The following is a 57671-nucleotide window of genomic DNA, read 5'->3' as shown; positions in this document are numbered from 1 at the left end:
CGGACATGGCCTGAGGTTACGATGCTCCTGAATGAAAGAGAAGCTCTGGCACGCGCATCTGCAAGGATCGTTATTTGACGGGCGAGGTTATCAAGTGTTCGTAGATCGCGCTGCGCCGCTCGCCCAGAATCAGCCTGACCACCGGGTTGGCAAACCAGTGCTCCAGTTGGTGGGCGTCGAGCGGACGTTGCTGGCGCTCTTCCTGATTCTGCCGCGCCTTGTCCCACCACACCGGGCCGCACGCCTGGTCGAACTCGTTCTCGTGCTCGTAGCAACCGTAGAGAACTTCGCGGATGAACTGCTGCTGGTGCTTGGGCAAGAGCAGGGTGATCAGTTTGTACATCAGGCGCTGCAAGCGCGGCGGGCGCGGCAGGTGCGAGGAAACCTGACGCGTGTCGGCCAGGGCCTGCGCGCTGGTGGGGGCGCCCGCATGCTTGGCGATCCACGCCTTGACCTTGGCGCGGAACAGCTGCTTGCGGCTCCAGTAATGGTGGATCAGGTCCGGGCACTCGCGCACATTCACGGTGCGGTAGGCGGCGATCGACAGGCAGAACTCTTCCAGGGTGTAGGCGCCCTGGGCGTGGGGGAACAGTTCGTCCATCAACTCGATGGAGCGATCGAGGATGTGCGCGTCCTGTTGCGTCAGGCCGATGACGCCGGAGTTGAGGGTCATCATGTCATCGTCGGCCACGCCCATGTCCAGCAGGCGCTGGTGCAGGGCGCTATAGAGGATGCTTTCGTGATTGTCGCCGTACTTGGTGTAGAAGGCGTTGCACAGCAGAGTGCCGGGTTGCACGCGCTCGAACAGGGCTGTGGGCGAATGGTGGAAGAAGGTGTCGGTGTCGATCAGCAGGGCTGTCGACGACTCTTCCAGCACCTGGCGCAGCACCACGTGTTTGGTGCGGAAGTGATAGCCGTGGGGCTCGCTCCAGCGTTTGCGGGTGGCGTCGTCCAGCGGGCGCACGCGTACCGGCAGCAGGCGATAGGGTTCGGGGTTGTCGCTGAATACCTGGATGTCTACGACGGCGTCCGGGGTGTCCTGCAGAAAAGCCAAGGCGCTGGCGATACTGAAGACGGCTTCCTGATGGTAGGTCTGGGCACCGAAAACCAGATACACCAGTTGCGGGCGGGAAGTCGAGGGCACTGTATTCATGGACTGCTGGGTTCCGTGGGCATGTAAAACGACAAAGGCCCTCGTAGAAACGAGGGCCTTGGCACAGCCGGGCAAACTTCAGCGTGGCAGCTTGAGGTTGTTCCAGATGGCAAGGCTAGGTTCAGCCTGGTTCAGGGTATAGAAATGCAGCCCTGGCGCACCACCTTGCAACAATTGTTCACACATCTCACTGATTACCTGTTCGCCGAATGCCTGGATGCTTTTGACGTCGTCGCCATAGGCTTCCAGTTGTTTACGTACCCAGCGTGGGATCTCAGCACCGCAGGCGTCGGAGAAGCGCGCCAGCTTGCTGTAGTTGGTGATCGGCATGATGCCTGGCACGATCGGGATGTTCACACCCATGGCCCGTACACGCTCGACGAAGTAGAAGTAGCTGTCGGCGTTGAAGAAGTACTGGGTGATCGCACTGTCGGCGCCGGCGTTGGCCTTGCGCACGAAATTCTGCAGATCGTCTTCGAAGTTGCGCGCCTGTGGATGCATCTCCGGGTAAGCGGCCACTTCGATGTGGAAGTGATCGCCGCTTTCTTCGCGGATGAAGCTCACCAGGTCGTTGGCGTAGCGCAGCTCACCGCTGGCCATGCCCATGCCGGATGGCAGGTCACCGCGCAGGGCGACGATGCGCTTGATGCCGGCGCCTTTGTATTGGGTCAGCAGGGCGCGCAGGTCGGCCTTGCTGTCGCCCACGCACGACAAGTGCGGCGCGGCGGGAATTTTGACTTCGCTTTCCAGCTGCAACACGGTGTTGATCGTGCGGTCACGGGTCGAGCCGCCAGCGCCGTAGGTGCAGGAGAAGAAGTCGGGGTGGTAGCTGGCCAACTGCTTGGCAGTCGCCATCAGTTTTTCATGCCCAGCATCGGTCTTGGTCGGAAAGAACTCGAAGCTGTAGCGACGGTCTTGGGACATGGTAATACCCTTGGAAACTCAGAAGCCGACTGTGCAACCCACCTGCACTGTAGGAGCGAGCTTGCTCGCGAAGAACGTCAACGATAACGCGTCAAACAGGCTGTACGCGGTGCCGTTGGGTTTTTCGCGAGCAAGCTCGCTCCTACAGGTTAGAGCAGGTGGAGCTGGTTACTTAGTAGCGGTAAGCGTGCGGCTTGAACGGACCTTCGACGGTCACGCCGATGTAGTCGGCCTGGGTCTTGGTCAGTTGAGTCACCACGCCGCCGAAGCCGCGGACCATTTCCAGGGCCACTTCTTCGTCGAGTTTCTTCGGCAGCACTTCCACGGTTAGACGCTCGGCTTTCTGGGCCGGCGACAGGTCGGCGTACTTCTGGCCGAACAGGAAGATCTGCGCCAGTACCTGGTTGGCGAACGAGCCGTCCATGATGCGGCTTGGGTGGCCAGTGGCGTTACCCAGGTTTACCAGGCGGCCTTCGGCCAGCAGGATCAGGTAGTCGTCGTTCTGCGGGTCGAAATCGCCCGAGCCGGTACGGTGAACCTTGTGTACCTGTGGCTTCACTTCTTCCCATGCCCAGTTCTTGCGCATGAAAGCGGTGTCGATTTCATTGTCGAAGTGACCGATGTTGCACACCACGGCGCGCTTCTTCAGGGCCTTGAGCATGTTGGCATCGCAGACATTCACGTTACCGGTGGTGGTGACGATCAGGTCGATCTTGCCCAGCAGGGCCTTGTCGATGCTCGCTTCGCTGCCATCGTTGATGCCATCGATGAACGGCGAAACCACTTCGAAACCGTCCATGCAGGCTTGCATGGCGCAGATCGGGTCGACTTCGGAGACCTTGACGATCATGCCTTCCTGGCGCAGGGACTGGGACGAACCCTTGCCCACGTCACCGTAGCCGATCACCAGGGCTTGCTTGCCCGACAGCAGGTGGTCGGTGCCGCGCTTGATCGCATCGTTCAGGCTGTGACGGCAGCCGTACTTGTTGTCGTTCTTGCTCTTGGTCACCGAGTCGTTGACGTTGATGGCCGGGATTTTCAGCTCGCCCTTGGCCAGCATGTCCAGCAGGCGGTGTACGCCGGTGGTGGTTTCTTCGGTCACGCCGTGGACGCGGTCGAGGATCTGCGGGTACTTCTTGTGCAGCAGCTCGGTCAGGTCGCCGCCGTCGTCGAGGACCATGTTGGCATCCCAAGGCGCGCCATCTTTCAGGATGGTTTGCTCCAGGCACCATTCGTACTCTGCTTCGGTCTCGCCTTTCCAGGCGAATACCGGGATACCGGCAGCAGCGATGGCGGCGGCGGCCTGGTCTTGTGTCGAGAAGATGTTGCAGGACGACCAACGCACTTCGGCACCCAGGGCAACCAGGGTTTCGATCAGCACGGCAGTCTGGATGGTCATGTGGATGCAGCCGAGAATCTTCGCGCCCTTGAGCGGTTGCTCAGCGGCGTACTTGCGACGCAGGCCCATCAGCGCAGGCATTTCGGATTCGGCGATAAAGGTTTCGCGACGGCCCCAGGCAGCGAGGGACATGTCGGCGACTTTGTAGTCGTTGAAATCTGCAGGCGTAATTACAGCGCTCATGAAGAGCCTCCATTCGTAGTGTGCGAATGGGCGCCGTTGTGCGTTTAGTATCAGGCCAGGACAACCAGGCCGGACAACGCCCCATCCGAGCCTGACAGGTCTAACCTGCTGCAGCGCCCCTCGGACAGGTGGCGGGAGAACGGTATCAACTGAAGATGACCGTTTTGAAGCGGGTGCGATTATAGCTGTGTACGCGGCACTTCCCAAGCCTTTCTGTCGGCGATATGAAGATCCCGCATGGGGGCGATAGGCAATGGCGCATAGAGCTTGCGCCCAGGCTCTGCCATGATATTGCCCATCATTCGGCAAGACGCTTTGGAGTGACCATGAACTTCCACACCCGCAAATGGGTAAAACCTGAAGACCTCAACCCCAACGGCACCCTGTTCGGTGGCAGCCTGCTGCGTTGGATCGACGAGGAAGCAGCCATCTACGCGATTGTCCAATTGGGCAACCAGCGCGTGGTGACCAAGTACATTTCCGAAATCAACTTCGTCAGCGCCTCGCGCCAGGGCGACATCATCGAGCTGGGCATCACCGCCACCGATTTCGGCCGCACCTCCATCACCCTGACCTGTGAAGTGCGCAACAAGATCACCCGCAAAAGCATCCTCACCGTGGAAAAAATGGTCTTCGTCAACCTCGGCGAAGACGGTTTGCCCGCGCCTCACGGCCGGACCGAGATCAAATACGTGAAAGACCAGTTCAAGGAAGACAGCCCTCCTGCGTAACCGCACAGCGGTTTGATTGCTTTACCAAATCATTCCGCGTGGATCTTTCCCAGGCTTTCTCACGACTCAGGACTACGTTCTGTATCGAGAGCCTATGTATGAAAGTGTCGTCCAATCCGGCTGAGCAGATGCAGCCGCTTTCGCTCCAGTCATCGCAAGCCCCCCTCAGCCAAGACGTGAAAACCACGTTGGTTGAGGCCGCGGGACCGCGCAAACTGAGTCTTTCCCGCAATATTGACGGCCAGGTGGAGGTGGTGTTGTCGCCGCCACCGCCCAGCCATCTGGTGCTCAGCGGCGGAGGTGCCAAAGGCATTGCCTATCCGGGAATGGTGCAGGCGCTGGAGGACAGTGGGAAGCTACAAGGTATCCAGGTTATTTCCGGCTCATCCGCCGGCGCGATTTCTGCCTCGTTGCTCGCCAGCGGCATGAACGCCGAGGTCTTCGGCAAGCTATCGAACCGCATCGACCTGCCGAGCCTGTTGAACAGCGACGACCCGTTGACGGCCTGGCTACAAGAGGCCAGTGCTCGCCTGGGCAAACTCACCCGGCGCTTGCCAGGCCCGGCGGGCAATATCTCTCAATTGTTGCTGACCATGATGCCGCGCCTGCAAACCGAGGCGCGTCCCTTGGAGCAATTGCTGCGCAATGAGTCGCGCCAATCGGTCCTTGCCCATATCGCCGCTACGCCAAGGGCCACCCGGCCTGGTGAAGTCATGAAAATCGCCGACCGGCTCAGCGCCGGCGAGGCTCCGACGTTTCGCGATCTTGAGGTGTTGAACCGACATATCCCGGCGATCAAACCGCTCAATATCACCGGCACAGGGATGTTCGACGGCCGCCCGCAACTGGTGACGTTCAACGCCAGCCTGACCCCGGACATGGACATCGCCCGCGCCGCACACATTTCGGCGTCGTTGCCGGTGCTTTTCAAGCGCCCTGCCGAGCAGGGGCATGCCTTCCAGGAAACCGCCGAAGCCACTGCCTTCCAGGACGGCGGCCTGCTGCTCAACACGCCGGCCCCCGGGGTGATCGAGCCCTCGTTTGCAGAAAGCCCGTTGAGCCAGCACGAGTCTCTGATCGTCAAGTTTGAAGCCGAAGACGCAGCGACGCCGAAAAAAGGCGGCGGTTTCTTCAGCAGCCTCGTCGACAAGCTGACGGGAACGCCCCATGCGTCCGCCGAAGCCTATCAAAATGAGCGGCTCAAGGCGTTTGCCGAGCAGACCGTGGTCCTGCCGCTGAAGACGGATAAGGGGGACTTTCGCGGCACGCTCAACGGCACCGTGAATTTCACCATGAGCGCGCAAGACAAGCAGCATCTGCAGGCACAGGCGCGCAACACCGTGGCGGCGCACTTGGAACAACGCGACACGGTGCGCGAGCATCACACGTTCGCCTCGTTGGATGACGCGGTGCTGGCAATGGACGATGCGATGCTGGCCAGTGCGCAAGCAACCTTGCAGAAAGACCCGGCCGCCGCCGCGGTGTTGATGTTCAGACAGAACGCACAACAAGCGCTGCAAACCCTGGACAGTGCCATTGCCAAGGTGAACCAGGCCCACGACACCTTGATCTTCACACCTGAGTTGTCTGCCGCGCTGCGTAACCTGGATGCGCTCGCCAGCCGGCCTGAGCACGTCGAGTGGCTGGGGCGTCGATTGAATGCTGCGGGGCAGCGCAATTTTCAGCAGTTGTTGCAGGTGGCGGCCAAGCAGGCTTCGGGCGCCTCGCCGATGTCCAGCGTCATGGCCAGTGCGGTCGCCGAAATGAAACGGCGCGACATCGCGGTAAAGGCCGAAAACTTCACCCGCGAGGTCATCTACCCATCGCTGTACCGGCCGGGCCAGACCGACGCCAATGTCGACCTGCTGCAACGCGCTGCGGCGGATTTGGCCAAGGCGACCACCCCCGCGGCGTTCAACCGGGTGCTCGACGAGATCATTCGGCACTACGGCGCACGCAACAAGCCCTGGTCAAAACCGTTCAGCTCGACCACGGTGGAGATGGCCAAGGCCTGGCGCATTCCGGTTTAGTTGCCTGGCCACTGAACAGCCATCGCTCCAGCCTGTCGTAGCTACAGGCACCCCTTGGACTCTGGAGCATCATGGCCACGCACGACGACGGCAAGACCCCCAACCTGTCGAAGGAAGAGCAGCACGACGTCGACAAGAACCAGCCACCCCGCGCGGCGGTGCTGCATGAAATCATCCGCACCCAGGGCGATCAGGAACTGGAGCGCACGGTGGCGGCATTGTGGTGGTCGGCGCTGGCGGCCGGCCTGACCATGGGCCTGTCGCTGATGGGCATGGGCCTGCTCAACTCGCGCCTGCCGGACGGCGAAGGGTTCAAAGTCATTGCCAGTTTCGGTTACTGCGCGGGCTTTTTGGCGGTGATTCTCGCGCGTCAGCAGTTGTTCACCGAAAACACCCTGACCGCAGTGCTGCCGGTGATGAGCAAACCGACCCTGGCCAATGCCGGGCGCTTGCTGCGGCTGTGGACGGTGGTGCTGGTGGGTAACCTGTGCGGCACCTTGCTGGTGGCTTATGTGATGCTGCACCTGCCGATCTTCGATACCAAGACCGACCAGGCCTTCCTTGAGATCGGACGCAAAGTCATGGAAAACGCCCCCGGCCAGATGTTTGCCAAGGGCATCGTTTCCGGCTGGATGATCGCCACCATGGTGTGGATGATTCCGTCGATGGAAAGCGCCAAGCTCTGGATCATCATCCTGATCACCTACTTGATGGCGCTGGGGGATTTCACCCACATCGTGGTCGGCTCGGCGGAAGTGTCTTACCTGGTATTTGCCGGTGAACTGCCGTGGAAGGATTTCTGGCTGATATTCGCCGGGCCGACCCTGGCCGGCAATATCATTGGCGGCAGCTGTATCTTTGCGCTGATCAGTCATGCGCAGATCCGCAGCGAAAGCAGCTTGCCGGGTAAGGTTGCAGCGGACCCGAGGCATCCGCAGCGGATCAATAAGAATCAGTGAGCGGCAGAATCAACGCGCTGCCGACACAGAACCCATGGCGGTTGGGGGTGTGCGTTTTGATGAGCTACGCTTGGGTGCTTTGGGCCATGCGGTTGGGCGCAGAGCCTGTGGCTGGATGCGGGTCGGCATGTTCGTGATAAAGCGTTGATCGCCTTGATAAAACCAAAAAAGGAATGAGTGATGACTGTCGCTTTCTGGTGTGTATTGATTGCAATCTTTCTGCCGTACCTGTGTACCGGTGTGGCCAAATTCAGTGGCGGCAAGTTCGGGCCACGGCAGAACCATGACCCGCGTGCCTTCCTCGATACCCTGGAAGGCTTCGCCAAACGCGCCCATAACGCGCAGCTCAACAGCTTTGAAGTGACCCCGGCGTTTGCTGCCGCAGTGATCATCGCGCACCTGGCCGGCACCGCCGAACTGGTCACGATCAATGTCCTCGCGGTGCTGTTTATCACCAGCCGCCTGCTGTACATCATCTGCTACCTGGCGGACTGGGCCATCCTGCGCTCGTTGGTGTGGGCGGTGGGCATGGCGCTGATTGCGAGTTTCTTCTTCGTCTCGATCTAACGCTGATCGACAGTGTGGGGGCTGGCTTGCCCCACACTGTCGATCAGCGTCTGTCAGGTGCCGGCCGGGGCATCCGGTACCTGGGGTAATGCGGCGCCCTTTGGCCACAACATCCAGATCTGCCCCTGCTGCTTCATATTCCCTGCCAGTTCGCCTGCGGCCGCCCCTGTGCCCCAGAACAAGTCTGCGCGCACTTCGCCGGTGATTGCGCCGCCGGTATCCTGCGCGGCGACGGGGCGCACGATCGGCGCACCGTCCGGGCGTGTGGTCGACAGCCACAGCAGGCTGCCCAGCGGAATCACCTTGCGATCCACCGCCACGCTGTAGCCGGCGGTCAGCGGCACGTTCAGCGAGCCGCGAGGGCCTTCGTTGCTGTCGGGGCGGGCGCTGAAGAATACGTAGCTGGGGTTGCTCGCCAGCAGTTCCGGAATGCGCTGCGGATGCGCCTTGGCCCAGGCGCCGATGGCACCCATGGTTACGTCTTCTTTCTTCAGCTCGCCTTGCTCCACCAGCCAGCGGCCGATGGGGCGGTAGGGGTAGCCGTTCTGGTCGCCATAGCCGATGCGCAATTGGCGCCCGCCTGCCAGTTGAATCCGCCCCGAACCCTGGATCTGCAGGAACTGCAGGTCCATCGGGTCGGTCAGCCAGGCGATCGGCTTGGCGGTGGAGCCTTGGCCGTTGATCGTGCTGGCGTCGTCATACGGCTTGAGTACACGACCTTCCAGGCGGCCGCGCAGGCGCTTGCCCTTGAGTTCCGGGTAGATGCTTTCGAGGTTGACGATGATCAGGTCGTCCGGCACGCCGTACACCGGCACATGGGCGGTGGGGGTTTCGGTCAGGCTGCCGGGGTAGACGGGTTCGTAGTAGCCGGTGATCAGGCCATTCGGTGTGTTGTCGGCCGAGCGCAGGCCGAATACGTCCAGGCGTTCCTTGAGAAAACCGCGAACCGCCGCGGCATCGCCTGGCACCGCCGTTGCCGCCGCGCAGGTCGTGCCCCACACCGGGTCAGCCTTGAGGCGTTGGCAGGCGCTGCGCCAGGACTCAAACCCGGCCAGCAGTTCGCTGTCGGACACCGCCGGCAGGGCTTCCCACGGTGCGTTCACATAGGTGGCCACCGCATGGGGTTTGATTGTTTCATCTTTGTGCGTGTCCTTGCCCGCATCGCAGCCGGCCAGCACCGCGATCATCGGTAGAGCCCACGCCAGACGGCGGCTCCAGGGTTTCAAAGCGATATTCATACAAGCAATTCCTGAAGCGATTGCCCGTGCGTCGACGCGTTTGGGCAACCCTTATCGTTAATAGGGCTATTGGTCTTTGCGGGTGGGGCGAGGATACTGGCCGCCGTTTCCCGTGACCTCGAAGCCACCATGACTTTTAAAAAACTGACTGTTGTACTGCTGGCCTGCCTGGCGCTGTCCGCCTGTGGCGGCGTTGATCCGAATTCGCCCCTGGGCCAGCGCAAAGCGATCTTCAAGCAAATGCTCAAGACCGGCGAAGACCTGGGTGGCATGTTGCGTGGGCGCATCCCGTTCGACGGCGCGAAGTTCGCCGAAGGCGCGGTCAAGCTCGATGCGTTGTCCCATGAGCCATGGAAGCATTTTCCGAGCGTGCGTGAGGAAGACCACACCAGCGCCAAGGACGACGTCTGGCAAAAACAGGCGCAATTCCAGCAAATGGCCCGCGACCTCGAAGCGGCCACCGGTGAATTGGTGATCGCAAGCCAGGTGCAGCCTTACAAGGCCAGTAACCTTTCGCCTGCAGTGCAGAAAGTCGAAGATGCCTGCAGCGCCTGTCATAAGCAGTTCCGGGACCACTGACCGGTTTACTGGTCGAGTTCTTCCACCGCATCCTGCAGTGCTTTGCGCGACTCGGCCAGTTTGTCCTTGCGTTTGTTGATCTTGTCCGCGTCGCCTTTTTTCATCGCCTTGTCGAGGTCGGCCTGACGGCGGCTGACGTCATGCTTGGCGTCGAGCACCTTGTTTTCGCGTTCCTTTTTCAAGGTCGCGTCGTTGCAGTTGGCCGTGACTTCGCTCAGGGCTTTCTCCAGGCCGGCCTGTTGCGCGCTGTCACCATGGGCCTTGGCCTGTTCGATCTGGGTGCTGATGGCCTGGCGCTTGGCGGCGCAGCCGGTCAGCGGGGTTGCTTCTTCGGCTGCCAGCAGCGGCGTCGCCATGAAGCATGCGACGGTCAGCAGGGCAAAAGGGGCTAAAAATTTCATATGGAGCTCCAAAGTCGCAATCTGATGGCCGGGTCGGGTTCAAAACCCGTCTATTCCGGCCACGCGTAGTGTCTCAGCCAAAGCCTGTATCTGCGGGTCGCGAAAAAAAGCGCTGAGTTGCGCCGCGCGGCCCGGGCCGATGCCATCCAGGGCCAGCCAGGCTTGGGTGTCCTTGGCAACCAGCGCCTGCCAGCCGCCTTCCAGGTTATTGCGTGCCGCAGGCGGTACACCCAGGGCTTTGAGCCATTGAGCGAAAGGCCGTTGCCGCGCGCTTTGGATACTGTCGAGCACCCGCGCACGGCTGCGATCGCCGAAGCCCTCAATGTTAGCAAGCTCTGCCGCATCGAGGGTCAACCAATCGAGGAAGCCTGCGATTAGACCGGCCTGGATCAATACGTTCCACGTCTCCCGGCCCATATGCGGCAGGCCCAGGCCCTGGTTGCCGCTCAACCAGGTCAGGCGCGACAGCAACTGTTCTTCGCAGCCAGGGTCCAGTTGCCAGCAACTCAGGGCGTGAAAGTCCCGGGCGTTGGGGACTTGGATGTCCACTCGGGTCTCGTTGCGCAGGACCACCTCGTCCAGTCGCGGGATGACCTGGCCGGCGAGGCTGATGGCGACCTGATCGCCGGGGCGGATATCCAGGGTTTTCCAGCGTTGCAGGGAGCCGGTGCTGACGCGGCTGATCTGCCGGTCGTCCAGGCGCACCGGTTCGAGTTCCAGGATAGGGGTGATGCGCCCGGTGCGGCCGATGTTGAACTGCACCTTGCGTACCAGTGCGAGAGCCTTGGCGGCGGGGTATTTCCAGGCGACTGCCCAGTAAGGCGCACTGACCTGCCAGCGCTTGGCGGGTGCGCGCGTGGCCTGGTGCAGCACGACGCCATCACTGGCAAAAGGCAGTGGATGGTTGTACCAGTAGGTGCGCCAGCGGGCGGCGCCGACGATGTCCTGGATGGGCCGGCTGTAGCGTTGGCTGTCGATGAAGCCCCAACCTGCCAGGGTGGCCAGGCGCTCGGTGAAGTCCGCCGGGCCATCGGGCCAGGCCCAGACAAACAGACCGATCCCGGCGGCCTCGGCGTCGCTCAACTGTCGACGGTTCATCAAACCGGCCACCTTGCTGCGCGCATTGAGCCCGCCCAGGCTTGATTGCACATGGTCGTCGAGACGCCAATAGAGCTCACCTTGCAGCACCAGGTCGATGGGCTCCGGTAGTTGCTGGACGATGCCGGGGATTTTTTTCGCGCAGGCCGACCAGTCCTGGCCGAGCAAGCCGTCGCCCCGGCTGATCACTTGGTGCAGGCGCCCCTGGCGGTACACCAGGGTCACGGCGACACCGTCGACCTTGGGCTGGACCCACACACCTTGGCGAACCTGGAGCCATTCGCCGACGGCGTGTTCGTCGAGCAATTTGTCCAGGCCCGTATGGGCCACCGGGTGCGGCGAGGTGCCCCGTGAGCTGGCCAGAGGCTTGTCGGCCACCGCCGCCGGTTGCGGGAAACACCGTTGCCAGTGAGCCAGGCGCTGGCGGGCCTGGTCGTAGAGTTCGTCGCTGATGGGCGAATGGCCGAGCCGGTGGTAACTGTCGTCCCAGAGGCTGATTTGCCGAGCCAGCGGGCCGATTTGTGCCCGTGCGTCATCGGGGCACTCTTCAGCCCTGGCCAACCCGGTTAGAACACTGAGTAAAAGAACGATCAGCAAGCGCATCGGGAGCATCCTTGCTCGGTAAGGGGCGTTCAGCCTAAGGGATCTTCGCGCCCACAAAAAAGCCCCGACAGAGCGGGGCTTTTTACCGGGTGTTTCTGCTTACTTGAACAGACCACCCAGGGCTTTCACGGCATCGTTGTTTTCTGCCTTGGCCTGCTGCTTTTGCTGCTTGGCATCGACGTTGGCCTGGGACTCGGCGAGTTTGTTACAGCCTTTGTTGACCTGCTCCAGCGCGGCTTCGAAGGCCTTCACTTTCAACGCGTCATTCTTGGCATTGGCCGCGTCGATCTTGGTTTGCAGGTCTTTGGCATGCTGCTGGCAGTCGCCGGAGTTGCCGCCACCGAGCTGGGAGCTCAGTGCGCCACTCAGTGCGCTCAGGTCGGCGGCGTTCACCGGCAGGGCAAACAGGCTGAGCAGCAGGGCGGCAGGGGCGAGCTTGGAAATATGCATGAAAACCTCAATGTCCGATTGCCTGCGCGCTGATGAGTCCCGGGCCGGCGCAGTGCAATATCCAGAATAAGGTGGAGGGCCCGAGAGGGCGCGGATTCTAGTGGGCCATTATTTAGCCTGCAAGGTTTGGATCCAAAAAATGTGAACACCGACGCGAATCGCCCGACAATAAAAAGCCCCGCCGGGCGAACCCGGCAGGGCTTTGGGTAGCGCAAGCGATTACAGGCCGGCAGCGATACGCAGGTCGTTGGCGCGGTCGGTTTTTTCCCAGGTGAAGGTGGTGAAGGTGTCGTCGCCGACCGTCTTCTGCGCCGGGGTACGGCCGAAGTGGCCGTAGGCCGCGGTTTCCTGGTACATCGGGTGCAGCAGGTCGAGCATGGTGGTGATCGCGTAAGGGCGCAGGTCGAAGATCTCGCGCACCAGTTTGACGATCTTGTCATCGCTGATCTTGCCGGTGCCGAAGGTGTTCAGCGAGATCGACGTAGGCTGGGCCACGCCGATGGCGTAGGACACCTGAATCTCGCAACGCTCGGCCAGGCCAGCGGCGACGATGTTCTTGGCCACGTAGCGACCGGCGTAGGCCGCCGAACGGTCAACCTTGGATGGGTCTTTGCCGGAGAACGCGCCACCGCCGTGACGGGCCATGCCGCCATAGCTGTCGACGATGATCTTGCGCCCGGTCAGGCCGCAGTCGCCCACCGGGCCACCGATGATGAACTTGCCGGTCGGGTTGATGTGGAACTGGGTGTCCTTGTTCAGCAGTTCAGCCGGCAGCACGTGCTTGACGATCAGCTCCATCACGCCTTCGCGCAAGTCGGCGTAGGAAACGTCCGGGTTGTGCTGGGTCGACAGCACGACAGCATCGATACCGACCACTTTGCCGCCTTCATAACGGCACGTCACCTGGGACTTGGCGTCCGGACGCAGCCACGGCAGCAGGCCGGATTTGCGGGCTTCGGCCTGGCGCTGCACCAGTTGGTGCGAGAAGGTGATCGGCGCTGGCATCAGCACGTCGGTTTCGTTGCTGGCGTAGCCGAACATCAGGCCCTGGTCGCCGGCGCCCTGGTCTTCTGGCTTGGCGCGGTCGACACCCTGGTTGATGTCCGGGGACTGCTTGCCGATGATGTTCATCACGCCGCAGGTCGCGCCGTCGAAGCCGACGTTGGAGCTGTTATAGCCGATGTTGGTGATCACCTCGCGGACGATATGCTCCAGGTCGACCCAGGCCGTGGTGGTGACTTCGCCGGCGATGATCGCCACGCCCGTTTTCACCAGAGTCTCGCACGCCACACGGGCGAACTTGTCTTCAGCAATGATGGCGTCCAGCACCGCATCAGAAATCTGGTCGGCGATTTTGTCCGGATGCCCTTCAGACACGGACTCGGAGGTGAAAAGGGAGTATTCGCTCATCTCGATGTTTTCCTGATATTTACCGATGGTGAGTGTCGCCAGCCGGTCGCTGAAAATGGCGGACCTGGATCTGGAAACCATTACGTAAACCTACATAGAGGCTTTCCCCGGGAACGAGTCCCGCAGCGGTGGCCCAACGGGCCAGATCGTCCTGTTCAAAACCCAACCAGAGATCACCGCAGGCCTCCCTGGCCCAATTCTGGTTGTGGCTGCATAAATCTGTAACCAGCAGGCTACCGCCGGGTTGCAGCAAATTCGCCATCTGCTTGAGGGCGTCGGCGGGGGCGGCGAAATGGTGCAGGACCATGTTCAGCACCACGCAATCGGCCCGCAGGCTGGTGTCATTCAGGGCATCGGCCAACTGCAGGCTGACGTTGCCCAAGGCCTCGCGCTCGCACAGCTGGCGTGCCAGTTCGAGCATCGCCGGGCTGTTGTCCAGCGCCGTGACCTGTTGAAAGCGGCGCGCCAGTTCCGGCAAAAAGCCGCCATCGCCAGGCCCGACTTCCAGGGCCGTCGCTTTATGACTGAAGCTCAGCTTGTCCAACAACGCCAGTACACTTTCGCGATATTGCGGCAAGCCGGCGATCAGGTCTTGCTGGGCGCGAAACTTCTCGGCGACCCGTGAGAAAAAGTCCTGGCTGGCCGCCGCGCGCTGCCCGTGAACCTGGCCGATGCGTGATTGCACGTCGCCGGGCAGGCTCAAGTTGTCCACTTCTTCCAGCAGCGCGCTGTGCAGCTTGCCGCCGAGCAACTCGGTGTGGGGCAGGGCGCGGCGGTAAAAAATCGCATTGCCTTCGCGGCGGGTGGCCACCAGGTCGGCCTGGGCCAGGACCTTCAAGTGATGGCTCATGCCCGATTGGCCGATGGCGAAGATCTGCGCCAGTTCCAGCACGCCGAAGGAATCGTTGGCCAGCACCCGCAAGACGTTCAGGCGCAACGGATCGCCAGCGGCCTTGCATAAGGCAGCCAGTTCATCGCCATCGTCGGGACGCAGGGAGGGCACGGGTAAGTTCATAAGGCCAGCAGTCTAGTGACGGGTGGAAATCATCGCAAGGCCAATATCAAAAAGTTTTGATATTGGTCGATAAATGGCGGTTATAAGCGAGCGCTATTCCCGTTAGACGAAGCGGCGGCAGGGTTCTGCAGGCGATTGCCGCGCAAACCACAGGAAAAACGCCCTCAAGTGACTATCTGTCATTGCCCGCAGGCGGTGGCTGAGGGAAAATGCCGGTCCTTTTTTCCGTTTCTTTTATTCAACCCTCAGGAGAACAGCGATGCCCAGCCGTCGTGAGCGTGCCAACGCCATTCGTGCCCTCAGCATGGATGCCGTGCAAAAAGCCAACAGCGGCCATCCCGGTGCCCCGATGGGCATGGCGGATATCGCCGAGGTACTCTGGCGTGACTACCTGAAACACAACCCGACCAACCCGTCTTTCGCCGACCGTGACCGCTTCGTGCTGTCCAACGGCCACGGCTCGATGCTGATCTACTCGCTGCTGCACCTGACCGGCTACGATCTGACCATCGACGATCTGAAAAACTTCCGCCAGTTGCACAGCCGTACCCCGGGTCACCCGGAATTCGGCTACACCCCAGGCGTCGAGACCACCACCGGTCCCCTGGGCCAAGGCCTGGCCAACGCCGTCGGTTTCGCCCTGGCTGAAAAAGTCCTGGGCGCGCAGTTCAACCGCCCCGGCCACCACATCGTCGACCACCACACCTACGTATTCCTGGGTGATGGCTGCATGATGGAAGGCATTTCCCACGAAGTCGCCTCCCTGGCCGGCACCTTGGGCCTGGGCAAGCTGATTGCCTTCTACGACGACAACGGCATCTCCATCGACGGCGAAGTCGAAGGCTGGTTCACCGACGACACCCCTAAGCGTTTCGAAGCCTACAACTGGCAGGTGATCCGCAACGTCGACGGCCACGACCCGGAAGAAATCAAGACCGCCATCGACACCGCCCGCAAGAGCGAGCAGCCGACCCTGATCTGCTGCAAGACCACCATCGGTTTCGGCTCGCCGAACAAGCAAGGCAAAGAAGACTGCCACGGCGCCCCGCTGGGTGACGCGGAAATCGCCCTGACCCGTGAAGCGCTGAAGTGGAACTACGGCCCGTTCGAAATCCCGGCCGACATCTACGCCGAATGGGACGCCAAGGAACAAGGCCTGGCCACCGAAGCCGAGTGGGACCAGCGTTTCGCCGCCTACTCCGCCGAATTCCCGGAGCTTGCCAATGAGCTGGTACGCCGCCTCGCCGGTGACCTGCCTGCCGACTTCGCGGAAAAAGCCTCGGCCTACATCGCCGAAGTCGCAGCCAAGGGCGAGACCATCGCCAGCCGTAAAGCCAGCCAGAACACCTTGAACGCCTTTGGCCCGCTGCTGCCTGAGTTCCTCGGCGGTTCGGCCGACCTGGCCGGTTCCAACCTGACCCTGTGGAAAGGTTGCAAAGGTGTCTCCGCCGAAGACGCCAGCGGTAACTACATGTACTACGGCGTGCGCGAATTCGGCATGAGCGCGATCATGAACGGCGTGTCCCTGCACGGCGGTCTGGTGCCTTACGGCGCGACCTTCCTGATGTTCATGGAATACGCGCGCAACGCAGTGCGTATGGCCGCGCTGATGAAGAAACGCGTGATCCACGTGTACACCCACGACTCCATCGGCCTGGGCGAAGACGGCCCGACCCACCAGCCGGTCGAGCAATTGACCAGCCTGCGCACCACGCCGAACCTGGATTGCTGGCGCCCAGCCGACGCGGTCGAATCCGCCGTGGCCTGGAAACACGCGATCGAGCGCAAGGACGGCCCTTCGGCGCTGATCTTCTCCCGTCAGAACCTGCAACATCAGGTTCGCACTGACGCGCAGATCGCTGACATCAGCCGTGGTGGCTACGTGCTCAAGGACTGCATCGGCGAGCCGGAGCTGATCCTGATCTCCACCGGTTCCGAAGTCGGCCTGACCGTTCAGGCCTACGACAAGCTGACTGCCCAGGGCCGCAACGTGCGCGTGGTGTCCATGCCTTGCACCAGCGTGTTCGAAGCCCAGGACGCCGACTACAAGCAATCGGTGTTGCCGCTGCAGGTCAGCGCGCGTATCGCCATCGAAGCGGCTCACGCCGACTACTGGTACAAGTACGTGGGCCTGGAAGGCCGCGTGATCGGCATGACCACCTACGGTGAGTCGGCGCCGGCGCCAGCCTTGTTCGAAGAGTTCGGTTTCACCCTGGAAAACATCCTGGGTCAGGCTGAAGAGCTGCTGGAAGACTAAAAGCGCGAACGCGGTGGCCAACTGGCTGCTGCACACAGATGTGCGGTGGCGACTGCCCATCGCACCCACTGTAGGAGCGAGCTTGCTCGCGAAGAACGAGAGAGCGCCGCGTCAAACCAGAGACGCTGCGTTATCGTTGACGATCTTCGCGAGCAAGCTCGCTCCTACATTGGTTAGATGGTTTGTGTCGCCCACACTGCGAGAACCCCATGCCCCAACCGCGTCCCTACAAAGTTGCACTCAACGGCTACGGCCGTATTGGTCGTTGCGTCTTGCGTGCTCTGTTCGAGCGAGGGGCGACGGCCGGGTTTGAGATTGTCGCAATCAACGATTTGGCCGACATGGCCAGCATCGAATACCTGACACGCTTTGACTCCACCCACGGCCGGTTCCCCGGCGAAGTGCGGGTGGAAGGCGATTGTCTGCATATCAAGGGCGACTGCGTGAAAGTGCTGCGCAGTGCCACCCCCGAGGGCATCGACTGGGCGGCGCTGGGCGTCGACCTGGTGTTGGAATGCTCCGGTGCCTATAACACCCGTGCCGACGGCCAGCGTTTTCTCGATGCCGGCGCGCCGCGTGTGCTGTTTTCCCAGCCGATGGCCAGCGAGGCGGATGTCGACGCCACCATCGTCTACGGCATCAACCAGGATTGCCTGACCGGCGCTGAGCGGCTGGTGTCCAACGCTTCCTGCACCACCAATTGCAGCGTGCCGTTGTTGCGCCTGCTGGACCAGGCGATCGGCGTGGACTACGTGTCGATCACCACCATCCACTCGGCGATGAACGACCAGCCGGTGATCGACGCGTATCACCATGAAGACCTGCGCCGCACGCGTTCGGCGTTTCAGTCGGTGATTCCGGTGTCCACCGGTCTGGCGCGTGGCATCGAACGGCTGTTGCCGGAACTTGCCGGGCGAATTCAGGCCAAAGCCGTGCGGGTGCCGACGGTGAACGTTTCATGCCTGGACATCACCATGCAAACCGTCAGCGACACCGATGCGGTGGAGGTCAACCGGATTCTGCGCGACGCCGCCACCAGCGGCCCGCTCAAAGGTTTGCTGGCCTACACTGAGTTGCCCCACGCCAGTTGTGATTTCAACCATGACCCGCATTCGGCGATTGTCGATGCCAGCCAGACCCGCGTTTCCGGCCCGAGGCTGGTGAATATCCTGGCCTGGTTCGACAACGAATGGGGGTTTGCCAACCGAATGCTGGACGTCGCAGAGCACTATCTGCAAACAGCCTCTCCAAAACTTTAGCCTCAGGAATTGCCACCCATGACCGTGTTGAAGATGACCGACCTCGATCTGCAAGGTAAACGCGTACTGATTCGCGAAGACCTCAACGTCCCAGTCAAGGACGGTGTTGTCACCAGCGATGCGCGAATCCTGGCCTCGCTGCCGACCATCAAGCTGGCCCTGGAAAAAGGTGCGGCCGTGATGGTCTGCTCCCACCTGGGTCGTCCGACCGAAGGTGAGTTCTCGGCCGAAAACAGCCTCAAGCCTGTGGCCGATTACCTGAGCAAGGCCCTGGGCCGCGACGTGCCGCTGGTGGCTGACTACCTCGGCGGCGTCGACGTGAAAGCCGGCGACGTCGTGCTGTTCGAAAACGTGCGCTTCAACAAGGGCGAGAAAAAGAACAGTGACGAACTGGCCCAGCAATACGCCGCCCTGTGCGACGTGTTCGTGATGGACGCCTTCGGCACCGCCCACCGTGCTGAAGGTTCGACCCACGGCGTGGCCAAGTTCGCCAAGGTCGCTGCCGCCGGCCCGTTGCTGGCTGCCGAGCTGGACGCGCTGGGCAAGGCCCTGAAGGCGCCGGCCCAACCAATGGCGGCCATCGTGGCCGGTTCCAAAGTCTCCACCAAGCTGGACGTGCTCAACAGCCTGAGCCAGGTCTGCAACCAGCTGATCGTCGGCGGCGGCATTGCCAACACCTTCCTGGCCGCAGCCGGTCACCCGGTGGGCAAGTCGCTGTACGAGCCGGACCTGCTGGACACCGCTCGCGCCATCGCGGCCAAGGTCAGCGTGCCGCTGCCGGTGGACGTGGTCGTGGCCAAGGAATTTGCCGAAAGCGCTGAAGCCACCGTCAAACTCATCGATGACGTAGCCGCTGACGACATGATCCTGGACATCGGCCCGCAAACCGCAGCCAACTTCGCGCAATTGCTGAAAGCCTCCCGGACCATCCTGTGGAACGGCCCGGTCGGTGTGTTCGAGTTTGACCAGTTCGGCAACGGCACCAAAGTGCTGGCCAAGGCCATTGCCGAAAGCTCGGCATTCTCCATCGCCGGCGGCGGCGACACCCTGGCGGCCATCGATAAATATGGCGTTGCCGACCAGATCTCCTACATTTCCACCGGTGGCGGCGCGTTCCTCGAATTCGTCGAAGGCAAAGTCCTGCCGGCGGTTGAAGTCCTGGAAAGCCGAGCCAAAGGCTGAGGCAGATCAGGAAAAGGAGCATTCCCATGATCAAGTCGTTGGCACTGGTGATCGCAGCGGGCCTGTTGGCCGGCTGCGGCAGCACGCCGAGCGCGGCGCCGGCACCTGGAAAGGCGCTGCCGGCGCAGAAAAAAAGCTGCTACCAAGCCGATTGGCAAGCCGAGACCATGCCGGTGATCAACAAGCGCATGGGCAACGAACGGCTGGAGAAATACGACTCTGCGCCCAACGGTCAGGAACAGGGTTGCCCTTGAAGGGTCTGATCAACTAACCGACTGCAACGCAGGCCCAAGGCCTGCGTGCGAGGATTGGCAATGAAAGGCGTTTTCGCCCTGGTAGCACTGGCGTTACTGGCCGGTTGCAGCAGCATGAACATGTTCAACAAGGCAGAGCCTGCCGACAAATGGACGACCTGGACCTGCGACAGCAAGGCCGAGGTCAACTGGCGCTTTGCCAACCCGGCCCGCACCGAAGTGGATGTCCGCCTCGGCGGCTCGACCCAGGTTTACCGCCTCAAGCAGGACGTGGCGGCATCGGGTGTGCTCTACAGCAACGATCAGTTGGCGTTTCACACAAAAGGTGAGGAAGGCCTGGTTTACTGGGTGGCCACCGACGATTTGATCGGACGTGGCTGCAAGGCCCAGTAAACAGAACACGGTCTCAACATTAATGAGACCCCAATGTGGGAGGGGCGGTGCGACGATTCGACTTGCCTCCGATAGCGTTGGGTCAGCCACCCGCGATGTCGACAGGTAAATCGCCATCGCGGGCAAGCCCCCTCCCACATTGATCCGGTTCCAAAGTGATACAGGCGGTGAACCGGATAGTGAAAAAACGATTCAGCAGGCCAGGTATGCAAAGCCTGACCGGCAATAACTTGAATAGCAGCCGCCGCTACGGCAGGCTTGCACGATTAACGACCCTCGACCGGGAGAGACAACACAATGGCACTTATCAGCATGCGTCAAATGCTGGACCACGCAGCCGAGTTCGGCTACGGCGTCCCAGCCTTTAACGTCAACAACCTTGAGCAGATGCGCGCCATCATGGAAGCCGCTGACAAGACTGACTCCCCAGTGATCGTCCAGGCCTCGGCCGGTGCGCGTAAATACGCCGGCGCCCCGTTCCTGCGTCACCTGATCCTCGCCGCGATCGAAGAATTCCCGCACATCCCGGTGTGCATGCACCAGGACCACGGCACCAGCCCGGACGTGTGCCAGCGTTCCATCCAACTGGGCTTCAGCTCGGTGATGATGGACGGCTCCCTCGGCGAAGACGGCAAGACCCCGACCGACTACGAGTACAACGTGCGCGTCACCCAACAAACCGTGGCCATGGCTCACGCCTGCGGCGTCTCGGTTGAAGGCGAGCTGGGCTGCCTGGGTTCCCTGGAAACCGGCATGGCTGGCGAAGAAGACGGCATCGGCGCCGAAGGCGTGCTGGATCACAGCCAGATGCTGACCGACCCGGAAGAAGCCGCCGACTTCGTCAAGAAGACCCAGGTCGACGCCCTGGCCATCGCCATCGGCACCAGCCACGGCGCCTACAAGTTCACCAAGCCGCCTACCGGCGACGTGCTGGCCATCGACCGCATCAAGGAAATCCACAAGCGCATCCCCAACACCCACCTGGTGATGCACGGTTCTTCCTCGGTGCCGCAAGAGTGGCTGGCGATCATCAACCAGTACGGCGGCGACATCAAAGAAACCTACGGCGTACCGGTTGAAGAAATCGTCGAAGGCATCAAGTACGGCGTGCGCAAGGTCAACATCGACACCGACCTGCGCCTGGCATCCACCGGCGCGATGCGTCGCCTGATGGCCACCAACCCGAGCGAATTCGACCCACGTAAATTCTTCGGCGCCACCGTGACCGCGATGCGCGATGTGTGTATCGCACGTTATGAAGCGTTTGGTACTGCGGGCAATGCTTCGAAGATCAAGCCGATCTCCCTGGAAGCGATGTACCAGCGTTACCTGAAAGGTGAGTTGAACGCTAAGGTGAACTGAGCCTCAAGCGTTTAAAAAGAAGCCCGCAGCGATGCGGGCTTTTTTGCGGCTGGAATTTGATCAGCTTGCAGGCGCGTAGGACCAGCACCGAGTCCTAAGGCTACACAGGGGAGCGGTGTTTACCAGGGCGTGCTCATTGTGCTGATCAGACAATCCCTGCTCGTAATGAGGCCAATCCGTTCACTCGTGATCAATATCCAACTTCGCAAACGTCACCTTCGCCCCTTCCTTGCTATCCCCGCTGTTGTCCTGCACATACGCCCCCGCCTTGAAATACAGCGGCTTGCTGCCCCAGGCCGCGCCAATGCGCTCATTCCACTGCCCGTCGGCTGCTACGACACTGAGCAACCCGGCTTTGTTGAGGTTGATCACGTAGGTAAAACTCTTCTCCAGCGGCACATTGGAGGCGACGATGATCACCCGGCTTTCGTCGTCGTCCGGGCGCATGCGGACCTTGGCGACGATGTTGCCGGTCTGGGTTTTTTCCTTGAACTGGTATTCCACCTTGATCAAGGGTTTCTGGCTGTCGTAGGCGTGGATCTGGCCGATGACGATTTTCCCGGAGGAGGGCACCTGGTTGACGGCCAGCGTGGCGCGCAGATAATTGTCGGCTTCGGGGTAGGTCCAGTTGCGCAGGCGCCCGTCGGCGTAGGTTTCGCGCAGTTCGCTGCGGGGGTAAATGGCGTTCTCGGTACGTGTGCCGGTGACGGGTGTCCAGAATTGCACGTTGCTGCCTTCGGCCTGGAAATATTGGTCATTGAAGCCACTCATCAGCTTCGGGGTGTTGATGGTCGCGGGGGGCGAGCCGACCGGAATGCTCAGGTTCCAGGTGGAAAGATCAATCATGGCGTAGGCCTTTTTACAGATAGGTATAGGCTTTGGCCCTTGGGCCAGACAGCATCTTTATAGGCGGTAGTCCGCCGCTTGTTAATGAATGCCTGGCAAATTATTGGCGCCAAGGGAATGTCAAAAAGCCATGTTCCCCATGAACCGCGGGCTGCAGGGGTTGACCGTTAGTCGGCTTAGCAGTCTTTGGTGCGATGATGGCCCCCGCTTCACTTCTGATTTTTGGGAACCAAGGCTAGAGTGAGACCTCAGTGCTTGCCCGGGTTTTCTGTCAGAACTGACCGGTGCGGCACCTTAAGGAAGAGACGTAGCATGGAATGCGCTCCACACCAAGGCGATGGCGGTTCGGTTCTTCTGGTGGTCGATGACTACCCGGAAAATCTGATTAGCATGCGCGCCCTTTTGCAAGGTGATGACTGGCAGGTGGTGACCGCCGGTTCCGGCCTGGAGGCTCTGGAACTGTTGCTCCAGCACGAGGTAGACCTGGTGCTGCTCGACGTGATGATGCCCGGCATGGACGGTTTTGAAGTCGCCCGCCTGATGCGCGGCAGCCAGCGCACGCGCATGACGCCGATCATCTTTCTCAGCGCGAATGCGCAATCGCCGGCCGCGGTGCTGGAAGGTTATGCCAGCGGCGCCATCGATTACCTGTTTAAACCCTTCGACCCGCATATCCTCAAACCCAAGGTCCAGGCGTTGCTGGAGCAGCAGCGCACCCGTCGGGCGTTGCAGCGCCTGAGCCATGACCTGGAGTCCGCCCGCGCCTTCAATGCCTCGGTGCTGGACAACGCCGCCGAAGGCATCCTCGTGGTGAGTGATGCGGGCGTGATCGAGTACGCCAACCCGGCGATTTCGCGCCTGCTCAATGCCACGCACGATGAGCTCAAGGGCAAGGATTTTTTGAGTTTCCTGCAAAAACCCCATGTGCCTGCCTGGCTGGAATCGCAGATGTACGCCGGTTTCCGTCAAGGCCAAACCTGGCGTTTGCATGATGCGATCTTGCGTACCGGCCGCGGTCAGCAGGTGCCGGTGGCGCTCTCTTGTGCGCCGTTGCCCGCCGAGCAGAAGGCCATGGTGGTGACCGTGTTGGACATGTCCGAGGTCTGCCACCTGCATCAGCAACTGGAGTTCCAGGCGGTGACCGACCCGCTGACCGGGTTGTTGAACCGCCGTGGCTTTTACCAGGCCGTGGAAAACTCCCTGATGCGTAGCGATCGCACCGAGCAGTCGCTGGTCTTGTTGTACCTGGACCTCGACGGCTTCAAACGGGTCAACGACTCGCTGGGGCATGACGCGGGTGATCGGGTGCTGCGCTGGGTTTCGGAACAGTTGCAGAGCTGCCTGCGTTCCTACGACATTCTCGGACGCATGGGCGGGGATGAATTTACGGCGTTGTTGGAGCTGGAATTCCCCGAACAGGCGGCGAAGATTGCGGAAAAACTGATCGAGCGGGTGTCTGTTTGCCAACAAGTGGATGGCTTGGAGGTGATGCTCGGGGTCAGCATCGGCATCGCGACTTTTCCGGATTGCGGCTCGGACTTGGGCGGCCTGTTGCGTGCGGCTGATATCGCCATGTATGAGGCCAAGCGCGCGGGGCGTCAGCAATATCGCTATTACGATCAGGAAATGAACGGTCGCGCCCGCTCGCGGCTGATGCTCGAGGACAGCGTGCGCAACGCCATCCAGAACAAGGATTTCACCCTGGTGTACCAGCCCCAGGTGTCTCTGGAGGACGGCCATCTGCGCGGCGTCGAGGCGTTGTTGCGCTGGCAGCACCCGAGTGTCGGCGATGTACCGCCGGGGCTGTTTTTGCCGCTGCTGGAAGAGGCGCGGCTGATCAGCCAGTTGAGTGCCTGGATCTACCACCAGGTCGCCGCTCAGCGTCAGGTGTGGCAAGCCATGTTCGAGGATGAACTGGTGTTGAGCGTGAGCCTGAGCAGCAGCCAGTTCAACATGCCCAACCTGGCGAGCCAACTGCAGCAGGTACTCGACCGACATGGGTTGCAGGGGCGCCAGTTGGAGGTGGAAATCGGCGAGGACAGCCTGATGCATAACCTCGAAGCGTCCGCCAAGCAGTTCAAGTTACTGCGCGCGGTGGGGGTACGCATCGCCCTGGATGACTTCGGTTCCGGCCACTGTTCCCTGTCCCATCTGCGCGACCTGCCATTCGACACGCTCAAGCTGGACCGCCAATTGGTCGCGGGCCTGCCGGGCTCGGCGCGGGATGCGGCGATGGCGCGCAGCATTATCGAGTTGTGCGGGCATTTCGGTGTGCTGGTAGTCGCCGAGGGCGTAGAGACGCTGGAGCAAGCCCAGTGGCTCAAGGCCAATGGTTGCCCGTTTGTCCAGGGGCCATGGGCGGCCCCACCGTTGATGGCCGGGGCGGTGGTCGACTGGTTGCGCGCCCGTTCCTGCTGAATTCGCTACACTGGCGCCCATTCGAACCCTGTTGCAGACCTCAATGACCGCGCTGAAATACCTCCAGGCCTATCCCGCTGCCCTTCAGGAGCAAGTGCGCCAACTGATCGCCAAGGACCAGTTGAGCGCCTACCTGGAGCAGCGTTACCCCGAACGTCACGCCGTGCAGAGCGACAAGGCCCTGTATGCGTACGCGCTGGCCTTGAAGCAGGAGCACCTGCGCAACGCGCCGGCTATCGACAAAGTGCTGTTCGATAACCGCCTCGACCTGACCCACCGTGCCCTCGGCCTGCACACCACGATTTCGCGGGTGCAGGGCGGCAATCTGAAGTCCAAGAAAGAAATCCGGATCGCCGCGCTGTTCAAGGAGGCCGCCCCGGAATTCCTGCGCATGATCGTGGTACACGAACTGGCGCACTTCAAGGAATCGGACCACAACAAAGCGTTCTACAAGCTCTGTGAGTACATGATGCCGGGCTACCATCAGGTGGAATTCGACCTGCGCGTGTACCTCACGTATCGCGACCTGCAGGGCAAACCCTGACTTTCCAAGGCGGTTGACCATGGATGTGAGCAAGACCAAGAGCAGCTTCTACCGCCGCCTGTACGTGGCGTATCTGATCGACAGCCAGCAGGCCAGCAGCGTGCCGGCGCTGACCGAGGTGACGGGCATGCCCCGGCGCACCGCGCAGGACACGATTGCGGCATTGGCGGATCTGGATATCGTCTGCGAGTTCGAGCAGGAAGACGGCGCGCGCAATCATGCGGGGTGCTATCGGATTCGCGACTGGGGCGCGATCGATCGGCGGTGGATCGAGGCGAATCTGGCGTCGATCAAACAGGTCTTGGGTTATCCCTGAGGCTTGGCGGTCGCTGGGCTGACGCGATGGGGCCATCAGGCGCGCCGCATGCCGATGTGCGGAATGTCGTCCTCAAGGTATTCCTCACCCGCCACCAAAAAACCATACCGCGCGTAATACCCCTGCAAATGCGCCTGGGCTGAGAGAAAGATCGGCGTCTCTGGCCAGATATCGTCAATCTGCTTGAGCGTTTCTTCCATCAGCAGATGCCCCAGCCCGGTGCCGCGTGCCATCGGTGCCACGATCACCCGGCCGATCACTACATCCCCGGCCTGGGTCTCCGGGTCCAGCAGGCGCAGGTAGGCCACCAGGTCATCGCCTTTCCAGGCCATCAGATGGTGGGTATCGCCTTGCAGGTCCTGCCCGTCGATGTCCTGGTAGACGCACTTTTGCTCGACAACGAAGACCTCGCTACGCAGGCGCAGAATGGCGTACAGCTGCTCCTTGCCCAGGTCGTTGTGATGTTTGCAGACCCATTCGACTGTCATGGTGTGATTCTCTTGGAAGTGTCTGTCCCGGATAGTAAGCGCGGCGGGCACTTCTGTCTAAATCGGTTGTTTGGAACAGTGACGTCAATCTGCCATCATTGTATGCATTCAGCGGCGGGTTCTTTGTGTAATCTGAGCTACTGTTACATCCTCAGGTACCGCCTGAGCCAGGGCCACCGCCTGCCTGCCAAGGACTTTAAGCATGCCGCGATTTTCTCGTGCCGTTGCTTTGATTGGAATGTTGTTGCTGGCCCAGCCGGCGTTCGCACAGCGTCTGCGCCTGGTGGCGGATGCCTGGCCACCCTTTACCGATGCCACCTTGATCAATGGCGGGCTGGCTACCGATATTGTCAGCACAGCCTTGGCCCGCGCCGGTTATGCCAGTGATTTCGAGCAGGTGCCCTGGGCTCGCGCGTTGATGGGGGTCGGCGATGGGCGCTATGACGTGGTGGTCAACGCCTGGTATGACGAGGCCCGCACGCGCCTGGGGCAGTTTTCCGCTGAATACCTGATCAACCGCCTGGTTTTTATCAAGCGTCGCGACGACCCGATCGAGTTCCAGAACCTTGAGCAACTGCACGACTATCCCATCGCCGTGGTGCGGGGGTATGCGTATTCCGCGGCGTTTGACCAGGACACGCAGTTACAGAAAGTCCCGGTACACAACTTCGCCATGGCGGTGCGGATGCTCGTTGCGCGCCGGGTACGCCTGACGGTGGAGGACGAATTCGTTGCCCGTTATTACCTGGCGCAGGAGTCGGCGCGGGTGCGCAATGCGGTGGAGTTTTTGCCGCAGCCGTTGAGTGAAAACAGCCTGCATATTCTGGTCAGCCTGAAGCACCCCGAGCATGAGCAGATCGTTGCCGGTTTTGACCGCGAGATTGCCAAGATGAAGGCCGACGGCAGTTATGCGCGGTTGATGAAGCAGCACGGCATGTAGTGGCCTACGCCGCGCTGGTGTCTTTGATCAGGTGGGCCGCCAGGGTGCGCAACGGCCCCAACTGCCGGCAAATCAACGCCAGTTGCGTCTGCACCAGACGTTGCCCCTCATCGATCTCTTCCGGCATCTGTTCCAGCTCCGCAGCCAAGGCTTCCTCGGCATCGCTCTGAATCGAGATCGGCTGTTTATTGGCCAGCCCCGTGGCGATTTCGTCGATGCTCGCCGCCAGGGTTTTCCCCGCGCCGTCGATCAAGTGCTCGCGCACGTCGGCCGGCAGTTGGGTTTCGCGGTGCGCGCCGAGCCCCGACAGGTAGCTGAGCAAGGTGTGGGACAGCACCAGGAAGCGGAAGCCCACGTCGGCCTCCTTACGGAACTGCCCCGGCTCCATCAGCATATTCGCCAGGGTGGTGGACAGCGCCGCGTCGGCGTTGTGCGCGTTGCGTCGGGCCAGGCGGTAAGCCAGGTCGTCGCTTTTGCCGGCGGCGTATTGCTGCATGATTTGGCGCAGGTAGATGCTGTTGCAGGTCAGGGTATTGGCCAGCACTTTGTTCAGGCGCCGGCCTTGCCAGTCCGGCAGGAACAGGAACACGGTCAGGCCGGCAATCACGCTGCCGATCAAGGTGTCGAACAGGCGTGGCAGGAACAGCCCGTAGCCATCGCCCACCTGGTTGAAGCAGAACAGCACCATCAGGGTGATCGCCGCGGTGGCCAGGGTGTAGCGGGTGGTGCGGTTGATAAAGAACACCAGGCCCGCCGCGATGGCGAACATCGACTGCACCAAGGCACTGGGGAACAGGTCGAACAGCGCCCAGGCCACGGTGAGCCCGATGGCCGTGCCGATGATCCGCTGGCCGAGCTTGCGCCGGGTGGCGCCGTAGTTGGGCTGGCAGACGAACAGGGTGGTGAGGATGATCCAGTAGCCCTGGGAAGCGTGGATCGCATGCAGGGTGCCGTAGCCGATGGTCAACGCCAGGGCCAGGCGCAAGGCGTGGCGGAACAGCAGCGAAGTCGGCGTGAGCTGGGTGCGCAGGCGCGTCCACATTTCCTTGAGGTTGCGTGGGGCACGGTCAAGCAGGTTGCTGTCGCTGGCGTCGGCCAGGGCGTCCGGGTTGCTCGCGTCGCCCAGCAGGCGGTCGAGGGTCGACAGGTTGGCCGCCAGCGCACGCAAGGAACGCAGCAGGCCGCGCCAGGCCGGGTTGCTCTGGATGCGCAGGTGTTCCATGGAGGCGTTCAGGTCGCCCAAGGCTTCGGCGAAGCTGGCGTCATAGATGAACGGCTGGCGCAGTTGGATCGATTCGGCCAGGGCCTCGCAGGCCTTGCCTTGCTGGCGCAGCAGGCGCTGGCAGCGGAACAGCACATCGCTGTGGAAGAAGGCCTCGGCCAGGGCGTTGTAGGGATAGTGCGACGAGCTGGCGCGTTCGTGGATGTCCTGGGCCAGGAAATACAGCTTGAGGTAACGACTGACCTTGGAGCCCGGCCGGCCATTGCCGACGCGGTGCAGGATGATTTCCTTCGCCGCATTCAGCGCGGCCACCACCCGGCCGTTTTGCTGGGCCAGCTCCAGGCGGCGCGCCTCCACGTTCAACTGGCGGATCGGCTCGAACAGCGACGATTTGAGCTTGAGGTAATGCCCCAGTTCGCGAAACAACCGCGCCAGGCTCTGCTGCACCGGCTGGTTGGAAAACAGCACCTGCCACAGCACCGACAGCGCACCGTACCAGGCGGCGCCGGCCACCAGCAGCAGCGGTTCGTGCCAGAAGTCCGTGACGGCACCGCCGCGCTGGTCCACGCCGATCATGGTGTAGACCGACAGGATCAAGGTGGCCGACGCAATCGCGCCATAACGCTCACCGAGGGCGCCGAGCATGGTCAGGCCGAAACTCGCCAGGGCCAGGGCGACCGCGAAGGCCCAGGGGTAGGGGAACAACAGCTCCACCGACAGCGCCGCAATGCTGAAACACACCAGCGTCACCGCCAGGGCGTTGAGGCGGCCTTGCCAACTGTCGTCGGTCTCGGCCAGGGCACTGGCGATAATCCCCAGGAACAGCGGGATCAGCAGTGCCATTTCATCCTGATACCAGCACAGCGTCATGCTGCCGGTGAGGGCGATGAATACCCGAACGCTGTAACTGAATTTATCCAGTGCCCATAGGCGCCGCATGGACTGCTTGAACGAGGTCGATGACATGAAGGCTGGAGTCTTCCGGGACGATGCCGCTAAATTGAGCTATCAAGGACGCTGCGGCAAGGGTGGTGATCACATCACTGCACAAAATTTCTCCCGGGCACACTGAAAATCAAAATGTGGGAGGGGGCTTGCCCCACCTCCCACATTTTTACCGCGTTGTGTCAGACGTATTGTGCGGCGGCGTAGCCCGACGCCCAGGCCCACTGAAAGTTGAAGCCGCCGAGGTGGCCGGTCACATCCAGCACTTCACCGATGAAGTACAAGCCCGGGCTTTTCAGCGATTCCATGGTCTTGGACGACACTTCCCGCGTATCCACGCCGCCCAGCGTCACTTCGGCGGTGCGATAACCTTCGGTGCCTGCCGGTACCAATTGCCAGTTCGCCAGTTTTTGCGCGATGTCGGCCAGTTCGGCGTGGGTGTACTGCTTCATCGGCTTGGACACGAACCAGGTTTCTGCCAGCAGGTTGGCCATCTTCTTGGTGAAGATTTCACCCAGCAGGGTTTTCAGCTCGCTGTTGGGACGCTCGGCTTGTTGCTGTTGCAGCCAGGCGTGGGCGTCGTGGTCGGGCAGCAGGTTGATCTCGACCGTGTCGCCGGACTCCCAGTAGGAGGAAATCTGCAGAATCGCCGGCCCGCTCAGGCCGCGATGGGTAAACAGGAGGTTCTCGCGAAAGCTCTGGCCGTTGCAACTGACCAGGCAATCGACCGACGTGCCGGATAACTCGCCGCACAGCTCCTTGAGCTGGTCGGTGATGGTGAACGGCACCAGCCCGGCGCGGGTCGGCAGCAGTTCGTGGCCGAATTGCCTGGCCACCTGGTAACCGAAGCCGGTCGCGCCGAGGGTCGGGATCGACAGGCCGCCGGTGGCGATCACCAGGGATTCGCAGCGCAACTCGCCCAGGGTGGTCTGCAACTGGTAGCCGCTGTCGAGCTTGGTGATGGTTTCGATCGAGGTGTCCAGGTGCAGGCTCACGCCGGTCTGGATGCACTCGTCGAGCAGCATGCCGAGGATGTCGCTGGATTTGTTATCGCAGAACAACTGGCCGAGCTTCTTCTCGTGGTACGGCACGCCGTGCTTGGCCACCAGGCCGATGAAGTCCCATTGGGTGTAGCGGGCCAGGGCGGACTTGCAGAAGTGCGCGTTGTGCGAGAGGAAGTTCGCCGGTTCGGTGTACATATTGGTGAAGTTGCAGCGACCGCCGCCGGACATCAGGATCTTCTTGCCGGCCTTGTTCGCGTGGTCGATCAGCATCACCTTGCGCCCACGTCCGGCGGCGGTCAGAGCACACATCAAGCCTGCGGCGCCGGCGCCAATGATCACAACTTCGGTCGAGCGCACAACGGTGTCCTCATACATGTTCTGATTTGAAATACAGTCAAATGTGGGAGGGGGCTTGCCCCCGATGGCGGTATGTCAGTCACCTGATGAGTTGACTGGTCCACCGCCATCGGGGGCAAGCCCCCTCCCACAGGGGATCTCTATTGTTCGAAAGATCGTTTACAGGATCCGCACGCGCAGCGAGCGGCCTTTGATCTTGCCGTCGTTCAGGCGCTGCAACGCTTGCTTGGCGACGCTGCGTTCCACGGCCACAAACGCCTGGAAATCGAAGATCGCGATCTTGCCGACCTGGGCCCCCGGAATGCCGGCTTCACCGGTCAGTGCGCCGAGGATATCGCCCGGACGGACTTTGTCTTTACGGCCGGCGGCGATGCACAGGGTGCTCATCTGCGGCAGCAGCGGGCCACCGCTCTGTGGCTTGAGGTTGTCCAGTTGGTCCCAGTTCAGCGGCGACTTCTGCAGTTGCTCGATGGCCTGGGCGCGGTGCGCTTCGGACGGCGCCACCAGGCTGATGGCGATCCCGGTCTCACCGGCACGGCCGGTGCGGCCGACGCGGTGGATGTGGATTTCCGAGTCGCGGGCCAGTTCGACGTTGATCACCATGTCCAGCGAATCGATGTCCAGGCCGCGGGCAGCGACGTCGGTGGCGACCAGTACCGAGGTGCTGCGGTTGGCGAACATCGCCAGCACCTGGTCGCGGTCACGCTGTTCCAGGTCGCCATGCAGGCCGACGGCGGAGATGCCTTTGGAGGTCAGGTGGTCGACGGTTTCCTGCACTTGCTGCTTGGTGAAGCAGAACGCCACGCACGAGGCCGGGCGGAAATGCGCGAGGACTTTGGTGACGGCCTCCATGCGTTCTTCCGGCGAGATCTCGTAGAAACGCTGCTCGATCTGGTCGTCGGAGTGGAACGCTTCGGCCTTCACTTGCTGCGGCGCGCGCATGAATTTCGAGGCCAACTGCTTGATGCTCACCGGGTAGGTGGCCGAGAACAGCAGGGTCTGGCGGCGGGCCGGGGTCTTGCTGATGATGTCTTCGATGGCGTCGTAGAAACCCATGTCGAGCATGCGGTCGGCTTCGTCGAGGATCAGCGTGTTCAAGCCGTCGAGCACCAGCGAACCCTTGCGCAGGTGTTGCTGGATGCGGCCCGGGGTGCCGACGATGACGTGGGCGCCATGTTCCAGGGAGGCGATCTGCGGGCCGAGGGACACGCCGCCGCACAGGGTCAGCACCTTGATGTTGTCTTCGGCGCGGGCCAGGCGACGGATTTCCTTGGCCACCTGGTCGGCCAGCTCGCGGGTCGGGCACATCACCAGGGCCTGGCAGCCGAAGTAGCGCGGGTTGATCGGGTTCAGCAGGCCGATGCCGAACGCAGCCGTCTTGCCGCTGCCGGTCTTGGCCTGGGCAATCAGGTCCAGCCCCTTGAGGATCACCGGCAAGCTCTGCGCCTGGATCTGCGTCATCTCGGCATAACCCAGCGAGTCGAGGTTAGCCAGCATGGCGGCGGAGAGCGGCAACGTATTAAAAGCGGTGGCGATGGTGGTCACGGGACTGGCTCTGCAAAAACAAAATGTCGCGCAGTGTAGCAGTCCCGTGGGATTTTCCCTGCAAGTTCTCGACGAGACGCCTGCTAGTGTTCGATGTCGTGTTCGCGGCTGCCAATGCGTTTGCCGTCTTTTGGCGACAGTTGCAGGAAGATCGCCGCCGCCAGCATTGCCATGATGCCCACGGTGAGGAAGGTCAGCTGGAAGGCGCCGAGTACCGTGCTCACGCCGTCATTGCCCGATTCGGCGGTGAACCCGCCGAGCAGCGCACCGGCGCAAGCCACGCCGAGGCTCAGGGACAGTTGTGCCACCACCGACAGCAAGCTGTTGCCGCTGCTGGCCTGGGCATCGTCGAGGTCGATCAGGGTAACGGTGTTCATCGCGGTGAACTGCAAGGAGTTGATCGCCCCGAGTATCGCCAGCATGCCCAGCAGCAGCGGGTAGGGCGTCTGTTCGCTGACCAGGCCCATGCTCGCCAGCATCAGGCCCAAGGCCAGGGTGTTACCGGTCAGCACCACGCGGTAGCCCAGGCGTTCGATCAACGGCCGTGCAACCGACTTGGCTAGCATCGCCGCCGCCGCCAGGGGCAGCATGCTCATCCCGGCCTGGGACGGTGAATAGCCCAAGGCCACCTGCAACAGCAACGGCACCAGAAACGGCAAGGCGCCGCTGCCCAGGCGTGCGAACAGGTTGCCCAGGATGCCCACCGCAAAGGTACGGGTCTTGAACAGCGCCGGCGCAAACAGCGGGTTATCGATATGCCCGGCGCGCAGCCAATAGGCCGCCAGGCAGGCCAGCCCGCCGAACAGCAGCAACATCACCCGCAGGTGCGGCAGGTGCAATTCGCCCAGGCCTTCCATGGCGATGGTGATCAACACCATCGCCGCGCCGAACAGCAGGAAGCCGATGCCGTCGAACCGCGTGCGCTCGCTGCCGCGCAGGTCGGGGATCAGTTTCCACACGGCGTAGCAGCCGATCATGCCCACCGGCAGGTTGATCAGGAAGATCCAGTGCCAGGTCAGGTATTGCACCATCCAGCCGCCCATGGTCGGGCCGAGCAACGGACCGAGCAGGCCTGGGATGGTGATGAAGCCCATGATCCGCACCAGCTCGGAGCGCGGATAAGCGCGCAGCACCACCAGCCGGCCGACCGGCAGCATCAGCGCACCGCCCAGGCCCTGGATCACCCGCGCGCCGACGAGCATGGTCAAGCTGCTGGACAGCGCGCACAGCAGCGAGCCGATGCTGAACAGCATGATCGCGCCAAAGAAGATTTTCTTGGTGCCGAAGCGGTCGGCGATCCAGCCCGACGCCGGGATCAGCAAGGCGACGGTGAGCATGTAGGCGATCACCACCCCTTGCATGCGCAGCGGGTTTTCCGCGAGGTCCCGGGCCATCGCCGGCAGTGCCGTGTTGAGAATCGTCCCATCCAGCGATTGCATGAAGAAGGCAATCGCGACCACCCAGGGGAGCCAGCGGGCGGTCTTGGCATCGAGAGGGGCGCGATTTGGCATGGGATCCCTTTTGTTAGGAGGCTATGTGTCGGCGATTATGCGCCATTCGTCGCTCCTTTTCCCACTGAAGGTTCGTCTACATCCGACAACATCGCGTGCTCACCCACCAGAAAATCCAGCAGCGCGCGATGTACCGCCCGCGCCGCTTCGCGGGACTCCAGGTCGAGCAGATGCCCGGTATGTTCGGCGACGGCAAAGCTGCTGCGGCCTACGTAGTGCTGGAACAGTCGGGCCTCGGCGGCCGGGGTGTATTCGTCCAGCGTGCCGTTGAGGAAATGCACCGGCGTTTCGATCCGGCTGAGCTGTGGCAGGTAGTTGCCATCGCCCAGCGCCAGCACCTGGTGGATATGAAAGCGCGCCTGGCGGTATTCGGTGGTGGCCATGTTCGACAGGTGCCGATGGTTATTGCGCTTGAGTCGCGGCGACAGGTATTTGCCCACGGTGTCGTTGAGCAAGTGGCCGACGGCGGATTTGTCGTCGGCTTCGATCAGCACGCGCACCCGCTCCACATAGTCGAGCATCGCCTGGTTGAGGTTCGGCGCCAGCGCCATCACCACCGAGCTTTCGATGGAGGGCGGGTTGTGTGCCAGGGTCAGCAGCGTGGAGATGCCGCCCCACGAGGCCGACACCAGGTGGTTGACCTGGAAGCGCTCCACCAGCGCCCGCAGGATTTGCACTTCGTCGTCCTTGGTCACCAGGTCCAGGTCGGTGTTGTGCTCGCGTGAATAGCCTGAGAACGGTAAATCGAACAGCAGCACATTGAAATGCTCGGCCAGGCATTTACTGGTGCGGGCGAAGGAGCGCGTGGTGGATAGCGCGCCATTGACCATCAGCACGGTTTTCTTTTGCGGATGGTGACCTAGTTGCTCAACATGAACGTTGTAGTGCTTGAACAGCTTTTCTATGACAAAACTTCCATGGTTCATGTCAATGCTCCAGCTTGCCTTTTCCCGGGCGAGGTCATGCATCACGTGCGGGCACGTGGGTTAGGTGGCGGGGTGCCACTAACCGTTATAACGGGGTTTTTTACAGGCGACAACCGGCCTTGGGCGGGCGGTGAGAGAGGTCTGATTTAGCTGTAGGACATGTCGAAACAAGATGTCTGAAATCAACACAAAACAATGTGGGAGGGGGCCCCCTCCCACAAGCAGACTACTGTCGGTCAGAGGGTCAGGGTCAGGCGCTTGACCAATGCCCCCGGCAACAGATTGGACGCGGTGTTGCGCTGGCTGTAGGTACTGGCCGACAGCAACAGTTCGCGCTCTGCGGTCAGCGCTTCGAGTTGTGAGCCGAGCAGGCTGTAGACGCTGTCATCGAAGCGCATGGTGCTGACCGGCGCCTTGATCTCGCCGTCTTCCACCCAGAACGTGGCGAACCGCGTCATGCCGGTCAGGCGCGCTGCCGGCAGGTCGGAGTAGTTCAGGTACCACAGGTTGCTGATGTACAGCCCGGTGCCCAATTGCTTGAGGATATCGGCCTGGGCCAGGCTGCCCGACGCCATCTGCAACGCGCTGGGGGATTCGTCGCTGCTGGCGCCGTTGGTGCTGAGGCCGTATTCGGCGGCGCTGCGCGAATTGACCAGTTGGCCGGCGCCCTGGCCGGCGTTGATCAGCGTGACGTCACTGCACGGGTAGCCTTCGCTGGAGAACGCCGGGCTCAGGGAACCGCTGATGTGCTCATCCACCGTCACCAGCGTGCTCAACGCCTGCTCGCCGGCATACAGCCGCTGTAGCGAGCTGCTTTTGCTGGCGATGGCCTGGGCGGAAAAACCGCCCCAGGTGATGATGCTGATGATTTCTTCCAGGGCTGCCGGCGCCAGGTAGGCGCGGTACTCGCCGGGCGCCAGCTTGTGCAGTGGCCGTCCGAGGAATTCCAGCTGTTCGCGAGCCTGCTGGAAGCGGCGGGCGAACTCGGCGCTGTTCCATTCATTGCCGGCGTAACTGGCTTTGACCGCTTCGCCGTTGGCGTGGAACAGGCTGAAGTCGAAGTTGAAACTATTGGCCTGATGCCAGCCGAACGCGCCGTCCGAACTGGCGAAGCCACGGCTGATCGGGCCAGCGGCGTAGAAACCGACCAGATCGACGCCGTGTGCCGCCTGGCTGATGTCTTCCAGCACCTGGCCCAGCTCGGGCAGCGGCCGGGCCTGTTCGTTTTGGCTCTGCCACGCGTTGTGGTTCAGCAACAGGTACGGATCGTGTGGCAGCAACGGCAAGGTTTCGCGCAGTTGTTGCAGGCCAGCGGCGAGGCGCTGGCGGTCCAGCGCCGGCTCGCCGCCGAGGGTGATGCCGAGGTCGGCATGACGGCCGTCGTTGATCAGTTTGAGGGTCAGGCTGGCTTGTTGCACCTGCCCGGCCTGACGCACCTTGGCATGGTTGAAACGCACGAATTCGGACGATTCCGCGGCGTAGCCCAGGTGAAATTGTTCTTTGTCGGCGAGGGCCTGCTTGAGCCACTCCACCAATGCCTTGAAGTTGTTCATCAGGCGTCTCCCCCAAATACGTCGACATGGCTGAATACACAGGCGGGCGAGGCATGGCCGACGCGGATCACCTGGTTGGGCTCGCCTTTGCCGCAGTTCGGCGTGCCCAACACCTGGAAGGTGCTGGCGTCGCCCACGGCGCTGAGCTTGCGCCAGAACTGCGCGGAAATGGCGCGGTAGTTGGGGTTTTTCACCACGCCTTTGAGTTCGCCGTTTTCGATCAACTGGCCCCATTCGCAACCGAACTGGAATTTATTGCGCGCGTCGTCAATGGACCACGAACGGTTGGTCGACATCAGGATGCCGTGTTCGATGCCGCCGATCAGTTGCGCCAGGTTCTGGTCGCCGGCCTCGATGTTCAGGTTGGCCATGCGGTCGATCGGCGGGCGGTTCCAGCTGCTGGCGCGGCTGTTGGCGACGCCGCTCATGCCCGCGCGAAATTGCGACAACGCCCCGCCCAGCGGCTTGAGCAGCAGCCCCTCGCGGATCAGGAATTGCTTGCTGGCCGGGGTGCCGTCGTCGTCGTGGCCGTAGCTGGCCAGTTGTTCGGGGATGTCCGGGTCGAAGGTCACGTTGAGCAGTTTGGAGCCGTATTGCAGGTGGCCGAAGTCGCTGGCCTTCACAAAACTGGTGCCGGCGTAATTGCGCTCGTCACCGAGGATGCGGTCGAGTTCCAGCGGATGGCCGATCGATTCGTGGATCTGCAGGATCATCTGGTCGGGCATCAACAGCAGGTCGCGCGGGCCCTGCGGCGTGTTCGGCGCCAGCAGCAGTTGCAGGGCTTCGTCGGCGATGCGCGGCGCGGCGCCGACCAGGCCGAAGCGCTCGATCACATCAAACCCGCCTTGCTGGCCGAAGTTGCTGCCGCCGAGGGTGCGCGACTGGCTGTCGTTGCCGTCGTAGGCCGTGACGTTGACGCCAGGGAACACAAAACGCTGGGCCTGGCGCAGTTCCGCGCCGGCGCTGTTGAGGTAGATCTGTTCGACGTGGCTCAGGCCGAGGCTGACTTCCCAGTTCACCAGGCGCTCGTCCCGGGGCACGGCTGCGGATTCAGCGCCGAGCAATTGGTAGCAGTCGCTCAAGGAGGGGAAGGCTTGCTCAAGGTGGGGCGACAGGTAATCGGCGACGTCGCTGGACACGTGTTGCTCGCGCAGGTCGAGCAGGGCGTGGGGTTTTATCAGGCGTGCTTGCTGTTCGGCACGCTCGAGCGCAGCTTGCAGGCCGGGCAGGGAAATATCGTGGGTCGCGGCGTAGGTTTCGACACCGTTGACGCGCACGGTGAGCATGGCGCCTTCGTCGTGGTTCAGGTGCGGCGGTGCGGCGACGTTCTTGCGCACCGACAGGTAGTGGCCGGATTCGCGCACGTAACGCAGGGAGAAAAACTCGGCGGTGGTGCGCAGGGCACTGAAATGTTTTTTGAGTGTGGCGTGGTGTTCGAACATGGGGCCTTCCTTGTGGGCGGCTCAGCGCGGGCAGACGAACAGAGTAGGCCTGGGCTGGGGAGCGGATCAAGGAGAGTGTAGGCGTAAGGTTTGCGGTGTTGGGTCGGGCCCTATCGGGGGTAAGCCCCCTCCCACATTTTGAATGTATTCACAAATCGAAGTGTGGGAGGGGGCTTGCCCCCGATGCGGGCGACACGGTCTTCCAGTTACTGCGCAGTCGGCCCCACTTCACGCATCGGCTTGCCCCGCACTGGCGCATCGCCTGCCACGTAGTAGTCCGCGGTGCTGCGCGGCAGTGGCTTGCGGCCACGGATCTTGTCGGCGATTTTCTCGGCGATCATGATCGTCGGCGCGTTCAGGTTGCCGGTGGTGATGATCGGCATGATCGACGCATCGACCACCCGCAGGCCCTGCATGCCATGCACGCGGCCTTCGCCATCCACCACGGCCATCTCGTCGTTGCCCATCTTGCACGAGCAGGACGGGTGGAACGCGGTCTCGGCGTGTTCGCGGATGAACTGGTCGAGTTGCTCGTCGGTTTGCACCTCGATGCCCGGGCTGATTTCGCGGCCACGGAACGGGTCGAGTGCCGGCTGTTGCATGATTTCGCGGGTCAGGCGGATGCCATCGCGAAATTCCTGCCAGTCCTGCTCGGTGGCCATGTAGTTGAAGAGAATGCTCGGGTAGTCCCGTGGGTTCTTCGACTTCAACTGCACGCGGCCACGGCTCGGCGAACGCATGGAGCCCATGTGCGCCTGGAAACCATGCTCTTTCACGCCGTTGCTGCCGTTGTAGTTAATCGCCACCGGCAGGAAGTGGTACTGGATGTTCGGCCAATCGAAGTCTTCCCGGGTACGGATAAAACCGCCCGCTTCGAACTGGTTGCTGGCGCCGATGCCGGTGCCGTTGAACAGCCACTCGGCACCGATGGCCGGTTGGTTGTACCAGAGCAGCGACGGGTACAGCGACACCGGTTGGGTGCAGGCATATTGCAGGTACAGCTCAAGGTGGTCCTGCAGGTTTTCGCCGACGCCGGGCAGGTCGTGGACCACCGGGATGTCGAGGCTTTCGAGCAGTTTGGCCGGGCCGACGCCGGAGCGTTGCAGCAGTTGCGGCGAGGCGATGGCGCCGCTGCACACCAGCACTTCTTTACGCGCACGGGCTTCTACGCGTTCTTCGGCGGCGCCGATCAGGTAACGCACGCCGACCGCACGCTTGCCTTCGAACAGCACTTTGTCGGTCAGGGCATGGGTGACGATGGTCAGGGTGGAACGCTTTTTAGCCGTGTCCAGATAACCGCGCGCAGTGCTGGCGCGCCGGCCGTTTGGCGTGACGGTACGGTCCATCGGGCCGAAGCCTTCCTGCTGGTAGCCGTTCAAGTCTTCGGTACGCGGGTAACCGGCCTGTACGCCGGCTTCGACCATGGCGTGGAACAGCGGGTTGTTGCCGGCCTTGGGCGTGGTCACGCTGACCGGGCCGTCGCCGCCGTGGTAGTCGTTGGGGCCGATGTCGCGGGTTTCGGCTTTACGGAAATACGGCAGGCAGTCGAGGTAGGTCCAGTCTTCCAGGCCGGGCAGTTTCGACCAGTTGTCGTAGTCCATGGCGTTGCCACGGATGTAGCACATGCCGTTGATCAGCGAGGAACCGCCCAGGCCCTTGCCGCGCCCGCATTCCATGCGACGGCCATCCATGTGCGGCTCTGGATCGGTCTCGTAAGCCCAGTTGTAGCGACGACCCTGCAGCGGGAACGCCAGGGCGGCGGGCATCTGGGTGCGGAAGTCGAGACGGTAATCCGGGCCGCCGGCTTCCAGCAGCAGGACGGTGACGCCTTCGTCTTCGGTCAGACGGGTCGCCAGGGTGTTACCGGCGGAGCCGGCACCCACAATGATGTAGTCGTATTCTTGGGACATTGAATGCACCCTCTTTGAAGTGTGGTCAGGTCGGGCCTCATCGGGGGCAAGCCCCCTCCCACCTTTGAAGGTATTCACAATTCAAATGTGGGAGGGGGCTTGCCCCCGATAGCGGCCTCACAGGCAACGCAAGGCTCAGGCTTTAGAACACCGAGGCGTAATCGCCCAACTCGACCTGTACCGATTTGATGCGGGTGAAGTTGTTCAGCGAGCTGATCCCGTTCTCACGGCCCACGCCCGACTGCTTGTAGCCACCGACCGGCATTTTCGCGTCGGACTCGCCCCAGGCATTGATCCAGCAGATGCCTGCTTCCAGTTGATGAATCACGCGGTGGGCGCGGTTCAGGTCCTTGGTCACCAGGCCGGCGGCGAGGCCGAAGTCGGTGTCGTTGGCGCGGCGGATCACTTCTTCTTCAGTCTCGTAGGTGAGGATGCTCATCACCGGGCCGAAGATTTCTTCACGGACGATGGTCATTTCGTCGGTGCAGTCGGTGAACACGGTCGGGGCAACAAAGGCGCCTTTGGCGAAGTCGCCGTCGGTCAGGCGGTCGCCGCCGCACAGCACGCGAGCGCCTTCGGCCTTGCCCTTGGCGATGTAGCCGAGCACGCTTTCCATGTGGGCGAAGCTGACCAGCGGGCCGAAGTTGGTGTTGTCGTCCTGCGGGTCGCCGATGCGGATGCGCGCAACACGTTCGGCGATCTTGGCTTCGAACGCGGCTTGCAGGTGCTTGGGCACGAACACGCGAGTACCGTTGGTGCAGACCTGACCGGAGCTGTAGAAGTTGGCCATCATCGCGATGTCGGCGGCGCGGTCCAGGTCGGCGTCTTCGAACACGATCAGCGGCGATTTGCCGCCCAGTTCCATGGTCACTTCCTTGAGCGAAGAGCTGGAGGCGCTGGCCATGACTTTCTTGCCGGTGTCGGTGCCGCCGGTGAACGAGACTTTCTCGATGCGCGGGTGCTCGGTCAGCCAGGTGCCGACTTCGCGGCCGCTGCCGGTCAACACGTTGAACACACCGGCCGGAACGCCGGCCTCGGTGTAGATCTCCGCCAGTTTCAGGGTGGTCAGCGAGGTGACTTCGCTGGGTTTGAAGATCATCGCGTTACCGGCGGCCAGGGCCGGTGCGGATTTCCACAGGGCGATCTGGATCGGGTAGTTCCACGCGCCGATACCGGCGACCACGCCCAGCGGCTCGCGGCGGGTGTAGACGAACGAGGTGTCGCGCAGCGGGATCTGCTCGCCTTCGATGGCTGGCACCAGGCCCGCGTAATATTCCAGCACGTCGGCGCCGGTGACGATGTCGACGTACTTGGTTTCGGAGAAGGATTTACCGGTGTCCAGGGTTTCCAGGGCGGCCAGTTCGTCATTGCGCTCGCGCAGGATGTCGACGGCACGACGCAGGATGCGCGAACGCTCCATGGCGGTCATGGCGGCCCAGATTTTCTGGCCTTTTTCAGCGCTGACCACGGCACGTTCAACGTCATCGAACGTTGCGCGTTGCACTTGGGCGAGAACTTCACCGTTAGCCGGGTTGATGGCTTCGAAGGTGGCATCGCTGCCAGCGTCGCTGTAGCCGCCGTCAATGTAGAGTTTTTGCAGGTCGAAACGGGCCATAAAGTCCTCGCAAGTGCATAAGTGGTTGGCGTTAACCACTGAGGGGTGGCCAATAAGAGTCTGGCAACACCGATCAGTGGAGGTTCAGGGGTTGAGCGGTTATGTGTGCTCTAACTCACCTGCTTGGCCAATTGGAAATCCATGTATTCGTAAGCGATCCGTTGCGCCTGCGCCGTGTCGAACTCATCTCCCGACAGGGCGCCGCGCAACCACAAACCGTCGATCAAGGCCGCCAGGCCTCGGGCTGCGCTGCGTGCATCCGGCAGCGGCAACACGCGGCGGAACTGGCAGCACAGGTTGGAATACAGGCGGTGATCGTTGATCCGCTGCAACCTGTGCAAAGACGGGTGGTGCATGCTGGTCGCCCAGAAGGCCAACCAGGTTTTCATTGCCGGGCCGTTGACCTGGCTGGCGTCGAAGTTGCCGCCGATGATCACTTGGAGGTGCGCCCGTGGCGTGTCCTCCGTCAACGCTTGTCGCCGTTCGTGGACGTTCTCGATCAGCACATTCATCAAGTACCGCATCGTGGCCGCGATCAGGCCGTTCTTGTCCTTGAAGTAGTGACTGATGATGCCGTTCGAAACGCCGGCCAAACGGGCGATCAGCGCAATGCTGGCATCTCCCATTCCGACTTGATCGATGGCCGTCAGCGTGGCTTCGATCAGTTGTTGGCGGCGTATGGGTTGCATACCGACCTTGGGCATGGAGTACCTCTCCTCAGGCCTGCCGGCGGGCGATGACGTCCGTCGACTCGATGGCCAGTCTATTTTGTTTTGATTGAACGTTCAATCAACAAAGAATAAGCTCTGCGACAAATGGTCGCTGCCTGCCGGTATTTCCTACAGGTAGGTGGCGACATCTGACACCTGTGAAAACCCTTGAAACAGGCCATTTCAGAGCCTGAACACCGCTTCGGCGGGCTCAAGAATTTTCGGGGTGTCTTTATAACACCCGTCCGTCGACTGCCGAAAAATCGATGAGCACGGGATCACCGCTGCCTTGTGTTTCTCTCTCGCACTGCCTGGAGCATCTGCGCCATGAGTTCTGCCTCTCTAATAAAAACCCCACCGGAAAAGGTGCGGGTCAACGGTTGGGTGTTCTACACCTCCACCGCACTGATTCTGTTGCTGACCGCCATTTTGATCGTCGCCCCGCAAGAGGCCGGCCGGATGCTCGGCGTGGCGCAGGCGTGGTTATCGAAAAGCTTCGGCTGGTACTACATGCTGGTGATCGCCGCCTACCTGGTGTTCGTGGTCGGCCTGGCGTTTTCGTCCTACGGCAAGCTGAAGCTGGGCAGCAAGGACGACACCCCGGACTTCAGCTACGGCGCCTGGGCCGGCATGCTGTTTTCGTCGGGTATCGGCATCTCGTTGCTGTATTTCGGCGCATCGGAGCCGTTGGACCATTACTTCAACCCGCCCGAAGGCGCGGCCGCCAGCAACGGCGCGGCGCGCCAGGCGCTGCAATTGACCTTCTTGCACTGGGGCCTGCACGGCTGGGCGATCTATGCGCTGGTCGGCCTGGCCGTGGCGTACTTCGCGTACCGCCATAACCAGCCACTGGCCCTGCGTTCGGCGTTGTACCCGCTGGTGGGCGAGCGTTGGGTCAAAGGCGCGGCCGGCCATGTGGTGGACGGGTTCGGCATGTTCGTGACCCTGCTGGGCCTGGTGACCAACCTCGGTATCGGCGCGATGCAGGTGTCGTCCGGCCTGGAAAACCTGTTTGGCATGCAGCACAGCAACACCAACCTGCTGATCGTGATCATCGTGATGAGCACTGTGGCGACCATTGCCGCCGTGTCGGGGGTGGAGAACGGCATTCGTCGCCTGTCCAACCTCAACATCGTGTTGTTCAGCGGTTTGCTGATCTTCGTGCTGTTGTTCGGCCCGACCCTGCACCTGCTCAACGGCCTGGTGCAGAACACCGGTGACTACCTCAACGGCATCCTCCTGAAAACCTTCGACCTGTATGTGTACGAAGGCGACGCCGACAAGACCGAACGCTGGATGGGCCTGTGGACCCTGTTCTACTGGGCCTGGTGGATTTCCTGGGCGCCGTTCGTGGGCATGTTCATCGCACGGATTTCCCGAGGCCGCACAGTGCGTGAACTGGTGGCCGGCGTGCTGCTGATCCCGCTGGGCTTCACCCTGGCCTGGTTGTCGATCTTCGGTAACTCGGCGCTGGACCTGGTGTTGAACCAGGGCGCGGTGGCGTTGGGCAAGACGGCGCTGGAACAACCGTCGATGGCCATCTACCAATTGCTGGAGCATTACCCAGCGTCGAAAATCGTCATCGGCGTGTCGATCTTTGTCGGCTTCGTGCTGTTCCTGACCCCGGCGGACTCCGGCGCGGTGATGATGGCCAACCTGTCCTGCAAAGGCGGCAACGTGGACGAAGACGCGCCGCACTGGCTGCGGATCTTCTGGTCGGCGGTGATCACCCTGGTGACCATCGGCCTGCTGTTCGCGGGTAACTTCGAAGCCATGCAAACCATGGTGGTGCTGGCGGGGCTGCCGTTCTCGGTGGTGCTGATTGTCTTTATGTTCGGTTTGCACAAGGCGATGCGCCAGGACATGGCGACGGAACTGGAGCAGGCGCAATTGGCCGAGCGTGGCCGTCGTGGTTTCAGCGAGCGCTTGACCGCCCTGGACCTGCAACCGAGCCAGGCCACGGTGCAGCGCTTTATGGACAAGCACGTCACGCCGGCACTGGAAGACGCGACGAAGGCGTTGCGCGACCAGGGGCTGGAGGTGCAGACCCTGTTGGGCAAATCCAAGCGTTGCATCGGCGTGCGTATCGAGATGGAAGAGGGCAACCCGTTTGTCTACGAAGTGAGCCTGGACGGCTACGCGGTGGCGTCGGACGAACTGCCCGAGGCGGAGCGCGCCCGTTACTACCGGGCCGAGGTGTACCTGCACAACGGGCCTCAGGAGTACGACCTGATGGGCTTCGCCCAGGAGCAGATCACCCGGGACGTGCTCGATCAGTTTGAAAGCCATCGGCAGCTCCTTGGCCGTGTCTATAGCTGATGGTTGAAGCCTGGTGGTGTCCCCACTGACACCACTGGGGCAAAAAATGTGGGAGGGGGCTTGCCCCCGATTGCAGTGTGTCAGTCAGCTCATCTGTTACTGATACACCGCTATCGGGGGCAAGCCCCCTCCCACATTTTGACCCTGTTTCTCCAATGGGTTTTGCGGTGTTTGTTAGCCCAGGTTCTTGCCCAGCAGGGCATGGTAGAGCTCGCTGTCCCCCAGGATCCCCACCACCTGGTTGTTGTCGTGCAACACCAGCTTGTTGCCCGTCTGGTAGCGGATCTGCAGCGCATCGCGCATGCCGATATTCGAGTCCACCAGTGTCGGCAGGCGGCCCAGGCCTTCCACGGGTTGCCCCGGTGCCCAGTTCTGCAGGTTCATCACCGCGCCATTCTGGCGTGCGCCCCGGATGGTGTTGCCTTCGGCCAGGTCGAGCCACGAGTCGCCGCCCGGATCGAGGCACACCGAGCCGTTGATGCGTTTGCAGTTGTCCAGCGTCCGCATCAGGCTGCGCCCGCACAGCACGTTCAGCGGGTTGGTATGTGCGACGAAGGTACGCACATAATCGTCCGCCGGGTTCAGCACGATTTCTTCCGGCACGCTGTACTGGATGATCTTGCCGTCTTTCATGATCGCGATGCGGCTGCCGAGCTTGAGGGCTTCGTCGAGGTCGTGGCTGACGAACACGATGGTCTTGCTCAGCTTGCTTTGCAGCTCCAGCAACTCGTCCTGCAGGCCTTGGCGGATCAGCGGGTCGAGGGCGGAGAAGGGTTCGTCCATCAGCAGGATGTCGGCGTCCATCGCCAGCGCCCGCGCCAGGCCGACGCGCTGCTGCATGCCGCCGGAGAGTTCGTCCGGCTTCTTGTTACGCCATTGGCTCAGGCCCACCAGTTCGAGCTTTTCGTCCACCAGCTTGCGCCGGTCTTTCTCCGGGCGGCCCTGCATTTCGAGGCCGAAGCTGATGTTCTCGCGCACGGTCAGCCAGGGCATCAGGGCGAACTTCTGGAACACCATGGCGATGCGTTTGGTACGCATCATTTTCAGCTCGGCCGGGGTGCAGGAGGCGATGTCGATCTGGCGCCCTTCATGCTCGACGAACAACTGGCCACGGCTGACGGTGTTGAGGCCGTTGATGCAGCGCAGCAGGCTCGACTTGCCGGAGCCCGACAGGCCCATCAGCACACAGATCTCGCCTTTTTCCACATCCAGGCTGGCTTTTTCAACGCCGACGATCTGGCCGGTCTTTTTCAGGATCTCGTTACGGCTCATGCCCTGGTCCAGCAGCTTGAGCGCTTCGCGTGGGTCTTTGGAGAAGATCACGTCGACATTGTCGAATCGGATAATGCTCATGCATCACCCCCTACTTTGGCGTCGGGTTGTTTGCAGATGCGGTCGAGCATGATGGCCAGCAGCACGATCGCCAGGCCGGCTTCAAAGCCCAGGGCGATGTCGGCGGTGTTCAGTGCGTTGACCACCGGCTTGCCGAGGCCGTCGGCACCCACCAGGGCGGCGATCACCACCATCGACAGCGACAGCATGATGCATTGGGTAATGCCGGCAGCAATGCTCGGCATGGCGTGGGGCAGTTCAATGCGCGAGAGCAATTGACGGCGCGAGCAGCCGAAGGCTTTGCCTGCGTCCATCAACTCTTGCGGTACATCACGGATACCCAGGTAGGTCAGGCGGATCGGCGCGGCAATCGCGAACACCACCGTGGAAATCAACCCGGGCACCACACCCAGCCCGAAGAGGGTCAGGGTAGGGATGAGGTAGACGAAGGTCGGTACGGTCTGCATCAGATCGAGCACCGGCCGCATCAGGGTGTAGAACATCGGTTTGTGCGCGGCAACAATGCCCAGCGGCACGCCGATGACCACGCAGACCAGGGTGGCGAACAGCACCTGCGCGAGGGTCTCCATGGTTTCCTGCCAGTACCCCAGGTTGAGGATCAGCAGGAAGGAGGCGATGACAAAAACAGTCAGGCCCCATTTACGTTGAATGAAGTGAGCCAGCAGCGCAATCAGACCGATCAATGCCAGCGGATTGAACCAGGTCAGCGCGAACGTCACGCCGTGGATCATCGTTTCCAGGGTCGATGCGATTGCGTCGAAGTAGTTGGCACCGTGTTGGGTCAACCATTCGACGAAGGCAGCGATGTACTGGCCTAGTGGGATTTTCTGTTCAGTCAGCATGGTAGTGAATGTCCACATGCGAAGGGGAAAACATCCCGGGCCAGCGCACCAGCCCGGGGTCAGCAGGGATTACTTGGCGAGGTAAGCTTTGACGGCCTCCAGACCTGGTTTGCCATCGACGGTGGTGACACCGGCAAGCCAGGTATCGAGCACTTGCGGGTTCTTCTTCAGCCAGGCCTTGGCCGCGGCGTCGGGTTTCATCTTGTCGTCCAGGACGTTACCCATCAGGGTGCTTTCCATGTTCAGGGTGAACGACAGGTTTTTCAGCAACTGGCCGACGTTGCTGCATTCCTGGGTGTAGCCCTTGCGCACGTTGGTGTAGATGGTGGCCTGGCCGTAGTTGGGACCGAACGAGTCGTCACCCCCGGTCAGGTACTTCATCTTGAAGCGGGTGTTCATCGGGTGCGGTTCCCAGCCGAGGAACACGATGGCCTTGCCGCGCTTGGTGGCGCGTTCGACCTGCGACAGCATCCCGGCTTCGCTGGACTCGACGACTTTGAAACCGGCCGACTTCAAGCCGAACGCGTCCTTGTCGATCAGGGTTTGAATGGTGCGGTTGCCGTCGTTGCCGGGTTCGATGCCGTAGATTTTGCCTTCCAGCTCATCCTTGAATTTGGCGATATCGGCGAAGTCTTTCAGGCCTTTGTCATACAGCGCCTCGGGAACGGCCAGGGTGTACTTGGCGTTTTCCAGGTTGGCGCGCACGGTTTCCACGGTGCCGGCATCGCGGTATGGCTTGATGTCGTTTTCCATGGTCGGCATCCAGTTGCCGAGGAAGATGTCCATGTTCTTGCCGTCGGCCAGGGACTTGTAGGTCACCGGTACCGAAATCATCGTGGTGCGCGGCTTGTAGCCGAGGCCCTTGAGGATTTCGCTGGTGGTCGCGGTCGTGACGGTGATGTCGGTCCAGCCGACATCGGAGAAGTTGACGGTCTGACATTGTGCCGGTTCTGCAGCGTGCGCCAGGACTGGCAGACTCAGCATGGCGGCCAACAACAACGAGGGTGAACCTTTCATGGGGCTAGACTCCTGTGTGCTTTCTGGCGGCATTCGCCGCGCTTTATAAGTGTTGCGGTTGGAACGTGCTTTGAGGCGGCGGCACGGTGCCTTGCCAACGAGTCGAGACTGATCATGTACCAGTGAAAATCTGACGCCTACAGGGGGCGTCGTATCCAGTACAGGCAGGGTCGCATCCAGTGTCGGTGACGTCGTTTACAGATTTTTCCTAAGGAAAAACCGCTGTTTTTACCCATCTGCACCGCTAAAAACGCCCAAAACAAGCCCTTGCTCGTGAGCGACGCTGATGAGCATGGTTGCGTCGGTGTGAGACGCCGTGATGGCAGATAAAAGCCTGATGATGCCGCCATCTGGGCGATCTGAGCGTAGCACCTCGTTCAAGCCTGGCCTGTGCTTATCGAGGAGTTCCACGGCAATGGCTATCAGTGTTTTCGACCTGTTCAAGATCGGCATCGGGCCTTCGAGTTCTCACACCGTCGGCCCCATGCGCGCCGCAGCGTTGTTCGTTCAACGGTTGCGTGAACGTGAATGGTTGGAACAGGTGCGGCGCGTCGAAGTTCAGCTCTACGGCTCATTGTCGGCCACCGGCATCGGCCACGGCAGCGACACCGCAACCATCATGGGCCTGATGGGCGAGTGGCCGGACGCAATCGATCCGGCGCAGATCGGCCTGCGTATCCACACCCTGCGCGAGACCGACACGCTGCTGTTGGACGGGCGTTTACCGGTGCCTTTCGTGTGGACGCGGGACATGCGCCTGCTCGACGAAAACCTACCGTTCCACCCCAATGCCATGACCCTGGTGGTGTTCGGTGCTGACGGCGAGTTGCACCGCGACACCTACTACTCCGTCGGCGGCGGCTTTGTGGTGGATGAAGCCCAGGCGCAAAGCGGCGTGGCGGATATGGACCGCAGCGCATTGCCCTATGAATTCTCCAGCGCGGTGGAGCTGCTGCAACTGTGCAAGAGCCATAACCTGCGCGTCGCCGAGCTGATGCTGGCCAACGAAAAAGTCTGGCGCTCCGAAGATGAAATCCGCAGCGGCCTGATGACGCTCTGGCGCGCCATGCAGGCGTGCGTCGAGCAGGGCCTCAAGCACGAAGGCATCCTGCCCGGCGGCCTGAATGTGCGCCGTCGCGCCGCCAAGTTGCACCGAAGTTTGCTGGAGTTGAGCAAGCCCAACGTGATCGGCTCGACCTTGAGCGCGATGGAGTGGGTCAACCTGTTCGCCCTCGCGGTCAACGAAGAAAACGCCGCCGGCGGGCGCATGGTCACCGCGCCGACCAATGGCGCGGCGGGGATCATCCCGGCGGTGTTGCACTACTTTATGAAGTTCAGCGATGACGTCACCGAAGCCAACGTGGTCGACTACCTGCTCAGCGCGGCGGCGGTGGGCATTCTGTGCAAGAAGAACGCCTCGATCTCCGGCGCCGAAGTCGGCTGCCAGGGCGAGGTCGGCTCAGCCTGCGCCATGGCGGCGGCGGGGTTGGCGGAGATCCTCGGCGCCACCCCGGAGCAACTGTGCAACGCTGCCGAAATCGGCCTGGAACACAACCTCGGCCTGACCTGCGACCCGGTGGGCGGCCTGGTGCAAGTGCCGTGTATCGAGCGCAACGCGATTGCCGCGGTGAAGGCGATCAACGCCGCGCAGATGGCCCTGCGCGGCGACGGCCAGCACTTTATCTCCCTCGACCGGGTGATCCGCACCATGCGCGATACCGGGGCGGACATGCATGACAAGTACAAGGAAACCTCGCGGGGTGGGTTGGCGGTCAGTGCGGTTGAGTGTTGAGACCGCGTCGCCGCTATCGGGGGCAAGCCCCCTCCCACAGGGGAACGCATTTCAGATGTGGGAGGGGCGGTGCGACGATTCGACTTGCCCCCGATAGCGCCAGTCCAAACAACCCTGCTCATAAAGTGAACACCAAAACCAAAAGCGCCACCTTTTAGCGCGTCGCAAACAGATAAGTAGCCCCCAAACGATTTCCCCTCAGACCACCCGTCACCCGTGCCTGCGGTGACAGACGCTTGCTTCGCCCTCAAAGCGCCTACCCACAAGTGCTACCGATCTGCTCACAGCCCTTGAACGGGGCCGTTTGCGCCGCCGATTCGGAGCATATTCCGCACTTCGTACAGGGGCTTGTCTAGACACATCAAGAGGTCGTTTTCAGGAGTTATTGAATGGCCATTCAAATTTAGGCATGGCAATTGCTCTATCAACTCAACGCCTCTCTCTGCATCAGAGACGAGCGCAATAACAAGAGCCTCGCCTGAGGCCATCACCCGCTTTGTGTGAGGAGATACCGCGATGACGTCGTTCAACTCCGGGGCCCAACCCCAGAACCGTGCGCCTCAATCCATCGGCTTTCTGCTGCTGGACAATTTCACGCTGATTTCCCTGGCTTCGGCAGTGGAACCGCTGCGCATGGCCAACCAGTTGTCCGGGCGCGAGTTGTATCGCTGGACAACCCTGAGTGTCGACGGCAACCAGGTGTGGGCCAGCGACGGTCTGCAAATCACCCCCGATGCCGCCATGCACAAAGCCCCGGCCCTGGACACCGTCATCGTGTGCGGCGGCGTGGGTATCCAGCGCACCGTCACCCGTGAACATGTGTCGTGGCTGCAAAGCCAGGCGCGCCAGTCCCGTCGCCTCGGCGCGGTGTGTACCGGCAGTTGGGCCCTGGCCTGCGCCGGGTTGCTCGATGGCTTCGATTGCAGCGTGCACTGGGAATGCCTGGCGTCGATGCAGGAAGCCTTCCCGCGCGTGTCGATGAGCACCCGCCTGTTCACCCTCGACCGCAACCGCTTCACCAGCTCCGGCGGCACCGCGCCGCTGGACATGATGCTGCACCTGATCAGCCGCGACCACGGCCGTGAACTGTCGGCGGCGATCTCCGAGATGTTCGTGTACGAGCGCATCCGCAATGAACAGGATCACCAGCGTGTGCCGCTCAAGCACATGCTCGGCACCAACCAGCCGAAGTTGCAGGAAATCGTCGCGCTGATGGAAGCCAACCTCGAAGAACCGATCGACCTGGATGAGCTGGCGGTGTACGTCGCCGTGTCGCGGCGCCAGCTGGAGCGGCTGTTCCAGAAATACCTGCACTGCTCGCCGTCGCGCTACTACCTCAAGCTGCGCCTGATTCGCGCACGGCAGTTGCTCAAGCAAACGCCGATGTCGATCATCGAAGTGGCGTCGGTGTGCGGGTTCGTGTCCACGCCGCACTTCTCCAAGTGCTACCGCGAATACTTCGGTATTCCGCCACGGGATGAGCGCGTCGGTTCCAACACCACCCAGCAGGTGGCGATGATGCCGATTCCGCCGGCGTTGGTGTTGTCCCCGTTGTCGGGGCCGATGTCGGCGTTGAGCCAGGCGCGCAATGAGTCGACGTTTGCCAGTGTGAGGCTCTAGACCGAGTCGCCTGCATCGGGGGCAAGCCCCCTCCCACATTTGACTGTATTCACAATTCGAGTGTGGGAGGGGGCTTGCCCCCGATAGCGGTCTGTCAGACGCCGGAGTTCTGTTTGAACTGCATCAGCGCCGGCAATAACTGCCTGTCGATCGCCTGCCGCACCGCAGGCAGAATCGTCGCACTGCCGCTGTACATCTGCTCGACCATGCCCTTGAGCGCCTTGGCCCGCGCTTCGCTCAAACCGCGTACCGCACATTCACAGGCCTGCTCGGCGCTGGCGCCGCTGGACACCTCGAAACCGAGCGAGCGCAGTTTGCTCAGCAGGTCATCCTGGTCAATCAAATCCGCATGCATCATGACGTTTATCCTGGTGAAGGGAGCGGGGGGATCGATTTGGATTCTGGTAGCCGACCAGGCGGTCGGCAAGGGCAGAATGCATGAATGGCTCGGATGGCTATGAACAGGTCGTTTTCGGGCCATTTGGCGCGGGCAGGCCAATGACGCGGCCGAGGAGGGCGGGAGTGGGCAGGTCGACTTGCGTGGCGCGGATGGCCGCGAGGCGTTCCAGTGTCGCCTCGGTGAACGGCGCCGAGCGCGGCCCGGCGAGGTCGACGTGCAGCAGCATCTGTTCGTTGCCCGCCAGTTCCTTGTCGTCGCTCACCAGGTGCAGGCTGTGATAGAGGTGCAGGCGCTTGGCATCGTGGGCGATCAGTTGGGTACGCACCTCCACGTCGGCGCCGAGTTTCACTTCGTGCAGGTAGTTCAGGTGCAGCTCCAGGGTGAACAGCGAATGGCCGCTGGCGGCGCGGTTTTCGCTGTCCAGGCCGAGGGTGTCCATCAACGCGTCGGTGGCGTAGCTGAAGATCAGCAGGTAGAACGCGTCGCGCAGGTGGCCGTTGTAGTCGACCCAGTCGGGGTGGACCTGGGTGGTGTAGGTGGTCAGTGCCGGCATGCTGGGGGGTTCCTTATTCGGCGAAGGTCATGCCGTGCTTGGCTTTAGTGGTCTTCACCGCTTCCAGCACCGCCAACAGACAATCATCACGGTAGCGCTCCAGCGCCGAAATGCTGTGGTTACCCAACTGCTCGCGGGTGCCGTCGACCACATCGTCGATCAACTTGTCGGTCAGCTCCGGCGCCGGCAGGTGGGTCCACGGCAACTGCAACGCCGGGCCGAACTGCGCCATGAAGTGCCGCATCCCGGCATCGCCGCCGGCCAGGGTGTAGGTCAGGAACGTGCCCATGAACGACCAGCGCAAGCCGGCGCCAAAACGGATTGCGTCGTCGATCTCGCCGGTGGTGGCAACGCCATCGTTGACCAGGTGCAGCGCCTCACGCCACAGGGCTTCGAGCAGGCGGTCGGCGATAAAACCGGGGACTTCCTTACGCACATGCAACGGGCGCATGCCGAGGGATTCATACACCTGGATCGCCGCCTGGATCGCCTCGGGCGCGGTGTGTTTGCCGCCCACCACTTCCACCAGCGGCAGCAGGTACACCGGGTTGAACGGGTGACCGACGACGCAGCGTTCAGGGAGGGTCGAGCCTTCATAGAATTCGCTGGGCAACAGGCCCGAGGTACTGGAGCCGATCAACGCATTCGGCTTGGCGGCCGCGCTGATCTTGCTGTGCAGCTCCAGTTTCAGCTCCAGGCGTTCCGGGGCGCTTTCCTGGATGAAGTCGGCGTCTTTCACGCACGCCTCGATCGTGGCGACAAAACGCAGGCGGTCCTGCGATGCGCCGGGAGCCAGGCCTTGTTTCTCCAGGGCGCCCCAGGCATTGGCGACGCGTTGGCGCAGCGCGGCTTCGGCACCGGGCGCCGGGTCCCAGGCCACCACATCGAGGCCGTGGGCCAGGGCGCGGGACACCCAGCCGCTGCCGATCACACCGCTGCCGAGGGCGGCGAAGGTTTTGATATCTGTAATAAAACGCATGGCGACATTCCTGAATAAGGTGATGTTCCCCTGTGGGAGGGGGCTTGCCCCCGATAGCGGTGTACCAGTCGATGCATTCGCTGCTGATACACCGCTATCGGGGGCAAGCCCCCTCCCACAGGTTTTGATTCGGTTTGGGTTGGGGGGGTTAGCTGCGTTTTTTGAGGCCCATTTTCAGGCGCCCTTCGGCCGGGGTCATGACCCGCGCGCCCAGGCGGCTGAGGATTTCACTGGCGCGTTCCACCAGTTGACCGTTGGTGGCCAGCACGCCTTTGTCCAGCCACAGGTTGTCTTCCAGCCCGACCCGCACGTTGCCGCCGAGCAGCACCGCCTGCGCCGCCATCGGCATTTGCATGCGGCCGATGCCGAAGCCGGCCCACACCGCGTCGGCAGGCAGGTTGTCGACCATGGCTTTCATGGTGGTGGTGTCGGCCGGCGCGCCCCACGGGATGCCCAGGCACAGTTGGAACAGCGGGTCGTCGAGCAGGCCTTCCTTGATCATCTGCTTGGCGAACCACAGGTGGCCGGTGTCGAAGATTTCCAGCTCGGCTTTTACGCCCAGTTCCTGAATGCGTTTGGCGCCGGCCCGCAGTTGCGCCGGGGTGGACACGTAAATGGTGTCACCATCGCCGAAGTTCAGCGTGCCGCAGTCCAGCGTGCAGATTTCCGGCAACAGCGCTTCCACATGGGCCAGGCGGGTCAGCGGGCCGACCAGGTCGGTGTTGGGGCCGAATGCCATGGGCGTCTCGCCGCCGCCGATCTCCAGGTCGCCGCCCATGCCGGCGGTGAGGTTGACGATGATGTCGATGTCGGCCTCACGGATACGCTCCATCACTTCGCGGTACAAGGCGACGTCGCGGCTGAACTTGCCGGTCTCGGGGTTGCGCACATGGCAGTGAACGACAGTGGCGCCGGCCTTGGCGGCTTCCACGGCGGCGGCGGCGATTTGTTTGGGGGTGACCGGTACATGGGGGCTTCTGGCGCTCGTGTCGCCAGCACCGGTGAGTGCGCAGGTGATGATGACGTCGTGGTTCATGGGGCAGGTTCCTTACAGGCGTGATTTCAAGGCGTAGCGAGGCCGTTCGCGGTCAGGCACGACCGCGAAACGGTGCGTCGAATACCGTTATTTGCTGGTCAGTTGCAGGTTGGCGGCGGCGGGTTTGCCGTCGAAGGTGGTCACGCCTTCGAGCCAGCGCGCCTGGTCTTGCGGGTGATCCTTGAGCCACTGCTTGGCGGACTCGAAGGCGTCCTTGTGTTCCAGCAACGGCTGCATCATTCGGCTCTCGTCGGCGGCGGTGAAGGTCAGGTTGGTCAGCAGCTTGTGGACGTTGGGGCACTGCTCGGCGTAGGTCGGCGAGGTGACGCTCCACACGGTGGCCATGCCTTCGTTCGGGCCCAGGGCGTCTTCGCTGCCGGTGAGGTAGGTCATCGCGATGTTGACGTTCATCGGGTGCGGCGCCCAGCCGAAGAACACCACGGCTTCCTTGCGACGCACCGCGCGGTCGACGGCGGCGAGCATGCCCGCTTCGCTGGACTCCACCAGCTGGAATTTGCCCAGGCCGAACTGGTTCTTGGCGATCATCGCCTTGATCTGGGTGTTGGCGCCCGAGCCCGGCTCGATGCCGTAGAGCTTGCCGCCCAGTTCTTTCTCGAACCTGGCGATGTCGGCGAAGGTTTTCAGGCCTTTGTCGGCCAGATAAGTCGGCACCGCCAGGGTCGCGCGCGCGTCTTCCAGGCTCGGTTTATCGAGGACCTTGACCTGCTTGGCGTCGACGAACGGGGCGATGGTCTGGGTCATCAGCGGGTTCCAGTAGCCGAGGAACAAGTCCAGGCGCTGGTCGCGGATGCCGGCGAAGATGATTTGCTGGGACGCGCTGGTCTGTTTGGTCTTGTAGCCGAGGCCATCGAGCAACACTTGGGTCATGGCGCTGGTGGCGATCACGTCGGTCCAGTTCACCACGCCCATACGCACGTTCTGGCAGGATGGCGCGTCGGCCGCGAAGACGCTGCTACTCAAGATGGCGCTGGCGCTGAAGGCGAGCACGCAGCGGCTGATCAGTCGGTTCATGGTGGTTCCCTCGGCAGGTCGTTATTGTGGGGGCCGGCGTCTTTGTGCGCCGTGGGGTCACGTTACGCAGCTTGAGGGGCGACAAAACGCACGGCGGCGACCCGCTCTTGCACTGCAGCGACCTGTGCTCTTGAATGGGCCGTTGAACTGGCGTATCACAGTGACCACGCTGCCGGTCCTACGAGAGCGCACCATGTCCCAGGATTTCTACTTTCTGCTGATGCCAGGGTTCTCGGCCATCGGCTTTATCTCCGCGCTCGAACCGCTGCGCGTGGCCAACCGCTTTCGTGGCGAGTTGTACCGCTGGCATGTGTTGAGCGCCGACGGCGGCGCGGTGCTGGCGAGCAATGGCATGTCGGTCAACGCCGACGCGGCGCTGGAGCCGCTGAAAAAAGGCGCGACGCTGATGGTGGTCGCCGGTTTCGAACCGCTTGAATTCGCCACCCCGGCCCTCGAACATTGGCTGCGCCGCCTCGACCATGACGGTGTGACCCTCGGCGCCATCGACACCGGCGCCTGCATCCTGGCCGAGGCCGGGCTGCTCGACGGCCACCGCCTGACCCTGCACTGGGAAGCCATCGACGCCTTCAAGGAAGCCTATCCGCACCTGAGTGTGACCCAGGAACTGTTCGAGATCGACCGCCGCCGCATTACCTGCGCCGGCGGTACCGCTTCCATCGACCTGATGCTCGACCTGATCGCCCAGGCCCACGGCCCCGACCTGGCGATCCAGGTCTCCGAGCAATTCGTGCTCGGGCGCATCCGCCCGCGCAAAGACCACCAGCGCATGCAGATAGCCACGCGCTACGGCATCAACAACAAGAAGTTGGTGCAGGTGATCGGCGAGATGGAACAACACACCGAACCGCCGCTGAGCACCCTGGCCCTGGCCGAGGCGATCAAAGTCACGCGGCGTCAGCTGGAGCGGCTGTTTCGCCTGCATCTGAACGACACGCCGAGCAACTTCTACCTCGGCCTGCGCCTGGAAAAAGCGCGGCAGTTGTTGCGCCAGAGCGACATGAGCGTGCTGGAGGTGAGCCTTGCCTGCGGCTTTGAGTCGCCGTCGTATTTCACCCGCAGCTATCGGGCGCGGTTTGCCAAGTGTCCGCGGGAGGATCGGCGACGGGAGGTGGTTTGACCGGCGATTATAGTCAATTATACTCTCGACTATAATTTATAGTTGGTTCAATAATTGAGTATAAAAGCATGTCCAAGCCCAGCGGTTTTGTGTTCCGCCGCCCCACCCTGGCAAGCAGTATTGCCGATGGCCTGGTGGGCGTGGGTATCCAGGATTTCACCTCTGGCCTGTTTCTCGCGGCGCCGCGTCGTACCGGCAAAAGTACTTTTCTGCGCGAAGACCTTCTCCCCGAGTGCCAGGCTCGGGGTTGGCTGACGGTGTATGTGGACCTGTGGGCCGACAAGGAGAAAGATCCCGCCGAGCTGATTTCCAGCGCCATTGCCGGTGCGTTGGTGCCTTTCGAAAAGGGCATCCGCAAACTGGCGAAGAACATCGGCATCGAAAAACTCAGCTTCCTGCGCACCTTGTCCTGGGACTTCACCAAGCCTCAACTGCCCGTGGGCGCGACCCTTACGCAAGCACTGGAATTACTTCACCGCGCCGCCGAAAAAACCGTGGTGCTGGTGATTGATGAAGCCCAGCACGCGCTCACCACCGAAGCGGGCATCAACGCCATGTTCGCCCTCAAGGCCGCACGCGACCAGCTCAACCAGGGCCGCGAAGGCGAGGGCAGTGGCTTACACCTGGTGTTCACCGGCTCCAACCGCGACAAGCTCGCTCATTTGGTGCTGGGCAAAAGCCAGCCGTTCTTCGGCTCCAGCATCACGCCGTTTCCGTTGCTGGGTAAGGCGTTCACTCAGGCTTACACCGCGCATCTCAACGCGCACCTGGCCAAGACCAACCAATTCAACGCGGCGGATATCGATGAAGCGTTTGAGTTGGTAGGCCGGCGCCCCGAGATGCTGCGCACCATCATCGGTGAAGTGGCCCTGGAGTTGGGCGAGGCGAGCAACCTGGGCCAGTTGCTGCACAGCCGCGCGGAAGTGCTGCGTGCTGGCGTCTGGAACGAATTCGAAAGCGCCTGGAACGCCCTCACCCTTGCGCAACGTGCCGTGCTGCAAGTGATGGTGGAGCGTTCGCAACACAATCAACCCTTCGCCCCGTTCACCGACAGCACCCTCATTGCGGTCAGCAAAGCGCTGGAGGAGATGGGCAGCGACGTGGTGCCCGGCACTCAGACCATCCAGGCGTGTATCGATGCCCTGCGTGACAAGGAACTGGTATGGAAGTCCAGCCGCGGCGGTTATGCCCTGGAAGACAAGTCCTTCGGCGACTGGCTGCTGCACAAGCACCGCACACCCGGCTAAACACACCACACCGCCATCGGGGGCAAGCCCCCTCCCACAGTGAATTGTCGGTGTGCCTATTGCTTTATCAGGGCCGAACACGCCGCCTTGAAGGCTTCATGCTGGTACACCCCTTCTCCTGTAAGCGACCAAGATCAAATGTGGGAGGGGGCAAGCCCCCTCCCACAGTAAATTGTCGGTGTGCCTATTTCTTTATCAGAGCCGAACACGCTGCCTTGAAGGCTTCATGCTGGTACACCCCTTCTCCTGTAAGCGACAAAGATCAAATGTGGGAGGGGGCTTGCCCCCGATGACGGTGGATCAGCGGCACCTGAGTGGCTGACACACCGCCATCGGGGGCAAGCCCCCTCCCACAGTGAATTGTCGGTGTGCCTATTGCTTTATCAGGGCCGAACACGCCGCCTTGAAGGCTTCATGCTGGTACACCCCTTCTCCTGTAAGCGACCAAGATCAAATGTGGGAGGGGGCAAGCCCCCTCCCACAGTAAATTGTCGGTGTGCCTATTTCTTTATCAGAGCCGAACACGCTGCCTTGAAGGCTTCATGCTGGTACACCCCTCCTCCTGTAAGCGACAAAGATCAAATGTGGGAGGGGGCTTGCCCCC

50 protein-coding genes and 1 riboswitch (1 of these 51 only partly in view) are annotated in these 57671 nt (G+C 61.9%); of the genes, 20 read left to right on the top strand and 30 right to left on the bottom strand.

Going from position 1 to position 57671, the window contains the following annotated elements:
* From NR164_RS04025 to ahcY, 4 genes are all read right to left on the bottom strand, one after another.
* Positions 1–7, bottom strand: the start of a protein-coding gene (locus NR164_RS04025; RefSeq protein ID WP_079444859.1) for an ABC transporter substrate-binding protein. 797 nt of this gene lie to the left of the window's left edge; the window shows 7 of its 804 coding nt (coding positions 1–7); its start codon is at positions 5–7; the stop codon falls past the left edge of the window.
* 63 nt (positions 8–70) lie between these two features.
* Complete coding sequence (locus NR164_RS04020; protein ID WP_256822332.1) at positions 71–1153, bottom strand: hypothetical protein; 1083 nt, start codon at positions 1151–1153, stop codon at positions 71–73.
* Between the two features lie 78 nt (positions 1154–1231).
* Positions 1232–2077 carry a methylenetetrahydrofolate reductase [NAD(P)H] gene (metF, locus tag NR164_RS04015; RefSeq protein ID WP_017844969.1) on the bottom strand — a complete coding sequence of 282 codons (846 nt, stop codon included), beginning with the start codon at positions 2075–2077 and terminating at the stop codon, positions 1232–1234.
* A gap of 172 nt (positions 2078–2249) precedes the next feature.
* Positions 2250–3659, bottom strand: coding sequence for an adenosylhomocysteinase (ahcY, locus tag NR164_RS04010; protein WP_017844968.1), 1410 nt, complete (start codon positions 3657–3659; stop codon positions 2250–2252).
* Positions 3660–3680: 21 nt separating this feature from the next.
* Positions 3681–3787, bottom strand: a riboswitch (S-adenosyl-L-homocysteine riboswitch).
* A 198-nt stretch (positions 3788–3985) separates the two neighbouring features.
* Between ahcY and NR164_RS04005 the strand changes: the two genes are divergently transcribed.
* The 4 genes from NR164_RS04005 (at position 3986) to NR164_RS03990 (ending at position 7946) form a co-directional block, all read left to right on the top strand.
* Positions 3986–4390: an acyl-CoA thioesterase gene (locus NR164_RS04005; protein ID WP_017844967.1), complete on the top strand. Its 405-nt coding sequence runs from the start codon at positions 3986–3988 to the stop codon at positions 4388–4390.
* Positions 4391–4488: 98 nt separating this feature from the next.
* On the top strand, positions 4489–6420 hold the full coding sequence (locus NR164_RS04000; RefSeq protein ID WP_256822331.1) for a patatin-like phospholipase family protein: 1932 nt from the start codon (positions 4489–4491) through the stop codon (positions 6418–6420).
* Between the two features lie 71 nt (positions 6421–6491).
* Entirely contained in the window at positions 6492–7379 is an 888-nt protein-coding gene (locus tag NR164_RS03995) for a formate/nitrite transporter family protein (RefSeq protein ID WP_128192445.1), read from the top strand.
* A gap of 180 nt (positions 7380–7559) precedes the next feature.
* Positions 7560–7946 carry an MAPEG family protein gene (locus tag NR164_RS03990; protein WP_046381781.1) on the top strand — a complete coding sequence of 129 codons (387 nt, stop codon included), beginning with the start codon at positions 7560–7562 and terminating at the stop codon, positions 7944–7946.
* 53 nt (positions 7947–7999) lie between these two features.
* Here NR164_RS03990 and NR164_RS03985 read toward each other — a convergent pair whose 3' ends face one another.
* Positions 8000–9184 (bottom strand): murein transglycosylase A, encoded by a 1185-nt coding sequence (locus NR164_RS03985; protein ID WP_046487957.1) that lies wholly within the window; start codon positions 9182–9184, stop codon positions 8000–8002.
* Between the two features lie 129 nt (positions 9185–9313).
* On the opposite strand from NR164_RS03985, the gene NR164_RS03980 reads away from it, so the two are divergent.
* Positions 9314–9763, top strand: coding sequence for a cytochrome c (locus NR164_RS03980; RefSeq protein WP_017844962.1), 450 nt, complete (start codon positions 9314–9316; stop codon positions 9761–9763).
* Between the two features lie 5 nt (positions 9764–9768).
* On the opposite strand, the gene NR164_RS03975 is transcribed toward NR164_RS03980, so the two are convergent.
* From NR164_RS03975 to NR164_RS03955, 5 genes are all read right to left on the bottom strand, one after another.
* Entirely contained in the window at positions 9769–10164 is a 396-nt protein-coding gene (locus NR164_RS03975; protein ID WP_017844961.1) for a DUF1090 domain-containing protein, read from the bottom strand.
* 39 nt (positions 10165–10203) lie between these two features.
* Positions 10204–11865, bottom strand: coding sequence for an NAD-dependent DNA ligase LigB (ligB, locus tag NR164_RS03970; RefSeq protein ID WP_256822327.1), 1662 nt, complete (start codon positions 11863–11865; stop codon positions 10204–10206).
* A 99-nt stretch (positions 11866–11964) separates the two neighbouring features.
* Positions 11965–12315, bottom strand: coding sequence for a DUF1090 family protein (locus tag NR164_RS03965; RefSeq protein ID WP_046487951.1), 351 nt, complete (start codon positions 12313–12315; stop codon positions 11965–11967).
* A 219-nt stretch (positions 12316–12534) separates the two neighbouring features.
* The gene (gene metK, locus NR164_RS03960) at positions 12535–13725 is read right to left on the bottom strand and encodes a methionine adenosyltransferase (RefSeq protein WP_017844958.1); all 1191 of its coding nucleotides are present in this window, start codon (positions 13723–13725) and stop codon (positions 12535–12537) included.
* A 19-nt stretch (positions 13726–13744) separates the two neighbouring features.
* Positions 13745–14740 (bottom strand): metalloregulator ArsR/SmtB family transcription factor, encoded by a 996-nt coding sequence (locus NR164_RS03955; RefSeq protein ID WP_026139787.1) that lies wholly within the window; start codon positions 14738–14740, stop codon positions 13745–13747.
* Positions 14741–14999: 259 nt separating this feature from the next.
* Between NR164_RS03955 and tkt the strand changes: the two genes are divergently transcribed.
* The 6 genes from tkt to fba all read left to right on the top strand — a co-directional run bounded on the left by tkt (position 15000) and on the right by fba (position 21447).
* The gene (gene tkt, locus NR164_RS03950; RefSeq protein WP_017844956.1) at positions 15000–16997 is read left to right on the top strand and encodes a transketolase; all 1998 of its coding nucleotides are present in this window, start codon (positions 15000–15002) and stop codon (positions 16995–16997) included.
* Positions 16998–17206: 209 nt separating this feature from the next.
* Positions 17207–18256 carry an erythrose-4-phosphate dehydrogenase gene (epd, locus tag NR164_RS03945; RefSeq protein ID WP_256822326.1) on the top strand — a complete coding sequence of 350 codons (1050 nt, stop codon included), beginning with the start codon at positions 17207–17209 and terminating at the stop codon, positions 18254–18256.
* An 18-nt stretch (positions 18257–18274) separates the two neighbouring features.
* A complete protein-coding gene (locus tag NR164_RS03940) occupies positions 18275–19438 on the top strand; it encodes a phosphoglycerate kinase (RefSeq protein ID WP_017844954.1) in 1164 nt (387 codons plus the stop codon).
* A gap of 26 nt (positions 19439–19464) precedes the next feature.
* Positions 19465–19692 carry a hypothetical protein gene (locus tag NR164_RS03935; protein WP_017844953.1) on the top strand — a complete coding sequence of 76 codons (228 nt, stop codon included), beginning with the start codon at positions 19465–19467 and terminating at the stop codon, positions 19690–19692.
* Between the two features lie 60 nt (positions 19693–19752).
* Positions 19753–20085: an MliC family protein gene (locus NR164_RS03930; RefSeq protein ID WP_046381786.1), complete on the top strand. Its 333-nt coding sequence runs from the start codon at positions 19753–19755 to the stop codon at positions 20083–20085.
* A gap of 297 nt (positions 20086–20382) precedes the next feature.
* Positions 20383–21447, top strand: a complete 1065-nt coding sequence (fba, locus tag NR164_RS03925) for a class II fructose-bisphosphate aldolase (protein ID WP_003177554.1) — start codon at positions 20383–20385, stop codon at positions 21445–21447.
* Between the two features lie 180 nt (positions 21448–21627).
* Here the strand turns inward: fba and NR164_RS03920 are convergent, their stop codons facing one another.
* On the bottom strand, positions 21628–22293 hold the full coding sequence (locus tag NR164_RS03920) for a polysaccharide lyase family 7 protein (RefSeq protein ID WP_102617721.1): 666 nt from the start codon (positions 22291–22293) through the stop codon (positions 21628–21630).
* A 312-nt stretch (positions 22294–22605) separates the two neighbouring features.
* Between NR164_RS03920 and NR164_RS03915 the strand changes: the two genes are divergently transcribed.
* From NR164_RS03915 to NR164_RS03905, 3 genes are read left to right on the top strand one after another with little or no spacing between them, the layout of a single operon-like run.
* Positions 22606–24711, top strand: coding sequence for a bifunctional diguanylate cyclase/phosphodiesterase (locus NR164_RS03915; protein WP_256822325.1), 2106 nt, complete (start codon positions 22606–22608; stop codon positions 24709–24711).
* 43 nt (positions 24712–24754) lie between these two features.
* The gene (locus NR164_RS03910; RefSeq protein ID WP_256822324.1) at positions 24755–25255 is read left to right on the top strand and encodes a M48 family metallopeptidase; all 501 of its coding nucleotides are present in this window, start codon (positions 24755–24757) and stop codon (positions 25253–25255) included.
* 19 nt (positions 25256–25274) lie between these two features.
* The gene (locus NR164_RS03905) at positions 25275–25571 is read left to right on the top strand and encodes a helix-turn-helix domain-containing protein (protein ID WP_017844949.1); all 297 of its coding nucleotides are present in this window, start codon (positions 25275–25277) and stop codon (positions 25569–25571) included.
* Between the two features lie 35 nt (positions 25572–25606).
* Here NR164_RS03905 and NR164_RS03900 read toward each other — a convergent pair whose 3' ends face one another.
* Complete coding sequence (locus NR164_RS03900; RefSeq protein ID WP_017844948.1) at positions 25607–26059, bottom strand: GNAT family N-acetyltransferase; 453 nt, start codon at positions 26057–26059, stop codon at positions 25607–25609.
* Between the two features lie 202 nt (positions 26060–26261).
* On the opposite strand from NR164_RS03900, the gene NR164_RS03895 reads away from it, so the two are divergent.
* Positions 26262–26999 (top strand): ABC transporter substrate-binding protein, encoded by a 738-nt coding sequence (locus NR164_RS03895; RefSeq protein WP_177031772.1) that lies wholly within the window; start codon positions 26262–26264, stop codon positions 26997–26999.
* A gap of 4 nt (positions 27000–27003) precedes the next feature.
* Here NR164_RS03895 and yccS read toward each other — a convergent pair whose 3' ends face one another.
* The 10 genes from yccS to betI all read right to left on the bottom strand — a co-directional run bounded on the left by yccS (position 27004) and on the right by betI (position 41733).
* On the bottom strand, positions 27004–29187 hold the full coding sequence (gene yccS, locus NR164_RS03890; protein ID WP_256822323.1) for a YccS family putative transporter: 2184 nt from the start codon (positions 29185–29187) through the stop codon (positions 27004–27006).
* A 161-nt stretch (positions 29188–29348) separates the two neighbouring features.
* Positions 29349–30527 carry an NAD(P)/FAD-dependent oxidoreductase gene (locus NR164_RS03885; protein WP_079444852.1) on the bottom strand — a complete coding sequence of 393 codons (1179 nt, stop codon included), beginning with the start codon at positions 30525–30527 and terminating at the stop codon, positions 29349–29351.
* A 159-nt stretch (positions 30528–30686) separates the two neighbouring features.
* Positions 30687–32024, bottom strand: a complete 1338-nt coding sequence (gene dbpA / locus NR164_RS03880) for an ATP-dependent RNA helicase DbpA (RefSeq protein ID WP_231590016.1) — start codon at positions 32022–32024, stop codon at positions 30687–30689.
* A gap of 131 nt (positions 32025–32155) precedes the next feature.
* Entirely contained in the window at positions 32156–33583 is a 1428-nt protein-coding gene (gene mdtD / locus NR164_RS03875; protein ID WP_256822322.1) for a multidrug transporter subunit MdtD, read from the bottom strand.
* Between the two features lie 35 nt (positions 33584–33618).
* The gene (locus tag NR164_RS03870; RefSeq protein ID WP_017844942.1) at positions 33619–34509 is read right to left on the bottom strand and encodes an alpha/beta fold hydrolase; all 891 of its coding nucleotides are present in this window, start codon (positions 34507–34509) and stop codon (positions 33619–33621) included.
* Positions 34510–34745: 236 nt separating this feature from the next.
* Positions 34746–36062: a TldD/PmbA family protein gene (locus NR164_RS03865; RefSeq protein ID WP_256822321.1), complete on the bottom strand. Its 1317-nt coding sequence runs from the start codon at positions 36060–36062 to the stop codon at positions 34746–34748.
* Positions 36062–37504, bottom strand: a complete 1443-nt coding sequence (locus NR164_RS03860) for a TldD/PmbA family protein (RefSeq protein WP_046381792.1) — start codon at positions 37502–37504, stop codon at positions 36062–36064. Before NR164_RS03860 ends, NR164_RS03865 begins: the two co-directional genes overlap by 1 nt.
* Positions 37505–37710: 206 nt before the next feature.
* Positions 37711–39414: a choline dehydrogenase gene (gene betA / locus NR164_RS03855; protein WP_057003932.1), complete on the bottom strand. Its 1704-nt coding sequence runs from the start codon at positions 39412–39414 to the stop codon at positions 37711–37713.
* Positions 39415–39556: 142 nt separating this feature from the next.
* The gene (betB, locus tag NR164_RS03850) at positions 39557–41029 is read right to left on the bottom strand and encodes a betaine-aldehyde dehydrogenase (protein WP_017844938.1); all 1473 of its coding nucleotides are present in this window, start codon (positions 41027–41029) and stop codon (positions 39557–39559) included.
* Positions 41030–41139: 110 nt separating this feature from the next.
* Positions 41140–41733: a transcriptional regulator BetI gene (gene betI / locus NR164_RS03845; protein WP_017844937.1), complete on the bottom strand. Its 594-nt coding sequence runs from the start codon at positions 41731–41733 to the stop codon at positions 41140–41142.
* A gap of 390 nt (positions 41734–42123) precedes the next feature.
* On the opposite strand from betI, the gene NR164_RS03840 reads away from it, so the two are divergent.
* On the top strand, positions 42124–44058 hold the full coding sequence (locus tag NR164_RS03840; RefSeq protein WP_256822429.1) for a BCCT family transporter: 1935 nt from the start codon (positions 42124–42126) through the stop codon (positions 44056–44058).
* 174 nt (positions 44059–44232) lie between these two features.
* Here NR164_RS03840 and choV read toward each other — a convergent pair whose 3' ends face one another.
* The 3 genes from choV to NR164_RS03825 form a co-directional block, all read right to left on the bottom strand.
* Positions 44233–45411: a choline ABC transporter ATP-binding protein gene (choV, locus tag NR164_RS03835; RefSeq protein ID WP_046381796.1), complete on the bottom strand. Its 1179-nt coding sequence runs from the start codon at positions 45409–45411 to the stop codon at positions 44233–44235.
* Positions 45408–46253: a choline ABC transporter permease subunit gene (gene choW / locus NR164_RS03830; protein ID WP_015886271.1), complete on the bottom strand. Its 846-nt coding sequence runs from the start codon at positions 46251–46253 to the stop codon at positions 45408–45410. The genes choV and choW overlap by 4 nt, the downstream gene beginning before the upstream one ends.
* 69 nt (positions 46254–46322) lie before the next feature.
* Complete coding sequence (locus NR164_RS03825) at positions 46323–47270, bottom strand: choline ABC transporter substrate-binding protein (RefSeq protein WP_046381797.1); 948 nt, start codon at positions 47268–47270, stop codon at positions 46323–46325.
* A gap of 415 nt (positions 47271–47685) precedes the next feature.
* On the opposite strand from NR164_RS03825, the gene NR164_RS03820 reads away from it, so the two are divergent.
* Positions 47686–49062, top strand: a complete 1377-nt coding sequence (locus tag NR164_RS03820) for an L-serine ammonia-lyase (protein WP_126585128.1) — start codon at positions 47686–47688, stop codon at positions 49060–49062.
* Between the two features lie 516 nt (positions 49063–49578).
* Positions 49579–50682 carry a GlxA family transcriptional regulator gene (locus tag NR164_RS03815; protein WP_017844931.1) on the top strand — a complete coding sequence of 368 codons (1104 nt, stop codon included), beginning with the start codon at positions 49579–49581 and terminating at the stop codon, positions 50680–50682.
* A 94-nt stretch (positions 50683–50776) separates the two neighbouring features.
* On the opposite strand, the gene NR164_RS03810 is transcribed toward NR164_RS03815, so the two are convergent.
* From NR164_RS03810 to NR164_RS03790, 5 genes are all read right to left on the bottom strand, one after another.
* Positions 50777–51040 carry a hypothetical protein gene (locus tag NR164_RS03810; protein ID WP_017844930.1) on the bottom strand — a complete coding sequence of 88 codons (264 nt, stop codon included), beginning with the start codon at positions 51038–51040 and terminating at the stop codon, positions 50777–50779.
* A gap of 97 nt (positions 51041–51137) precedes the next feature.
* Positions 51138–51635 carry a thioesterase family protein gene (locus NR164_RS03805; protein ID WP_057003930.1) on the bottom strand — a complete coding sequence of 166 codons (498 nt, stop codon included), beginning with the start codon at positions 51633–51635 and terminating at the stop codon, positions 51138–51140.
* Positions 51636–51648: 13 nt separating this feature from the next.
* The gene (locus NR164_RS03800; protein ID WP_046487924.1) at positions 51649–52614 is read right to left on the bottom strand and encodes an L-carnitine dehydrogenase; all 966 of its coding nucleotides are present in this window, start codon (positions 52612–52614) and stop codon (positions 51649–51651) included.
* Positions 52615–52762: 148 nt separating this feature from the next.
* Complete coding sequence (locus NR164_RS03795; protein ID WP_104904323.1) at positions 52763–53650, bottom strand: 3-keto-5-aminohexanoate cleavage protein; 888 nt, start codon at positions 53648–53650, stop codon at positions 52763–52765.
* Between the two features lie 87 nt (positions 53651–53737).
* Complete coding sequence (locus NR164_RS03790) at positions 53738–54682, bottom strand: choline ABC transporter substrate-binding protein (protein WP_256822318.1); 945 nt, start codon at positions 54680–54682, stop codon at positions 53738–53740.
* Between the two features lie 193 nt (positions 54683–54875).
* On the opposite strand from NR164_RS03790, the gene NR164_RS03785 reads away from it, so the two are divergent.
* Positions 54876–55820 (top strand): GlxA family transcriptional regulator, encoded by a 945-nt coding sequence (locus NR164_RS03785; RefSeq protein WP_017844925.1) that lies wholly within the window; start codon positions 54876–54878, stop codon positions 55818–55820.
* Between the two features lie 68 nt (positions 55821–55888).
* On the top strand, positions 55889–57067 hold the full coding sequence (locus NR164_RS03780; RefSeq protein WP_046381803.1) for an AAA family ATPase: 1179 nt from the start codon (positions 55889–55891) through the stop codon (positions 57065–57067).
* Positions 57068–57671: the final 604 nt, after the last annotated feature.

The organism is Pseudomonas sp. Pse79, from assembly GCF_024519615.1.
GTDB lineage: Bacteria > Pseudomonadota > Gammaproteobacteria > Pseudomonadales > Pseudomonadaceae > Aquipseudomonas > Aquipseudomonas veronii.
Note: the sequence above shows the minus strand (reverse complement) of the source record. Positions and strands in the feature narration are given on the sequence as shown.

Bases quoted from the DNA above. Each gene is read 5' to 3' on its own strand.
- NR164_RS04020 (WP_256822332.1), bottom strand. From the start codon at position 1,153: ATGAATACAGTGCCCTCGACTTCCCGCCCGCAACTGGTGTATCTGGTT.
- metF (WP_017844969.1), bottom strand. From the start codon at position 2,077: ATGTCCCAAGACCGTCGCTACAGCTTCGAGTTCTTTCCGACCAAGACC.
- ahcY (WP_017844968.1), bottom strand. From the start codon at position 3,659: ATGAGCGCTGTAATTACGCCTGCAGATTTCAACGACTACAAAGTCGCC.
- NR164_RS04005 (WP_017844967.1), top strand. From the start codon at position 3,986: ATGAACTTCCACACCCGCAAATGGGTAAAACCTGAAGACCTCAACCCC.
- NR164_RS04000 (WP_256822331.1), top strand. From the start codon at position 4,489: ATGAAAGTGTCGTCCAATCCGGCTGAGCAGATGCAGCCGCTTTCGCTC.
- NR164_RS03995 (WP_128192445.1), top strand. From the start codon at position 6,492: ATGGCCACGCACGACGACGGCAAGACCCCCAACCTGTCGAAGGAAGAG.
- NR164_RS03990 (WP_046381781.1), top strand. From the start codon at position 7,560: ATGACTGTCGCTTTCTGGTGTGTATTGATTGCAATCTTTCTGCCGTAC.
- NR164_RS03985 (WP_046487957.1), bottom strand. From the start codon at position 9,184: ATGAATATCGCTTTGAAACCCTGGAGCCGCCGTCTGGCGTGGGCTCTA.
- NR164_RS03980 (WP_017844962.1), top strand. From the start codon at position 9,314: ATGACTTTTAAAAAACTGACTGTTGTACTGCTGGCCTGCCTGGCGCTG.
- NR164_RS03975 (WP_017844961.1), bottom strand. From the start codon at position 10,164: ATGAAATTTTTAGCCCCTTTTGCCCTGCTGACCGTCGCATGCTTCATG.
- ligB (WP_256822327.1), bottom strand. From the start codon at position 11,865: ATGCGCTTGCTGATCGTTCTTTTACTCAGTGTTCTAACCGGGTTGGCC.
- NR164_RS03965 (WP_046487951.1), bottom strand. From the start codon at position 12,315: ATGCATATTTCCAAGCTCGCCCCTGCCGCCCTGCTGCTCAGCCTGTTT.
- metK (WP_017844958.1), bottom strand. From the start codon at position 13,725: ATGAGCGAATACTCCCTTTTCACCTCCGAGTCCGTGTCTGAAGGGCAT.
- NR164_RS03955 (WP_026139787.1), bottom strand. From the start codon at position 14,740: ATGAACTTACCCGTGCCCTCCCTGCGTCCCGACGATGGCGATGAACTG.
- tkt (WP_017844956.1), top strand. From the start codon at position 15,000: ATGCCCAGCCGTCGTGAGCGTGCCAACGCCATTCGTGCCCTCAGCATG.
- epd (WP_256822326.1), top strand. From the start codon at position 17,207: ATGCCCCAACCGCGTCCCTACAAAGTTGCACTCAACGGCTACGGCCGT.
- NR164_RS03940 (WP_017844954.1), top strand. From the start codon at position 18,275: ATGACCGTGTTGAAGATGACCGACCTCGATCTGCAAGGTAAACGCGTA.
- NR164_RS03935 (WP_017844953.1), top strand. From the start codon at position 19,465: ATGATCAAGTCGTTGGCACTGGTGATCGCAGCGGGCCTGTTGGCCGGC.
- NR164_RS03930 (WP_046381786.1), top strand. From the start codon at position 19,753: ATGAAAGGCGTTTTCGCCCTGGTAGCACTGGCGTTACTGGCCGGTTGC.
- fba (WP_003177554.1), top strand. From the start codon at position 20,383: ATGGCACTTATCAGCATGCGTCAAATGCTGGACCACGCAGCCGAGTTC.
- NR164_RS03920 (WP_102617721.1), bottom strand. From the start codon at position 22,293: ATGATTGATCTTTCCACCTGGAACCTGAGCATTCCGGTCGGCTCGCCC.
- NR164_RS03915 (WP_256822325.1), top strand. From the start codon at position 22,606: ATGGAATGCGCTCCACACCAAGGCGATGGCGGTTCGGTTCTTCTGGTG.
- NR164_RS03910 (WP_256822324.1), top strand. From the start codon at position 24,755: ATGACCGCGCTGAAATACCTCCAGGCCTATCCCGCTGCCCTTCAGGAG.
- NR164_RS03905 (WP_017844949.1), top strand. From the start codon at position 25,275: ATGGATGTGAGCAAGACCAAGAGCAGCTTCTACCGCCGCCTGTACGTG.
- NR164_RS03900 (WP_017844948.1), bottom strand. From the start codon at position 26,059: ATGACAGTCGAATGGGTCTGCAAACATCACAACGACCTGGGCAAGGAG.
- NR164_RS03895 (WP_177031772.1), top strand. From the start codon at position 26,262: ATGCCGCGATTTTCTCGTGCCGTTGCTTTGATTGGAATGTTGTTGCTG.
- yccS (WP_256822323.1), bottom strand. From the start codon at position 29,187: ATGTCATCGACCTCGTTCAAGCAGTCCATGCGGCGCCTATGGGCACTG.
- dbpA (WP_231590016.1), bottom strand. From the start codon at position 32,024: ATGCTGGCTAACCTCGACTCGCTGGGTTATGCCGAGATGACGCAGATC.
- mdtD (WP_256822322.1), bottom strand. From the start codon at position 33,583: ATGCCAAATCGCGCCCCTCTCGATGCCAAGACCGCCCGCTGGCTCCCC.
- NR164_RS03870 (WP_017844942.1), bottom strand. From the start codon at position 34,509: ATGAACCATGGAAGTTTTGTCATAGAAAAGCTGTTCAAGCACTACAAC.
- NR164_RS03865 (WP_256822321.1), bottom strand. From the start codon at position 36,062: ATGAACAACTTCAAGGCATTGGTGGAGTGGCTCAAGCAGGCCCTCGCC.
- NR164_RS03860 (WP_046381792.1), bottom strand. From the start codon at position 37,504: ATGTTCGAACACCACGCCACACTCAAAAAACATTTCAGTGCCCTGCGC.
- betA (WP_057003932.1), bottom strand. From the start codon at position 39,414: ATGTCCCAAGAATACGACTACATCATTGTGGGTGCCGGCTCCGCCGGT.
- betB (WP_017844938.1), bottom strand. From the start codon at position 41,029: ATGGCCCGTTTCGACCTGCAAAAACTCTACATTGACGGCGGCTACAGC.
- betI (WP_017844937.1), bottom strand. From the start codon at position 41,733: ATGCCCAAGGTCGGTATGCAACCCATACGCCGCCAACAACTGATCGAA.
- choV (WP_046381796.1), bottom strand. From the start codon at position 45,411: ATGAGCATTATCCGATTCGACAATGTCGACGTGATCTTCTCCAAAGAC.
- choW (WP_015886271.1), bottom strand. From the start codon at position 46,253: ATGCTGACTGAACAGAAAATCCCACTAGGCCAGTACATCGCTGCCTTC.
- NR164_RS03825 (WP_046381797.1), bottom strand. From the start codon at position 47,270: ATGAAAGGTTCACCCTCGTTGTTGTTGGCCGCCATGCTGAGTCTGCCA.
- NR164_RS03820 (WP_126585128.1), top strand. From the start codon at position 47,686: ATGGCTATCAGTGTTTTCGACCTGTTCAAGATCGGCATCGGGCCTTCG.
- NR164_RS03815 (WP_017844931.1), top strand. From the start codon at position 49,579: ATGACGTCGTTCAACTCCGGGGCCCAACCCCAGAACCGTGCGCCTCAA.
- NR164_RS03810 (WP_017844930.1), bottom strand. From the start codon at position 51,040: ATGATGCATGCGGATTTGATTGACCAGGATGACCTGCTGAGCAAACTG.
- NR164_RS03805 (WP_057003930.1), bottom strand. From the start codon at position 51,635: ATGCCGGCACTGACCACCTACACCACCCAGGTCCACCCCGACTGGGTC.
- NR164_RS03800 (WP_046487924.1), bottom strand. From the start codon at position 52,614: ATGCGTTTTATTACAGATATCAAAACCTTCGCCGCCCTCGGCAGCGGT.
- NR164_RS03795 (WP_104904323.1), bottom strand. From the start codon at position 53,650: ATGAACCACGACGTCATCATCACCTGCGCACTCACCGGTGCTGGCGAC.
- NR164_RS03790 (WP_256822318.1), bottom strand. From the start codon at position 54,682: ATGAACCGACTGATCAGCCGCTGCGTGCTCGCCTTCAGCGCCAGCGCC.
- NR164_RS03785 (WP_017844925.1), top strand. From the start codon at position 54,876: ATGTCCCAGGATTTCTACTTTCTGCTGATGCCAGGGTTCTCGGCCATC.
- NR164_RS03780 (WP_046381803.1), top strand. From the start codon at position 55,889: ATGTCCAAGCCCAGCGGTTTTGTGTTCCGCCGCCCCACCCTGGCAAGC.